This window comes from Aurantibacter sp. (genome assembly GCF_039941195.1).
Lineage (GTDB): Bacteria > Bacteroidota > Bacteroidia > Flavobacteriales > Flavobacteriaceae > Aurantibacter_A.
Genome location: NZ_JBDVFA010000086.1, coordinates 1 through 57671 on the forward strand (window position 1 = coordinate 1; position 57671 = coordinate 57671).

General features: G+C 33.5%; 61 protein-coding genes and 1 pseudogene (1 of these 62 running past the window's edge). 28 read left to right on the forward strand and 34 right to left on the reverse strand.

Annotation, left to right across the window (positions count from 1 at the left end):
• Both ABJF52_RS14425 and ABJF52_RS14430 read left to right on the forward strand, forming a co-directional pair.
• Positions 1–178: pseudogene (locus tag ABJF52_RS14425) on the forward strand (OsmC family peroxiredoxin); the annotation flags it as partial.
• Positions 166–696, forward strand: a complete 531-nt coding sequence (locus ABJF52_RS14430) for a DUF922 domain-containing protein (RefSeq protein WP_348151679.1) — start codon at positions 166–168, stop codon at positions 694–696. The pseudogene ABJF52_RS14425 and the gene ABJF52_RS14430, both read left to right, overlap by 13 nt.
• A gap of 22 nt (positions 697–718) precedes the next feature.
• Here the strand turns inward: ABJF52_RS14430 and ABJF52_RS14435 are convergent, their stop codons facing one another.
• A complete protein-coding gene (locus tag ABJF52_RS14435) occupies positions 719–997 on the reverse strand; it encodes a hypothetical protein (RefSeq protein WP_348151681.1) in 279 nt (92 codons plus the stop codon).
• 126 nt (positions 998–1123) lie between these two features.
• Positions 1124–1993 (reverse strand): TIM barrel protein, encoded by an 870-nt coding sequence (locus tag ABJF52_RS14440; protein WP_348151684.1) that lies wholly within the window; start codon positions 1991–1993, stop codon positions 1124–1126.
• Between the two features lie 78 nt (positions 1994–2071).
• On the opposite strand from ABJF52_RS14440, the gene ABJF52_RS14445 reads away from it, so the two are divergent.
• The 3 genes from ABJF52_RS14445 to yidC all read left to right on the forward strand — a co-directional run bounded on the left by ABJF52_RS14445 (position 2072) and on the right by yidC (position 5943).
• A complete protein-coding gene (locus tag ABJF52_RS14445) occupies positions 2072–2308 on the forward strand; it encodes a DUF3820 family protein (protein ID WP_348151687.1) in 237 nt (78 codons plus the stop codon).
• A 54-nt stretch (positions 2309–2362) separates the two neighbouring features.
• The gene (locus ABJF52_RS14450; RefSeq protein ID WP_348151690.1) at positions 2363–4000 is read left to right on the forward strand and encodes a CTP synthase; all 1638 of its coding nucleotides are present in this window, start codon (positions 2363–2365) and stop codon (positions 3998–4000) included.
• Positions 4001–4077: 77 nt separating this feature from the next.
• A complete protein-coding gene (gene yidC, locus ABJF52_RS14455; protein ID WP_348151693.1) occupies positions 4078–5943 on the forward strand; it encodes a membrane protein insertase YidC in 1866 nt (621 codons plus the stop codon).
• A 286-nt stretch (positions 5944–6229) separates the two neighbouring features.
• On the opposite strand, the gene ABJF52_RS14460 is transcribed toward yidC, so the two are convergent.
• Positions 6230–7762: a fasciclin domain-containing protein gene (locus ABJF52_RS14460; RefSeq protein ID WP_348151695.1), complete on the reverse strand. Its 1533-nt coding sequence runs from the start codon at positions 7760–7762 to the stop codon at positions 6230–6232.
• 398 nt (positions 7763–8160) lie between these two features.
• On the opposite strand from ABJF52_RS14460, the gene mnmA reads away from it, so the two are divergent.
• Together mnmA and ABJF52_RS14470 are read left to right on the forward strand one after the other, a co-directional pair.
• Complete coding sequence (mnmA, locus tag ABJF52_RS14465; RefSeq protein WP_348151697.1) at positions 8161–9354, forward strand: tRNA 2-thiouridine(34) synthase MnmA; 1194 nt, start codon at positions 8161–8163, stop codon at positions 9352–9354.
• A gap of 56 nt (positions 9355–9410) precedes the next feature.
• The gene (locus tag ABJF52_RS14470; protein WP_348151699.1) at positions 9411–10352 is read left to right on the forward strand and encodes a nitronate monooxygenase; all 942 of its coding nucleotides are present in this window, start codon (positions 9411–9413) and stop codon (positions 10350–10352) included.
• 52 nt (positions 10353–10404) lie between these two features.
• On the opposite strand, the gene ABJF52_RS14475 is transcribed toward ABJF52_RS14470, so the two are convergent.
• The 16 genes from ABJF52_RS14475 to ABJF52_RS14550 form a co-directional block, all read right to left on the reverse strand.
• Complete coding sequence (locus ABJF52_RS14475; protein WP_348151702.1) at positions 10405–11460, reverse strand: alpha/beta hydrolase; 1056 nt, start codon at positions 11458–11460, stop codon at positions 10405–10407.
• Between the two features lie 420 nt (positions 11461–11880).
• On the reverse strand, positions 11881–13611 hold the full coding sequence (locus tag ABJF52_RS14480) for a hypothetical protein (RefSeq protein ID WP_348151705.1): 1731 nt from the start codon (positions 13609–13611) through the stop codon (positions 11881–11883).
• Positions 13612–13697: 86 nt separating this feature from the next.
• Positions 13698–13913, reverse strand: a complete 216-nt coding sequence (locus tag ABJF52_RS14485) for a DUF2007 domain-containing protein (RefSeq protein ID WP_348151708.1) — start codon at positions 13911–13913, stop codon at positions 13698–13700.
• Between the two features lie 121 nt (positions 13914–14034).
• Positions 14035–14685: a hypothetical protein gene (locus tag ABJF52_RS14490; protein ID WP_348151711.1), complete on the reverse strand. Its 651-nt coding sequence runs from the start codon at positions 14683–14685 to the stop codon at positions 14035–14037.
• A 52-nt stretch (positions 14686–14737) separates the two neighbouring features.
• Entirely contained in the window at positions 14738–15478 is a 741-nt protein-coding gene (locus ABJF52_RS14495) for a WYL domain-containing protein (RefSeq protein ID WP_348151714.1), read from the reverse strand.
• A 53-nt stretch (positions 15479–15531) separates the two neighbouring features.
• Positions 15532–15903 (reverse strand): VOC family protein, encoded by a 372-nt coding sequence (locus ABJF52_RS14500; RefSeq protein WP_348151717.1) that lies wholly within the window; start codon positions 15901–15903, stop codon positions 15532–15534.
• 75 nt (positions 15904–15978) lie between these two features.
• On the reverse strand, positions 15979–16275 hold the full coding sequence (locus tag ABJF52_RS14505) for a putative quinol monooxygenase (RefSeq protein WP_348151720.1): 297 nt from the start codon (positions 16273–16275) through the stop codon (positions 15979–15981).
• On the reverse strand, positions 16276–17286 hold the full coding sequence (locus ABJF52_RS14510; RefSeq protein ID WP_348151723.1) for a DUF1080 domain-containing protein: 1011 nt from the start codon (positions 17284–17286) through the stop codon (positions 16276–16278).
• A 276-nt stretch (positions 17287–17562) separates the two neighbouring features.
• Positions 17563–17973 carry a response regulator gene (locus tag ABJF52_RS14515; protein ID WP_348151726.1) on the reverse strand — a complete coding sequence of 137 codons (411 nt, stop codon included), beginning with the start codon at positions 17971–17973 and terminating at the stop codon, positions 17563–17565.
• Position 17974: 1 nt separating this feature from the next.
• The gene (locus tag ABJF52_RS14520) at positions 17975–19675 is read right to left on the reverse strand and encodes an ATP-binding protein (RefSeq protein ID WP_348151729.1); all 1701 of its coding nucleotides are present in this window, start codon (positions 19673–19675) and stop codon (positions 17975–17977) included.
• Between the two features lie 209 nt (positions 19676–19884).
• Entirely contained in the window at positions 19885–21219 is a 1335-nt protein-coding gene (locus ABJF52_RS14525) for a DUF58 domain-containing protein (RefSeq protein ID WP_348151731.1), read from the reverse strand.
• A 44-nt stretch (positions 21220–21263) separates the two neighbouring features.
• On the reverse strand, positions 21264–22313 hold the full coding sequence (locus ABJF52_RS14530; RefSeq protein ID WP_348151734.1) for a MoxR family ATPase: 1050 nt from the start codon (positions 22311–22313) through the stop codon (positions 21264–21266).
• A gap of 2 nt (positions 22314–22315) precedes the next feature.
• Positions 22316–23527, reverse strand: coding sequence for a DUF4350 domain-containing protein (locus tag ABJF52_RS14535; protein ID WP_348151737.1), 1212 nt, complete (start codon positions 23525–23527; stop codon positions 22316–22318).
• Positions 23528–24232, reverse strand: a complete 705-nt coding sequence (locus tag ABJF52_RS14540) for a hypothetical protein (protein WP_348151740.1) — start codon at positions 24230–24232, stop codon at positions 23528–23530. It abuts the gene before it with no gap.
• Positions 24233–24258: 26 nt separating this feature from the next.
• Positions 24259–25215: a hypothetical protein gene (locus tag ABJF52_RS14545; RefSeq protein WP_348151743.1), complete on the reverse strand. Its 957-nt coding sequence runs from the start codon at positions 25213–25215 to the stop codon at positions 24259–24261.
• Positions 25199–26164 carry a stage II sporulation protein M gene (locus ABJF52_RS14550; protein WP_348151745.1) on the reverse strand — a complete coding sequence of 322 codons (966 nt, stop codon included), beginning with the start codon at positions 26162–26164 and terminating at the stop codon, positions 25199–25201. The genes ABJF52_RS14545 and ABJF52_RS14550 overlap by 17 nt, the downstream gene beginning before the upstream one ends.
• 77 nt (positions 26165–26241) lie before the next feature.
• Between ABJF52_RS14550 and ABJF52_RS14555 the strand changes: the two genes are divergently transcribed.
• Both ABJF52_RS14555 and ABJF52_RS14560 read left to right on the forward strand, forming a co-directional pair.
• Positions 26242–26967, forward strand: coding sequence for an RDD family protein (locus ABJF52_RS14555; RefSeq protein ID WP_348151748.1), 726 nt, complete (start codon positions 26242–26244; stop codon positions 26965–26967).
• A gap of 75 nt (positions 26968–27042) precedes the next feature.
• Positions 27043–27654 carry a trimeric intracellular cation channel family protein gene (locus ABJF52_RS14560; RefSeq protein ID WP_348151752.1) on the forward strand — a complete coding sequence of 204 codons (612 nt, stop codon included), beginning with the start codon at positions 27043–27045 and terminating at the stop codon, positions 27652–27654.
• A 34-nt stretch (positions 27655–27688) separates the two neighbouring features.
• Here the strand turns inward: ABJF52_RS14560 and ABJF52_RS14565 are convergent, their stop codons facing one another.
• The gene (locus ABJF52_RS14565) at positions 27689–28405 is read right to left on the reverse strand and encodes a peptidylprolyl isomerase (protein WP_348151755.1); all 717 of its coding nucleotides are present in this window, start codon (positions 28403–28405) and stop codon (positions 27689–27691) included.
• Here ABJF52_RS14565 and ABJF52_RS14570 point away from each other — a divergent pair.
• Entirely contained in the window at positions 28404–29045 is a 642-nt protein-coding gene (locus tag ABJF52_RS14570; protein ID WP_348151757.1) for a CoA pyrophosphatase, read from the forward strand. The genes ABJF52_RS14565 and ABJF52_RS14570 overlap by 2 nt on opposite strands.
• 43 nt (positions 29046–29088) lie before the next feature.
• Positions 29089–29895 carry a lysophospholipid acyltransferase family protein gene (locus tag ABJF52_RS14575; RefSeq protein WP_348151760.1) on the forward strand — a complete coding sequence of 269 codons (807 nt, stop codon included), beginning with the start codon at positions 29089–29091 and terminating at the stop codon, positions 29893–29895.
• Here the strand turns inward: ABJF52_RS14575 and ABJF52_RS14580 are convergent.
• Both ABJF52_RS14580 and ABJF52_RS14585 read right to left on the reverse strand, forming a co-directional pair.
• Positions 29892–30545: a hypothetical protein gene (locus ABJF52_RS14580; RefSeq protein WP_348151762.1), complete on the reverse strand. Its 654-nt coding sequence runs from the start codon at positions 30543–30545 to the stop codon at positions 29892–29894. The genes ABJF52_RS14575 and ABJF52_RS14580 overlap by 4 nt on opposite strands.
• Positions 30546–30549: 4 nt before the next feature.
• Entirely contained in the window at positions 30550–31044 is a 495-nt protein-coding gene (locus ABJF52_RS14585) for a sigma-70 family RNA polymerase sigma factor (RefSeq protein ID WP_348151764.1), read from the reverse strand.
• A 234-nt stretch (positions 31045–31278) separates the two neighbouring features.
• On the opposite strand from ABJF52_RS14585, the gene ABJF52_RS14590 reads away from it, so the two are divergent.
• The gene (locus ABJF52_RS14590) at positions 31279–32562 is read left to right on the forward strand and encodes an NAD(P)/FAD-dependent oxidoreductase (RefSeq protein WP_348151923.1); all 1284 of its coding nucleotides are present in this window, start codon (positions 31279–31281) and stop codon (positions 32560–32562) included.
• Here the strand turns inward: ABJF52_RS14590 and ABJF52_RS14595 are convergent.
• The 3 genes from ABJF52_RS14595 to xerD form a co-directional block, all read right to left on the reverse strand.
• Positions 32557–33237: a lysoplasmalogenase gene (locus ABJF52_RS14595; RefSeq protein ID WP_348151766.1), complete on the reverse strand. Its 681-nt coding sequence runs from the start codon at positions 33235–33237 to the stop codon at positions 32557–32559. The two genes, ABJF52_RS14590 and ABJF52_RS14595, sit on opposite strands and share 6 nt — an antisense overlap.
• A gap of 186 nt (positions 33238–33423) precedes the next feature.
• Complete coding sequence (locus tag ABJF52_RS14600) at positions 33424–34122, reverse strand: lysoplasmalogenase (protein ID WP_348151769.1); 699 nt, start codon at positions 34120–34122, stop codon at positions 33424–33426.
• 38 nt (positions 34123–34160) lie between these two features.
• On the reverse strand, positions 34161–35063 hold the full coding sequence (gene xerD / locus ABJF52_RS14605; protein WP_348151771.1) for a site-specific tyrosine recombinase XerD: 903 nt from the start codon (positions 35061–35063) through the stop codon (positions 34161–34163).
• Positions 35064–35204: 141 nt separating this feature from the next.
• On the opposite strand from xerD, the gene ABJF52_RS14610 reads away from it, so the two are divergent.
• The 4 genes from ABJF52_RS14610 (at position 35205) to aroQ (ending at position 37623) form a co-directional block, all read left to right on the forward strand.
• The gene (locus tag ABJF52_RS14610) at positions 35205–35792 is read left to right on the forward strand and encodes a porin family protein (protein WP_348151772.1); all 588 of its coding nucleotides are present in this window, start codon (positions 35205–35207) and stop codon (positions 35790–35792) included.
• A 67-nt stretch (positions 35793–35859) separates the two neighbouring features.
• Positions 35860–36459 (forward strand): porin family protein, encoded by a 600-nt coding sequence (locus ABJF52_RS14615; RefSeq protein WP_348151775.1) that lies wholly within the window; start codon positions 35860–35862, stop codon positions 36457–36459.
• Positions 36460–36623: 164 nt separating this feature from the next.
• On the forward strand, positions 36624–37136 hold the full coding sequence (locus tag ABJF52_RS14620; protein WP_348151778.1) for a hypothetical protein: 513 nt from the start codon (positions 36624–36626) through the stop codon (positions 37134–37136).
• A gap of 70 nt (positions 37137–37206) precedes the next feature.
• Positions 37207–37623 carry a type II 3-dehydroquinate dehydratase gene (gene aroQ, locus ABJF52_RS14625; protein WP_348151781.1) on the forward strand — a complete coding sequence of 139 codons (417 nt, stop codon included), beginning with the start codon at positions 37207–37209 and terminating at the stop codon, positions 37621–37623.
• On the opposite strand, the gene ABJF52_RS14630 is transcribed toward aroQ, so the two are convergent.
• The 4 genes from ABJF52_RS14630 to ABJF52_RS14645 all read right to left on the reverse strand — a co-directional run bounded on the left by ABJF52_RS14630 (position 37615) and on the right by ABJF52_RS14645 (position 40709).
• Positions 37615–37896 (reverse strand): DUF3817 domain-containing protein, encoded by a 282-nt coding sequence (locus tag ABJF52_RS14630; RefSeq protein WP_348151784.1) that lies wholly within the window; start codon positions 37894–37896, stop codon positions 37615–37617. The genes aroQ and ABJF52_RS14630 overlap by 9 nt on opposite strands.
• A 74-nt stretch (positions 37897–37970) precedes the next feature.
• The gene (lpdA, locus tag ABJF52_RS14635) at positions 37971–39362 is read right to left on the reverse strand and encodes a dihydrolipoyl dehydrogenase (protein ID WP_348151786.1); all 1392 of its coding nucleotides are present in this window, start codon (positions 39360–39362) and stop codon (positions 37971–37973) included.
• A 150-nt stretch (positions 39363–39512) separates the two neighbouring features.
• Positions 39513–40010 (reverse strand): peptide-methionine (R)-S-oxide reductase MsrB, encoded by a 498-nt coding sequence (gene msrB / locus ABJF52_RS14640; RefSeq protein ID WP_348151789.1) that lies wholly within the window; start codon positions 40008–40010, stop codon positions 39513–39515.
• Between the two features lie 129 nt (positions 40011–40139).
• Positions 40140–40709, reverse strand: coding sequence for a collagen-like protein (locus tag ABJF52_RS14645; RefSeq protein WP_348151792.1), 570 nt, complete (start codon positions 40707–40709; stop codon positions 40140–40142).
• 252 nt (positions 40710–40961) lie between these two features.
• On the opposite strand from ABJF52_RS14645, the gene ABJF52_RS14650 reads away from it, so the two are divergent.
• A complete protein-coding gene (locus tag ABJF52_RS14650; RefSeq protein WP_348151794.1) occupies positions 40962–41771 on the forward strand; it encodes a M48 family metallopeptidase in 810 nt (269 codons plus the stop codon).
• A 67-nt stretch (positions 41772–41838) separates the two neighbouring features.
• Positions 41839–43176 (forward strand): MFS transporter, encoded by a 1338-nt coding sequence (locus tag ABJF52_RS14655; RefSeq protein WP_348151797.1) that lies wholly within the window; start codon positions 41839–41841, stop codon positions 43174–43176.
• 59 nt (positions 43177–43235) lie between these two features.
• Here ABJF52_RS14655 and ABJF52_RS14660 read toward each other — a convergent pair whose 3' ends face one another.
• The 4 genes from ABJF52_RS14660 to ABJF52_RS14675 are packed head-to-tail and all read right to left on the reverse strand — an operon-like array spanning position 43236 to position 46221.
• Positions 43236–43961 (reverse strand): head GIN domain-containing protein, encoded by a 726-nt coding sequence (locus ABJF52_RS14660; protein WP_348151800.1) that lies wholly within the window; start codon positions 43959–43961, stop codon positions 43236–43238.
• A 30-nt stretch (positions 43962–43991) separates the two neighbouring features.
• Entirely contained in the window at positions 43992–45080 is a 1089-nt protein-coding gene (locus ABJF52_RS14665) for a hypothetical protein (RefSeq protein ID WP_348151802.1), read from the reverse strand.
• A gap of 20 nt (positions 45081–45100) precedes the next feature.
• Positions 45101–45667 carry a hypothetical protein gene (locus ABJF52_RS14670; RefSeq protein WP_348151805.1) on the reverse strand — a complete coding sequence of 189 codons (567 nt, stop codon included), beginning with the start codon at positions 45665–45667 and terminating at the stop codon, positions 45101–45103.
• A 2-nt stretch (positions 45668–45669) separates the two neighbouring features.
• A complete protein-coding gene (locus ABJF52_RS14675) occupies positions 45670–46221 on the reverse strand; it encodes an RNA polymerase sigma factor (protein ID WP_348151807.1) in 552 nt (183 codons plus the stop codon).
• Positions 46222–46518: 297 nt separating this feature from the next.
• On the opposite strand from ABJF52_RS14675, the gene lon reads away from it, so the two are divergent.
• Positions 46519–48969 (forward strand): endopeptidase La, encoded by a 2451-nt coding sequence (lon, locus tag ABJF52_RS14680; RefSeq protein ID WP_348151810.1) that lies wholly within the window; start codon positions 46519–46521, stop codon positions 48967–48969.
• Positions 48970–49032: 63 nt separating this feature from the next.
• A complete protein-coding gene (gene cmk, locus ABJF52_RS14685; RefSeq protein ID WP_348151813.1) occupies positions 49033–49728 on the forward strand; it encodes a (d)CMP kinase in 696 nt (231 codons plus the stop codon).
• A 72-nt stretch (positions 49729–49800) separates the two neighbouring features.
• Here the strand turns inward: cmk and ABJF52_RS14690 are convergent, their stop codons facing one another.
• Positions 49801–50181 carry a LysM peptidoglycan-binding domain-containing protein gene (locus ABJF52_RS14690; RefSeq protein WP_348151816.1) on the reverse strand — a complete coding sequence of 127 codons (381 nt, stop codon included), beginning with the start codon at positions 50179–50181 and terminating at the stop codon, positions 49801–49803.
• Positions 50182–50445: 264 nt separating this feature from the next.
• On the opposite strand from ABJF52_RS14690, the gene rpsA reads away from it, so the two are divergent.
• The 8 genes from rpsA to ppk1 all read left to right on the forward strand — a co-directional run.
• The gene (gene rpsA / locus ABJF52_RS14695; RefSeq protein WP_348151819.1) at positions 50446–52278 is read left to right on the forward strand and encodes a 30S ribosomal protein S1; all 1833 of its coding nucleotides are present in this window, start codon (positions 50446–50448) and stop codon (positions 52276–52278) included.
• 129 nt (positions 52279–52407) lie between these two features.
• Positions 52408–52947 (forward strand): bifunctional pyr operon transcriptional regulator/uracil phosphoribosyltransferase PyrR, encoded by a 540-nt coding sequence (gene pyrR, locus ABJF52_RS14700; protein WP_348151821.1) that lies wholly within the window; start codon positions 52408–52410, stop codon positions 52945–52947.
• A 2-nt stretch (positions 52948–52949) separates the two neighbouring features.
• Positions 52950–53876, forward strand: coding sequence for an aspartate carbamoyltransferase catalytic subunit (locus ABJF52_RS14705; RefSeq protein WP_348151824.1), 927 nt, complete (start codon positions 52950–52952; stop codon positions 53874–53876).
• Between the two features lie 5 nt (positions 53877–53881).
• Complete coding sequence (locus ABJF52_RS14710) at positions 53882–54214, forward strand: ribonuclease Z (protein ID WP_348151826.1); 333 nt, start codon at positions 53882–53884, stop codon at positions 54212–54214.
• Complete coding sequence (locus ABJF52_RS14715; protein WP_348151829.1) at positions 54211–55116, forward strand: ribonuclease Z; 906 nt, start codon at positions 54211–54213, stop codon at positions 55114–55116. The genes ABJF52_RS14710 and ABJF52_RS14715 overlap by 4 nt, the downstream gene beginning before the upstream one ends.
• A gap of 89 nt (positions 55117–55205) precedes the next feature.
• Entirely contained in the window at positions 55206–55853 is a 648-nt protein-coding gene (gene pdxH, locus ABJF52_RS14720) for a pyridoxamine 5'-phosphate oxidase (protein ID WP_348151831.1), read from the forward strand.
• A gap of 45 nt (positions 55854–55898) precedes the next feature.
• A complete protein-coding gene (locus tag ABJF52_RS14725) occupies positions 55899–56387 on the forward strand; it encodes a histidine phosphatase family protein (protein WP_348151833.1) in 489 nt (162 codons plus the stop codon).
• Positions 56384–57671, forward strand: the 5' portion of a protein-coding gene (gene ppk1 / locus ABJF52_RS14730) for a polyphosphate kinase 1 (RefSeq protein WP_348151836.1). The gene runs 788 nt beyond the window's last position; the window shows 1288 of its 2076 coding nt (coding positions 1–1288); it begins with the start codon at positions 56384–56386; the stop codon falls past the right edge of the window. The genes ABJF52_RS14725 and ppk1 overlap by 4 nt, the downstream gene beginning before the upstream one ends.

Consider the following 57671-nt stretch of genomic DNA (forward strand, 5'->3'; position numbering starts at 1 on the left):
CAAACATATGTCTGCAAATCCTCGTCGTATTTCTAAAATTGAAGTGGATTTAAAATTACCAGCAGCTACTGGTGAAAAGGAGCGGAAAATCTTAATTCATACTGCAAATACTTGTCCTGTGCATTATAGCCTCCATCCAGATATTGATAGACAAATTAAATTCAATTGGATAAACTAAAGTTTTTATTAGTATTCTGTTTTATAGTTTGTACTCAAATTCAAGCACAAGATGAAGACCGCGTTTTATTATGGTCTAAAGACCGAAAATTAACTTGGGCAGATTACAAAGGTAGTCCACTAAAAACGGAATGGGCTGCTGCAACTACGGCCAGTGGAATAACATATTCTTTAAGCAGCATTATTGGTAATGGAGAATCTAGTTTGGAGGTTATAGTTAGTTCTCTTTTTTATCCTGATAAATCATGGCATAAGCCAGATTTATGTAATGATGTAATTTTAAGTCACGAACAATTACACTTCGATATCACCGAACTTTTTGCAAGAAAATTTAGGGCAAAATTGAGAACTGTAAGAAATGATACAAATATCAAGAAAAAGGTACGCGCTATTTTTGTTGAAATCAATAAGGATTTACATGCGTTTCAGAACAAATATGATCGTGAAACCAATTATTCACGTGATGTTAAGCAACAAGAAATCTGGAACAAAACTATTCATGAAGCTTTGAATGAATAATACTAATTAAGATTTCTTGAATTTAATTATCAATACAATGTTCGCGTAAATCAGCAAATGATTGCTTGGTACTTTCTGATAAAATATCACTGCAGGTTCTTTCAATCTCATTAATATCTGCTATTACTTCATCACAACTGCGATCGGGATTAGCTTCATTTCTTTCGTCAAATTCTTGAACGCTTTTTGCACATTGTAAGGAGAGTGTAGTATCGTCTAATGCATCCTTTACTTCCTTTACACAGCCATTAATAATGCCCATAGTAAGCACTATTAAAAAAATAGATATTGATTTTTTCATAGTTTGAAATAGGTTAATTGGTATGTCTTTGGGGGAAGATGTTTATTGAAATTACTCAATAATGCTATTAAAAAAAGCCGCTACAAATTGTAGAAGCTTTATTAAAACGTTAAAAATATAAAAATGTTATACGTCGCAAATTGTAACACCTTCTTTTAGTGCTGCGATTTTGTCTTCCCAAGTAGGAATAAATTCTTGCGCAACATAACCTTTATAGCCTGTAGCTAAAATTGCTTTCATTATTGCAGGGTAAAAAAGTTCTTGTGTATCGTTAATTTCATTTCTACCTGGATTTCCACCAGTGTGGTAATGACCAAAATATTGGTGGTAATCTTGAATGTTTCTTATAATATCACCTTCCATTATTTGCATGTGGTATATATCATACAATAGCTTAAAATTGTCAGAACCTATGGCCTTACATAATTCCACTCCCCATTCGGTATGATCGCACATATAATCGGCATGGTCTACTTTTGAATTTAAAAGTTCCATTTGAATAACCACACCATGTTTTTCTGCAACCGGCATTATTTTCTTTAATCCTTCTGCACAATTCTTTAAACCTATCTGGTCGTCCATGCCATTTCTATTTCCACTAAAACAAATGAGGTTTGTAAATCCTGCTTCTGCCACTAAAGGAATTACACGTAAATAATCTGCAATTAATTCTTCGTGTAACTTGGGGTCATTCCAACCTTCTAAAATACCTTTACCAGCACCCCAACACATGGAAGCATGAATATTGTATTTTTTCATCAAAGGCCAATCTTCAGGTCCAGTTAAATCTATTGCTTTTATACCTAATTCGTTCAAATTTTTGAGAAATTCTTCCATAGGAATTTTGCTATAACACCAGCGACAAACACTGTGGTTAATATTGCCTTTTAATTCAGTGGTTGTAATTTTGTTCGTAGGCATTGCATTAGCAGTTTTACAAGCCATTACCCCAACAGAGGCAGCAGCGGAGGTTCCTATAAAAGTTCTTCGTTTCATAATTTTGTCGTGTTTAAGGTTTTTAAAGATAAATTATTTAGATTTAAATGCCCGTTTTAATTTTAATAAGGAAACTAAATGGATGTAAATTTCGATAATAAGAAACTAATAGAATTGGCACATTATCGTATGCCCTTTGGGAAATTTAAAGGACGATTATTAGTTGATTTACCCGAACCATATTATGTATGGTTTAAACAAAAAGGATTTCCAACAGGCAAACTAGGTACCTTATTAGAAAGCATGTATGAAATTAAAGTAAATGGTCTTGAACCAATAATTCGGAAGATTCAAAAAGATTTTCCTAGAGAATAACTGGGTAGTTACGGCTCAAGTTGTATCTTTGAGCCCCGTAACCAATACGCTATAATGCCAGCAACAAAATACATTTTCGTTACGGGGGGAGTTACCTCTTCATTAGGTAAAGGTATAATCGCCGCTTCACTTGCCAAATTACTACAAGCAAGGGGGTATAAGACCACCATTCAAAAATTAGATCCTTATATAAACGTAGATCCAGGTACTTTAAATCCATATGAGCATGGCGAGTGTTATGTTACTGATGATGGAGCTGAGACAGATTTAGATTTAGGCCATTATGAACGTTTTTTAAATGTGAGAACTTCACAGGCAAATAACGTTACTACGGGTAGAATTTACCAAAGTGTTATAGAAAAAGAACGTAGGGGTGAATTTTTAGGCAAAACTGTACAAGTGGTACCTCATATTACCAATGAAATTAAACAACGTGTTCAATTATTGGGTGATAGTGGGGAATATGATATCGTAATTACTGAAATAGGTGGTACTGTTGGTGATATAGAATCACTACCCTATATAGAAGCAGTACGTCAGTTATTATGGGAACTAGGTGATACTAACGGTATTGTTATTCACTTAACCTTAGTGCCTTTTTTGTCTGCTGCAGGTGAATTGAAAACTAAACCTACACAACACTCTGTTAAAACTTTGATGGAAAGTGGTATTAAAGCTGATATTCTTGTATGCCGTACAGAACACCATATTTCTGAAGAAATTAAGGATAAACTAGCACTTTTTTGCAATGTAAAACGTGAGGCTGTTATTCAATCTATCGATGCTTCTACAATTTATGATGTGCCTAATTTAATGTTATCTGAAGGCTTGGATAAAGTGACTCTTAAAAAATTAGATTTACCAGATTCTAAAAAACCAGATTTAACGAATTGGAATCAGTTTGTTCATCGTCATAAAAACCCAAAGCATGAGGTAACTATTGGTCTTGTTGGTAAATATGTTGAATTACAAGATTCATATAAATCCATCTTAGAATCTTTTATACATGCAGGTGCAGTAAATGAGGTTAAGGTAAATGTTCGCTCGGTACATTCAGAATATTTAACTGAAAATAATTTAAAGGACAAGTTAAGAGGCTTAAACGGAATTTTAGTAGCTCCTGGTTTTGGCGAACGTGGTATTGAAGGTAAAATTGAAGCTGTAAAGTATACCAGAGAAAACAATATTCCCTTTTTAGGTATTTGTTTGGGTATGCAAATGGCAGTTATTGAGTTTTCTAGAAATGTACTCGGTCTTAAAGATGCCAATTCTACTGAAATGTTAGAAAGCACTTCCAACCCGGTGATAAATTTAATGGAAGAGCAAAAAAATATTGTAGATAAGGGTGGTACTATGCGTTTAGGGGCATGGGATTGTGAAATTACCCCAGGAAGTTTAGTAGCACAAGTTTATGGTGATCAAGCAAATATTTCCGAAAGACACCGTCATCGCTACGAATTTAATAGTGATTACCTTGAGCAAATTGAAGCAGCAGGAATGAAAGCTACCGGGATAAATACAAAAACTGGATTGGTTGAAATTGTAGAGTTAAAAGACCATCCTTGGTTTGTAGGTGTACAATATCACCCTGAATATAAAAGTACTGTAGCTAATCCACATCCACTATTTGTTGGGTTTGTTAAGGCTGCATTAAATCAGAAATTGAAACAAACCAATGCCACTTTGGCATAAAGTGAGCATTTGGACATATATTTGCTCATTATAAAAAAATCAACCAAGCCAATCTGTTTGGTGAATCAAAATTTTAGATGGAAGAAAAGAAGCTTGACATAAATTCAATTATTGGTTTTGTGCTCATTTTTGGGATACTTATTTTTATGTTTTACCAAAATAGGCCAACCCCAGAAGAATTGGAAGCCGAAAAGGCAAAACAAGAACAGGTTGAGGCACAAAAAAGTGCGGAGCAAAATGTTCAATCTCCTACTACTGTTACGCCAGCAAATAACCTTCAAGATTCAACTGCTGTTGCCAACTATCAAAGTGCAATAGGTGCTTTTGGTTTTACAAAACCTTCTGATGGTAACACAACTTTGGCAAATGATGTGCTACAATTAAAAGTTAATAATAAAGGTGGACAGATTGTAGAAGCAAAAATGGTGCAGTTTAATACATATGATTCCATTCCAGTTTATTTAGTTAAAGACGGTAATGCTTCATTCGGGCTAACATTTACTACATCCGATAATAGAACACTGAATACCAACGACCTTTATTTTGAACCAAGTTTAACAAACAACGGGGATAATCAGGTACTATCAATGAAGGCGAAAATTGCTACTAATGAATTCTTAGAATATCGTTATGAGATGAAGCCTGATGATTATATGGTCGACTTTACGATACGTTCACAAGGATTAAACGGAGTAATTAAAGGCGATAAACCTATTGCTTTAGAATGGTTTTTAAAAGGAATTAGACATAGTAAAAGTGTAAAGTACGAGAACCGTTATACTGAAATGATGTATAACTACGAAGATGGTAAAATTGATTATTTATCTGCTAATGGTGATGATGACGATATTGAGGAAGATGTGCAATGGCTTTCATTAAAACAACATTTTTTCACTTCTATATTAGCGACTAAGAAGAATTTTAAAACTGCTGAAATTCGTTCTATTAACTTAGTTGAAGAAGAAAGCAAAGATGTTAAGTTTACCAAAGATTTTGATGTTTCAATTCCTTTGGCATTAGAAGGTGGTGAGTTATCAGAAAACCTAAATTGGTATTATGGACCAACAGATATTGCTGTATTAAAAAAGCATGATCAATATGAGTTAGAAGATACTATATATTGGGGTTGGGGTATTTTCGGATGGATCAACCGATACGTATTTACACCATTTTATTCCTTCCTAAGCAACTTTTTACCTGCAGGAATTGCTATTATTTTAATGACCATAATTGTTCGTTTGGCAATGTCACCTGTAACATATAAATCATATTTGTCTCAGGCAAAAATGAAGGTATTAAAACCTGAAATAACGGAATTAGGGGAGAAGTATAAGGACAACGCGATGAAAAAGCAGCAAGAAACCATGAAATTATATGGTAAGGCTGGGGTTAGTCCAATGAGTGGTTGTGTTCCCGCATTGCTGCAGATGCCTATTTTTTATGCATTATTCATGTTTTTCCCAACTTCGTTCGCGCTACGACAAAAATCATTTTTATGGGCGGATGATCTTTCATCCTACGATGCTATTTTTGAGTGGACCACACACATTCCGGTTATTTCTACTTTTTATGGTAATCACATGAGTTTGTTCCCAATATTGGCTTCTATTGCGATATTCTTTTATATGATGATGACAACCGGACAAAATATGCCACAGCAACCCGGTATGCCAAATATGAAGTTTATCATGTACTTAATGCCATTTATGATGTTGATTTTCTTCAATAATTATGCAAGTGGATTGAGTTTGTATTACTTTATTTCTAACCTAATTACAATTGGTATAATGCTGGTTATCAAGAATGTAATTATTGATAATGATAAAATACACGCTCAAATTCAAGAAAATAAGAAGAAACCCAAGAAGGAAAATAAGTTTCAGAAAAAAATGCGCGAAATGATGGAGCAGGCTGAAGAACAGAAAAAAACTGGCAAAAGATAGTTGCTAGTACAACTTAAAGTAAAAAAGCCCTGATACAAATATCGGGGCTTTTTAGTACCAAGTGGTTATGTTTGGTAAGATTTGGGACTGCAATATGAAACTTATTAGACCTTAAATAAATTATTAGTTGTCAAGCACTCATTTTTGTATGCTAACCGCTATTAAAATGTTGTTTTCAATTTTGACACCATAGAATAGGTGTAAAAATATTATTTCAAATAAATAGCTCCCAAGTACATCGAGGGAAATATGCACAAGGGAGCTAGACAAACACTATTTTAATTTCTTAATGACCCAACAAGTCCAATACTTCTTGTGGTAATAATACTTTATCAATTAAGTGCACGACTCCATTACTTGCTGTAACATCAGCCATTATTACGGTGGCCATTGATGCTGTGGCATCGTTAACAAAAACATCATCATGTATGGAGATGGTAACATTCGCACCTTGGACAGTTTCAATTTCTTGGCCATCAGACAAATCGGTAGAAAGTGCTTTTGCACCGGAAACTACATGATAAGTTAAAATTTTAGCCAGTATTGCTTTTTCATTTTCAGTATCAAAATCTGCTAGACTATTGTATTCATCTCCTAAAACTTCAAGTAAATTACCGAAGGCTTCGTTAGTCGGTGCGAATACCGTAAATGGTCCGGTTCCACTTAATACTTCTACTAGACCAGCATCTGCTTGAATTAAAGCTTCTACTAATAAACTTAAGTCATCTACAGATTGCGCAAGACTAACAATATTTGGTTGCAAGGCATCCAACACTTCTTGTGGTAATAATACCTTATCAATTACGTGAACCACACCATTACTTGCCATAACATCAGCCATAATTACCATGGCATTCATATCGGTCGCATCTTCTATATATACGCCTCCATCAATATTAATTGTAACTTCTTCACCTTGCACTGTCTCTATCATTTGACCCACAGAGAGGTCGGTAGATAAAGCAGCTACATTACCAACTACATGATAGGTCAATATTTTAACTAAAAGCGCTTTTTCTTCATCTGTATCGAAATCTGCCAAACCATTATAGTCATCTCCTAAAGAATCTAATAAGGCAATAAAAGCGTCATTAGTAGGTGCGAATACCGTAAATGGACCGATTCCACTTAATACATCTACTAAACCAGCATCTGCTTGTTGCAAAGCTCCTACTAATAAACTTAAATCATCTGTGGCAACAGCAATTTCAACGATATTACTAAGCTCAGCTTCAGTTTCTAAAGCGTCTAAAACGGCTTGTGGTATTAAAACTTTGTTTATAACATGAACTACACCATTACTTGCTTGGATATCTGCACTGATTACTTCTGCATTAGTATCAGTGGCATCAGCAATAAACACGCCTCCGTCAATATTTATAGTTAGATCTTCACCTTGAACAGTGGTAATTGCTTGGCCGTTACTTAAATCTGTTGATTCGGCTTTTGCTGCAACAACATGGTAAGTTAAAATAGAAGCTAATAATTCTTGTTTCTCTGGAGTATCGAAATCTTCTAATGAATCATAACCATCTAATCCGTTCAATAAATTAGTGAAAGCTTCATTAGTAGGAGCGAATACAGTAAAAGGGCCAGCACCACTTAATGTGCCAACGAGGTTGGAGTAATCGTTTTCATCTGCCTTAAGTAATGCAGCAACCAAACTCGATAAGATATCAGTTTCTTGAGCAGTCTCAACAATATTCATTTCATCTTCAGGGATGATAACGTTGTCATCGTCACTATTTGAACAGGACGAAACTAGTAAACTTAAAAAAGCAAATAGAAAAGCACTCTTTAATAAAACAATCTTTTTCATAACAATAGTTTTTAAATTAATTATATCAAACAAGTGACAGCGCTCATAAAGTAGTACCTCTAGCATAATCTCAATTTTTAGCAATTTTTTAAGTGTAATCACGCAGTTGTAAAATGTTTTAATGACGCCAATTTGTTTAAATGTTTATGCGAATATATAAAAATTTTCTTTTTGTCCAACTATTTAAATTAAAACTTAGACAAAAATATTTTGGAGTACTAAATGTGAAAGACAAAAGTTTGTAACAGTAGCAATGAAATGGCATAGTATTTTAAATAAATAAAAAGATTATATATGGTCGATTGTAAGTATAGTCGACTAATTCAGACAACTACTTATGTAAACTTCATAAACTGTTTGTATATGAATTTTGTATTTTTGTAAGCTATTTTAATGTAATGAGTAAAAAAGTTGTTGTTGGTCTTTCTGGTGGAGTGGATTCTAGCGTTGCAGCCTATCTTTTAAAGGAACAAGGTTATGATGTAATTGGCCTTTTTATGAAAAATTGGCACGATGATTCGGTTACTATTTCGGAAGAATGTCCTTGGTTGGAAGATAGTAACGATGCATTAATTGTAGCAGAAAAACTTGGTATTCCGTTTCAAACAGTAGATTTAAGTAAGGAATACAAGGAACGTATTGTAGATTATATGTTCAAGGAATATGAAATGGGACGTACTCCTAATCCAGATGTATTATGCAATCGTGAAATCAAGTTTGATGTTTTTATGAAAATAGCTCTTCAATTAGGTGCAGACTATGTGGCTACAGGGCATTATTGTAGAAAAGGAATTTTGACGAATGAAGATGGTGTAGCGACTTATCAATTATTAGCTGGTAAAGATGGTAATAAAGATCAATCATACTTCTTATGTCAACTTTCACAAGAACAATTAGCAAAAACACTATTTCCAATAGGAGAATTGCAGAAACCAGAGGTACGTAAAATTGCTGCGGACAACGAATTAATTACAGCAGATAAAAAAGATTCCCAAGGCTTGTGCTTTATTGGTAAAGTTCGTTTGCCAGATTTTCTTCAACAAAAATTAAAACCAAAAAAAGGAGTCATTGTTGAAGTCCCTTCAGATGATTCGCAATACAATAAAACGATTCCTAGCTTTGAAAACAAACAGCAAGAATTGGCCTTTAATTCTGAAAAGCCAATATATCATGTTGAAGATGGTAGGGTAGTAGGGGAGCACCAAGGTGCACATTATTTTACAAAAGGTCAGCGCAAAGGTTTGGCGGTAGGTGGTACTAAGGAACCTCTTTTTGTAATCGATACAGATGTTGATGAAAATGTTATTTATACTGGTCAGGGTAAAATGCATCCTGGTTTGTATCGCAAGACATTATTTGTTAATGAAGAAGAAATCCATTGGGTTAGACCTGATATGGCGCTACAAGTAGATGAAAAAATGGAAGTTTTAGCTAGAATTCGTTACCGACAAACTCTTGAAAAAGCTACTTTATATAAAATTGAAAGTGGACTTTATGTTGACTTTGAAAACCAGCAATCAGCAATTACAGAAGGTCAATTTGTTGCCTGGTACCAAAATGATGAATTATTGGGTTCAGGAGTTATAGCCTAATTCTCTACCATGAAAAACATTTAGATAAGAACTTAGGTTTTTTATACACAGTATCAATGCAAAATAAAAGTACGTTTTTGTTTAATATTGAATATCCAATTATTCAGGGTGGAATGATTTGGACTAGTGGTTGGCGCTTGGCCTCAGCAGTTTCAAATGCTGGAGGATTAGGACTTATTGGTGCGGGTTCTATGTATCCGGATGTTTTGCGTGAGCATATTCTAAAATGCCAAAATGCCACTAGCAAACCATTTGGAGTAAATGTTCCTATGCTCTATCCGGACCTCGATGAAATAATGAATATCATTATTGAAATGGGTGTAAAAATAGTTTTTACTTCTGCAGGAAATCCAAAGACATGGACATCCTATTTAAAAGAAAAAGAAATTACTGTAGTGCATGTAGTTAGTAGTGTGAAATTCGCTTTAAAAGCTCAAGAAGCTGGTGTTGATGCAATTGTTGCTGAAGGTTTTGAGGCTGGTGGTCATAATGGACGAGACGAAACTACCACTCTAGTCTTGATTCCTGCGATTAAAGAAAAGATAACTATTCCGATACTAGCCGCAGGTGGTATAGCTAGTGGACAGTCGATGTTAGCGGCTATGGTTTTAGGGGCAGACGGTGTACAAGTTGGTAGTAGGTTTGTGGCCAGTAATGAAGCTTCTTCGCATCAACTTTTTAAACAAGAAGTAATTAATTCTAAAGAGGGCGATACCCAACTTACTTTAAAAGAATTGGCTCCTGTTCGATTGCTGAAAAATAAATTCTATGATGATGTACAAACTGCTTATGCGAATGGTGCTTCTGTTGAACAATTGAAAGAACTGTTAGGTAGAGCCAGAGCTAAGAAAGGTATGTTCGAAGGAAACCTGGAAGAAGGCGAACTAGAAATCGGCCAAGTTTCTGCTTTATTACATGAAATTAAGCCTGCTGCTCAGATTGTTTCAGATTTTATGGCGGAATTTAATGAAGCTAAAAAACTAGTAGAAAATTTTTAGCTTGTTCTTATCAGTAAATTAAAAGAAAATATTTTGCTACCTCTTTGTGTTTTTAGTTGCATATTGACCGTGGATTTGCATCGTCTGCACAAGGAAATTGATAAAAACTTTGGTCGTGAATAGGCATTGGATTATCGGTAACGGATAAGGGTGTTAAAGTCTCTGTGCCATGTTTGGGCATGGTAACTTGTGCCGAAGAACCTCCACCCAGTGCAATATCTTTGGCATTTAAATTACCATTGAAAGAATAATCGATAAGCGCATCTAATATGCGATATATGCCGTAATAATCGTAAGCGTCAAATTTATCAGAAGTTTCAGAAAGTGCATGCTCAGTGGTAAATTGATATCCATCTATTTCATCTGATTCAATCATTATAAAATCTTTTTCTGAAGTCGAAATATTAATAGAATTAAAAATATCAATTGCCATTCTATGGTCGTTTATATCATCATCCTCATAAACTTGAGTAATAAGTTTGGTATTTTCAGGAAAACTAATGAGTTGTATATCTGTTAGTTGATATGAATACCATTGTGCCATGGCAAAAATAAAACGCCCGTTTTCTCCCCATCCCTTTTCTACAAATCCCTTATGGGCCAGCCCAAAGGATGCTCCACCTCCAAATGAAAATCCGACAAAGCCTACTTTAGTTGTGTCAATTAATTCTGGATAATCAGTTACCGCCTTTTCAAAACCAGCCCATAAAGTATTATACCGTTCCTCTACAGTTGCACCTATAGTTGGGTAAGGAACATAAACTACCACATAGCCTTTAGAACTCAAAAAATTAAATAAACCATCGTAATTAGCACTTTTATTACCACCGAAAGGATGAGCATAAAAGATTGTTGGGTTACTCGTAGTAACATCCATAGGATGAAATATTTCTACATTTTTATTTGCAAATAATGGATTCTCAAAAGATGTTTTGCTCACAATATATGTACCATCGGACCCATAACCAGTAGTAGGCTTTGCGATTGGCCCATCTAAGTTGCTAATGGGGTCTTGTATTTCAGGAATGTCTGTTTCTGTATTGTCTTTACTACAAGATGCAAATGTTACCAGTGCAATTAGAATAAAAAATAGTCTTGTTTTTCGCATTTTTCAATATTTATAGTCGCTACCTTAAACAATAGAAAAGGTTTTAGTTTGCAATTGGCTTTTTATCAACGAAAAAAAAATGTTTATATTTTATTGATTTTTAATGATTTAGCTAGTTTTATATTATAATCGTTTTTGGCTGTATTTTTATTATTGGTAATAAGATTACTTTTTTAAAAAACGAATACACTACCTTTTGCCCCTTCAGCCATTAAATTTATTTGGACATCAATTTCAAGAAATGGACTAGGAGTAATCGAATTGTGAAAAGGTTTGTGGTTATTACCGGTAATAACATGATATAATTCTTCAATAGAAATTGTACTTATACCACTTTCTATGTTTGTTATTCCCTTTTTTGATAGTACTTAAAAATGAATTGAGTAAGACCTCAATCAGAAAAAGACCAACATGAATAAATTATAAAACAGAAGTTTCAATTGCAATATCTGCATGTTCCCAAGCTTTATCAAATTCAGCTTTTATTTTTTTAGACTCTTCAATTTTACCTTGAGCTTCAAGTGTTTTGTGAAGGCCCATTAATGACCAACCATTTTGCCTTAAGATTTTTAAATCTGCTCTAAAGACTGTTTCAGCTTCATCATATTTTTCTGCGCTTAATAGTACAGCGCCTAAATTTTGACGTGTCGGAATATGCCAAGCGGCAGGTTCTGTATAGGTCAGCCCATCTTCAAAGACCACCGCATTTTCGAGATGCTCTATAGCTTTTTCGGTTTCTCCTTTTAAAGCCGCCAATTCTCCTGCGACAACTTCAAATGCGATATTTGCCGAATGAATTGAGGCATTGTTTGCTGTTGCCACCAATTCAATTATTTCTGGGTCTTTTTTAATTTGCGAGATTGCATCTAGTTCTTCTTGTGCCTCTTTCGCATTCCCTTTTCTGATGAAAGCTATTCCTCGTGCATAATGCCAAATCAGCGATAAATGTTTTATATCAGCGCTTGGCGCGGGAATGGTCAAGATTTCATTCCATTTACCAAATCTAGTATATGCTAAAAGTGGCGTAGCCGAGAAGTCTTGTAAAAAAGGAAGTTCGACCAGCTGACCAGTAGGTACTTTTTCAGCTGTTTTTTTTGCTGCATCGATGGCTATGTCGCTATCACCTAATAAACTTGCAGATGACCAAAGAAAATGAATGTTGTGTGGATAGTATCCCAGTGGATATAATCCCTGAGAAAAACATTGTGAAATGTAATCTTCATCTGCCAATATCGCTTGTTGATTAACTTTGACCGCATCTAAATATCGTCCTACCCTTATATAAATATGAGATGGCATATGAACAATATGGCCCGCTCCCGGCATTAATGATGCTAATTTATCGGCGCTTTTTACTCCTATATCTGGATATGGTAATTCAACCATATGAATATAGTAATGATGACCACCAGGGTTTTCTGGTTCTAGTTCCATTGCTTTTTCTAGAGCTGCCTTTGCTTCTTTAATATTGGGTGATGGGTTACCATCTTTATCCCAATAATTCCATGGAACCGTGTTCATTACAGCAGCAGCATACAAAATTTGAATATTGGCGTCTTTAGGGTATTTTCCAACTACCTTGGTCATAGCTATCATGTAGGCCATGTTCAGTTCTGACACATCTTTGGTCAAATCTTCACTATATCTAGCTGATAGTGCTTCAATCAATGCCTGTTCTTTTTTACTCGATTTTGAAGCCAAACTTTTAGCTTTGACCATTGCTTCATTGATTTTATTTTTACGCTCATCATCAGGAATTGGGTCATTAATATTTGGCCCGAGTGCAAATGCTTGCCCCCAATACGACATAGCTGAATTGTTATCTAGTCGAGCAGCTTCCATAAATGAACGATGACCTTCGGCATGATTAAAAGCATATGACAATTTTAGTCCTTGATTAAAAAAGGCTTGTGCTCTTTCGTTTTTGGTTGAAATGGTAAAATGAAGATTTCCTAAGTTGGTAAATAGTGGAGATATTTGCCGTGTTGTATCTACATTCTTTAGTAAATATTTAGAAGCTGTACATTTTATAAAGTTTAAACCCGCTTTCTGTCTTGTATCTGTTTGAGTAGTCTGCAAACTGTCGATTGCAATATCACCTAATAATATAAATGCAATGACTAGTAGCCCTAATCCGATTCTATTTTTCATAATCGATTTTTAATATTAATAATTTTAGGGAAACATCGTTTGAGGAGAATAAGTAAAATATCATTTTGCGAAACTACAAATATTGATTAAGAAACTTGGTTAATCACTTTTTGTGCTTTTTCTAATTCATCTTGGTGTACATATAAATATATACTGTTTGTGCTTGAAGCGAAACCGCCTAATCTAGCCGACTCAGCTTCATCCTTAATTATAGCTTCAATACCAATTTTTTGCAACTCACTTGCAATTTTCTTAGCTTCAAACTGATTTCCAGAAAAGACTTTCGAATAATTAGATTTCATAATTCATTCCTTTTGTTTAAGTAAGATACAAAATTTAGAAATGTATTGCTACACTTGCTGGGTTAGAAAGGCGTGTATAAACTAGCTAGTCTATTAGCAAGACAATTTCATTTTGAGGTTATTAAGCTTTGATTTTAGATCTCATTTTTCGTCGCCAATAAATAATATAAATGGTGCCTATTATTGAAGGTGTTACCCAAGCTACGATATTCCACAAATGTAAGCCGGCAACTATAAATGCAGTGAAAGATGCAATTAGTGCTGCAATCATAAAAGTAAGATGACTTAGAAGCCAGGCAATCTTTTTTTCTTTAAAAGTTTTATATAATTGAAAATTACGGAATGTTAAGAAAAACCCTAATCCCCCAAAAACTAAAAACAAAGCGTTGTCTTGAACAGGATTAAATAGTCCATAAATACCATAAATAAGCATAAAGGATGAGAAAAGTGCCATCGTAATTGAAAGTCCCTTGTCAATAATATCTGCTTCACGTTTATCTCGTTTCTTAAAAGTTAAGGATCGATTGCCTATAAAAACTAAATAAATTGTGAACAAAGAAATTAAAAAGAGAAATAAACTTTTATGATTTGGTAACCATGTTATGGGAAGAATTAAAATACAGCTAAGCACCATACTAAGTGAGAAAATTTTTCCCATTTTTTTGTGTTTTTTGCCTCCCTTTGTTACCGCCATACTTCCAACACCAGTTATTAGACCCAAGCCTCCTAAAAAAGCATGTAAATAAATGATAATGGTAATTAATAATTCCATATTTAAGTTTGTTAGCGGTTACAATACTCTAAAATCGGAATTCTATTTTTATTTAGGAGTGTTTTTCTTCTGAAATTGAATTCTTTTTCATAGTACGTTCTCGATATGCTTTTTCGCACTCTGAATTAAAATAATCTTGAATAGTATACTTACGATCTTCAAACTGTTCAGGAAGTATTTTAAAATGTTGAATACGATCGATACGGAAAGAGCGATAACCTTTTCTTAAATGACACCAGGCAATTAACAACCATTTGTTCTCCGTTGAAAATATAAAACATGGTTCAATTTTTCGAAAAGATATATTTGGGTCATTCGCTTTGCGATAATTAATTTCAATATAATTAAAATTTGTTATTGCCAATTGAATCTCAGAAAGGGCATTGCTAGAAATGTTTTCTTGGCGCGCATTAAAAATATGAATGTTATTGTCGAGCCGTTCACTTTTTTCTAAAACCGAAGATTTAAAAACAGATTTGATTTTTGTAAGTGCTTCTTCAAAATCTTTTACAAAAGAGGAGTCATTAGACTGACTTACCAAATGTTCTGCAGTAACTAAAGCGTTTGCTTGCTTTTCAGTAAACTGTACTGGGGCTACTGTATAACCGTCCATTAAAGTATAACCACGACCTTCTAATGTGACAATCGGTACACCAGCTTCTATTAATTTTTGAACATCGCGATAAATTGTACGCACACTTACCGCATACTTTACTGAAAGTTCGGTAGCCGTTAAAACCCTTCGTGATTTTAAAAGCGTTAAAATTGATATGAGTCTCGATAATTGCGTCATAAAAAGTAAAGGTAGCAAACCCATGAAGAGTTGCTACCTTTAAATTTTAAATTCTAATTCCAAGAATGTAAAGCAATCTTGTTTCCTTCGGTATCAATAAATTGAGCCATAAACCCGTTTTCCCCGATATCCGTTTTTGGCATTACAATTTTACCGCCAGCAGTAATTATTTTTTCTAGTGGCGTACTTAAATCGTTACCCCCATTCAAATATACTGTTACCCCTTCTGCGGAGGGACTATAACCCGGCATTTCAACAAGACCTCCACCAACGCCATTATTATCATCGTCATACGGAAACATACCGTAATTGCCTTCTGGCATAGGGGAATCTTTTATTTCGATTTCCAATACCGTGTTGTAGAATTCTTTTGCTCTTTTGTAATTTGTTACTGGAATTTCGAACCAGCTGATTGCATGTGACATTGTTTTTATATTTAAAGATTAAACCTACTACAAATGTAGCGGGGACAATGTCAGATGATGTCAGGGGTGTGAAAATTAAATTTTTACATGACTTAATTGGCTAATAATTACTTCTGCTACTAAGCCTTTAGTTGCATTTCTATGTGCTGCAATATGAGCGCTCTCGTTGTGGTTATGCCAGTGTTCTTTGGTTTGCCAATTTTCATAAAAGAAAAAACGATTAGGGTTTTCCAAATCTTCATGCAAGTCATAGTTTAAACAACCTTCTTCAGCTAGAGTAGGAGGTATTAATTTTAAAAGTGCTTGCTTTACTTCTTCACGTTTGCCTTCAGTAGCAGTAATACTTGCGGTAATTGTAAGTTGATTTTTCATTTATTTGATAATGGGAGTTAATACAATATTTTTATACGAAACATTTCCATGGTCACCTTGTAAATATATTGGTCCTGGCGCTAAAACATCTGAACTTATGGCCCCGCCCGTTGGACCTAAAACGGGTTTGTTGTCTATTATTTTTATTCCATTTAGGATTACAGTAACGTGGCGGTCTACTAATGTAATATCTACCGATTGCCATTCTCCTGCTGGTTTTTCTGCAGCTTCACTAGGAGTAATTCTACTGTAAAGCGCACCCATATGATGAGAATCTAATTCCTTACCATAAGTATCTGCTACTTGTATTTCATATAAGCCACGTAAATAAATACCGCTGTTGTCACCTTTAGGAACATTTACATCTAACTTTAAATTAAAATCAGAAAATTCTTGGTCGGTTCTAATATTGCCATAAGAGATATGATGGCCATCTTTGGGTTGTTCAGGATTATTTGTTAACAATCCGTCAGCTACGCTAAAACCATTTTTCTTGTTTTCTGGGTTCATAAGATGCCAACCTTTCATGTTTTTACCATTGAAAAGTTTAGTCTTTTTGCCAAATTTTATTTTTGATAAATCTGGAGTATCAAACATTTTTGGCATGCGTTTTCCTTTAAATGGAATTGTACGTTCGCCAGTTGCCATCCAATCTGGAGCAATCATTACGCCTTCTATAGCTTCACCAATTTTGTTAATTCGCATGGTATAGGTCATAATATGAGAGCGCTCTTCGTTTCTTTTTACTTCTTCAGTTCGTGTAACAACCAATGTTGTATCGTCCACTAAATAAACACTAGATACAGGAACTATACTGCCCCCAATCCATAGTAGTTCAGCATCCAAAAAACCTTTGTCATTAAAAACATTAAGCCAAGCTACTCCACCACCTTCAATGTCAATTCCCCACATACCATCGAAATCAGTGGCTGTTGAAGATGAAATAGTGTTAGCAAAAGTTAGGGGAACAGTTAATAAAATAAGAGTAATCGAGAATAAAATTTTCTTCATTATTGATAAATTAATTGTGTGTTTTAATTTTTAAAAACATTTATAATTAATTTTTCAATTTAGTAATTAATTGAAGAAAAGCACCTATTTAAACAGACAGATTTTTAATAAATACTATTAAATAAATGGTAGGTAGTACGCACCTAAAATTTTAATTTTTGAAGTTTTTTTATTAAAATAGAAAGGTCTCGTATTCAATAAATTATCTTTGAATATGAGACCTTTTTTAATTAACATTTTAAACTATACCTAAAGGAATAGTAGCTTAAAAAGAGCTTAGGCTACAAAATATTTACTTAAAAGCTCTTCCAATAACTCTTCGGTCAATGGTTTAGACATAAAACCGGTAATGCCATTTATTTCTTGAGCTCTATTTTTGTCATCGGGGTTTAATGATGTCGTTAGCATAACAATTACTGTTTTAGCAAGTTGATTTTCATCAAGATCTTTGTATTCTTCAAGAAATTCCCAACCATCCATCGCTGGCATATTTATATCTAAAAAGATAAGATCCGGTTGTGGGTATTTACCATCAACTGCAGTGGTTAAGTAGTCTAAGGCTTCTATGCCGTTTTCTTTTATGACAATGTTTTCTGTGCAATTCATGTTTTTAATGACCATTTTATGAATAAAATTTGTGGCCTCATCATCGTCTACTAATAATACTGTTTTTAAAAGAGGATTCATTTTAATTTTTTTTGATTGTGAATATAAAGTTACTGCCTTGGTTTGGTATTGAAGAAACATTAATTGTTCCTTGGTGTAATTCTACAATTTTTTTGCAATGTGCTAAACCAATACCGGTACCTTCATACTCTTTATTGGAATGCAGACGCTGAAAAATTGAAAATATTTTATTTTGATGTTCTTCCGCTATGCCAATTCCATTGTCTTGAATAGAGAATGAATAGTGGTCTGAGCTTTCTTCAGCTGAAATTTTTATTTGTGGCTTAACTTCTGGTTTTTTAAATTTAATTGCGTTGGTTATTAAGTTTTGGAATAATAATTTAATATCCATGCCATACCCTTTTATTTTTGGTAATGGGTCAATATTTAAAACTGCTTCAGTTTTATCAATTGTTGAATGTAAATCTTTTTGTAAATCGACTAACACAGTATTTAAATCTATTTCTTCAACCTCTTTTTTTAGTCCAATTCTGGAATGATCTAATACATCTTTTATTAAATTTCGCATACGAATGGATGCTTCCGATACAAAACTTAAGTAAGTTGATGGACCTTCATCCAATTTACCTTTAAATTCTTTTTGTAAAAGTTGCGTAAAACTACTAATTGTATTTAAAGGTTCTTGTAAATCGTGTGAAACGATATACGTGATTTGTGCAAGTTCTTTATTCTTTATCTCAAGCTCAGCTATTTTTTGATCTAATTTTTGATTAGTTATATCAAGAATAGTCTCGTTTTTTTCAATAATAATAGCCTCGTTCTTTTTAATGTGTTTTAACATGCCTGCTACTAACCATACAGCCATAATCGCAAAAATTCGATTAACGATGATTACCGAAGTTTTTATTTCTGAAAAGGAATATAGAAAGCCCGCAATTATTAATACGGTGGAACAGATAGCTAAAATAGTTGTAATTCCTTCTTTTTTTATAAACCATCCAAAAAGAACAAATAAAACATAAGGTATACCTATGGCTACTTCGATGGGAATACTTAAATCAATAAAGAAAATTACTAAGGCAAGTGCAAAGGCATAGCCAATAAAGCCAGCATTTTGCATTACAATATCCCTTCCAATTACTTTGCGTTCTTTCGAAAAATTTAAAGCAGTAATTCCAGCTCCCAATAACATGAAACCTATGGTAGTATGAACCGCCATTTGCGTTAATTGACCACCTCCATAGGTGACTTCTTTTCCAATTAAGTATCCAATTATTGAGATTAGACCCAAACCGAATATGAGGGCCCCTAAAATGCAACTTATTTGATTTTGTCTAACATTTTTACCAAAGGTTAACCCCATGGCTATTGAAGACAATACAAAACATAGCGCCGTATTCGGTGCCATTCTTCCTGCATGTGTACTGGCTACAGTAATATAATGTTTCATAAAAAGCTCATCAATACCAAAATTCTTAACCATTGTATATTCGAGTATTGTTAAAAAGCCTATAATACCAATTGGTAATAATGAAAGTATTGCAAAACTATTCTTTTTCTTAAGTATTAAATACAAAGAAATACCACTCAATAAAAAACATAGTGCTGTATTGTATTGCATGGGAACAAAAACAGGTACAACTTGTATGAGTTCTATTGTTTTGGTATACCATCCAAAAAGTACTAAAAGTCCCAATAGTATTATTAAAACACTAATACCTACAACTAATGACCTCTGAAAAAATGATTTTTTAATACTCATTTCAACTAACTACTAATTTTTAAACAAATTAAGTAGGGGGATCGTTTAACAGGGGATTTATGGATTTAACGTATTTCGTATAAATAAAGTATACTTAATATGTAAAATTATGAAGAAAATTCTTACTTTTTATATTTTAGCAGTTTTTATTAAAATAATAGCTAGCTTATAATATTAAAAATATCAAGTAAGTTTAAAGAATATAGCACTTAAAGTAGGCCTCTTGCTTTAATTTCTAGGTATTTATTAATAGTATTGACCGTAAGATTCTCCGGTTTGGTAAGTATGGTTTGTATGCCATATTTGCGAAGTTCATTCACTATAAACTTTTTCTCGTACACAAATTTTTCGGCAATTGTCTGTTCAAATATTTGATGTGTTGTTTCAGCTTTTTTCTTAGTGAATTCGGTGAGTTCGGTATTTTCAAAAAAGATAACCACTAATAAATGATGTTTGGAAATAGCTTGTAAATATGGTAGTTGCCTATGGAGTGCATCTAAAGTTTCAAAATTAGTGTAAAGCAAAAGTAAACTACGCTGATTTAAATTACGTTTTACATCAATATACAATCGGCTAAAATCGCTTTCAACAAAATCTGTCTTAAAATTATAAAGAGTTTCTAAGATTAAATTCATTTGAGAACTGCGTCTTTCGGCAACAACTCTATTTTCAATTGCATTGCTAAAAGAAAACATACCAGCTTTATCTTGTTTTTTTAATGCAATATTAGAGATTACTAAAGTGGCATTAATAGCATAATCTAAAAGACTAAGACCATCAAAAGGCATTTTCATTACACGACCTTTATCTATAACCGAATAAACAGGTTGCGACTTTTCGTCTTGAAATTGATTAACCATTAATTGATTTTTTTTAGCCGTAGCCTTCCAATTAATGTTTCTTATGTCATCACCCATAACATAGTCTTTTATTTGCTCAAATTCCATTGTGTGTCCTATGCGTCTAATTTTTTTAAGGCCATATTCAAATAAACGATTGGTAAATGCCATCAAATCATATTTCCGTAATTGTAAAAAAGATGGATACACCGGAACTTCTTGAGCTTCATTAAAATTGAAACGGCGAGCTAATAGTCTTAACGGAGAACTTGCGTAAACATTTAGACTTCCAAAAGAATAAACGCCTCTTTCTGTAGGTCTAAGCTCATAGTTGAAAGACTTTTGTTCTGCTTTATTTAGGATGGTTGTTAGTCCAAATTCACGCTTTTGAAATTGAAAAGGAATTTCATCAATTAGTTTAGCTTTAATCTGAAATAAATAAGAATTGGCTACGCTTATTTTAATAGGATTTGGATCTCCATTGGATAATTTATCCGGTAATATACGTTCTCCAGAAATGGTGCCTTTTGAACCGAAGAGTAAAATGGCATCAATAATTAAAGCTAGTATAAAAAAGTAAAATAGAATTTTAAAAACTCCTAATAAGTCCTCAAAAATATATGAAAACAAGAACCCGATTATCAATGCCGTAATAATAGCAAAGAACCGTTGTTCTAAATATATATTTTTAAAGATTTTTTTCATGCTTACTATAAAATCATTTTATGCTAATTTATTAAACGCATCCATTATCTAGGAACCTCGATGCTTTCAACTATTTGTTGTACAACTTTCTCGGCAGTAAAACCTTCCATTTCGCGTTCTGGGGTTAAAATAATACGATGTCCCATAACAGGACTTGCAACTTTTTTAATGTCATCTGGAGTAACGAAATCGCGTCCGCTAATGGCTGCTAAGGCTTTAGATGCGTCCATAATTGCAATGGATGCACGTGGAGAGGCACCTAAATACAAATTGGCATTAGTTCGCGTATTATTAACTATTTCAGCGATATACTGAATTAGGTTGTCCTCGATTATTACGTCTTTAATGGTATTTTGGTATTCAGCAATTTGTGCAGCCGAAAGTACAGAAGATACCAGTGTTTCTATATTTTTATTTTTCTGCTGATGTTTGCTTTCTAAGATTTTCACTTCGTCTTCTAAGTTTGGATAACCCACATTAATCTTAAATAAAAAGCGATCGAGTTGTGCTTCGGGTAGGCGATAGGTGCCTTCTTGTTCAACAGGATTTTGAGTTGCAAAAACTAAAAATGGCGGTTGCATTTCAAATTCTTTTCCGTCAATAGTTATTTGACGTTCTGCCATAGCCTCAAATAATGCAGCTTGTGTTTTTGCTGGCGCACGATTTATCTCATCAATTAAAATAATATTAGAAAAGATTGGACCCTTTTTAAATTCAAATTCTGAAGTTTTAACATTAAAAATAGATGTTCCTAAAATATCACTAGGCATTAAATCTGGGGTAAATTGTATACGACTAAAGTCTACATTCATGGTCTTTGCTAGTAATTTTGCAGTAACCGTTTTGGCTACACCAGGTACACCTTCGATTAAGGAATGCCCATCTGCTAATATTGAAATGATTAATAGTTCAATCATTTCTTTTTGCCCAATAATTACTTTTCCCAATTCAGTTTTTACCTGATCTACGGCTTGTCTTAATTTCGATAAATCGATACGATTACTAAATTCTAAACCACTATTTACTTGCGTCTGATCTTGGTTTTGAGAATCCTGATCTGGTTGGGGTTCTTGTCCTTCTTGTTGCTCTTGCATAATTATTTTTTAAAGGATGATATTTTTTTATTTAAATCAATTAAGTTTTGTTCGTTATGTTTTTTTTGGCCTTTTAAATGAACAATAAAATCTATAAGCTCTTTAGTTTCAGATAATGGTTTACCAGATTTGGCCGCCAATTCTACTGTGGTTTTTTGATTGATTGTATTTGTGTTTATATAGAAATTACTGCGAACGTATTCTTGAAAGTACTTAAGCTTTTTAGAAATTAGGTCACTAAAATCTCTATGTTGGTGATATAAAGTGCCTACTGTTCTGGCGAATTCTATGGATGAATTTTCTAAAGGTTCAATTACTGGTATTATACGTTGCTCGCGTTTAGCTTTAAAAATCACAAATATTAGTAAAGCAACAATAGCTAAATAATAGGCCCATTTTAAGGCTGCCTGATTTAATACAAAGCGCATGGGTGATTGGATATAAATGCGTCCAGATTTTTTATAATTATCCCAGTATAAAGGCGATTCATCATTTAAGTAAGAAAACGCATTGGCTACATAGTCCTGATTATTATTTAGCATGTAGTAATTGCTAAAAGCTTCGGGGTTAGCATTTAAATAGAAGTTGCCATTGCCGAAAGCAACTTTTATAAAGTTGGGCTTGGTAATGGTTTCTTTTCCACCTTCTAAAAAATCTTCGCCTTCAATAAATGTGATGTTTCCAAGTATTGTTGAATTCAAAGAATCAATTGAAACAAAATGCTGGTTACGCATAGCTCTTTTGTATGCAAACTTTTTTGCCTTAAAAGATTTGTTGGATAATGAAGTATAAATGGAATCTTCATTTATAGAATAGGTATATGTTGTTTGTATGTTTAGTGTATCTTGGAGATGATTTCCAAACCAATTTGAGGCCATAAATACCGAATTCCCTCGTTCAACGTAATTTAATAATTCATTGGTCTCTTGCTCATCTAAGTCTATTCCATTGTTGATTAAAATGTAATTTGATGCTACAGTGGAATCGCTCGTTGATAATAAATTATACAAACTTTCATTAACGCTTTCAATTTCAGCATTGGGAAAAAGATTGGGTAGTTCACTAAAAAGCACAAAACAACCAAAAGGGATTTTATCGGTGGATGTATATGATGGTCTCCAGTTTAAGGGTTTAGGACGCACAATCTCGGTCACTATAATAGCGATAAGAACAGCGGCAAAAAGGCCAAGTATTATTTTTGATCGTTTATCCATTTATTTTATAATGGAATTTTTTAAAATCGCAAAACGCGTTTCCACTAACTTATATTTTGCAATATCAATTTCTTGTTCTCCATACCAGATATAATCATATAAATATGAAACATCTTTAAATCCGGTTTGTACAGTATTGGGCTGACGTTCTTCTATTTCCAATTGATAATCAGAATTTGTTTTTTCATAATTCCAATCAATAATTCCTTTTTCAGATAAAGATTTTAGAATAAATAAGTATTGATAACGAACCGCTAATCTATAATCTTTGGTATCGATGGCGGACTTTATAAGTGCATTTAAATCAACATTTTCTATATGCTCTTCAGAAAGATTAATATCTAATATTGACGTGGCTTTTTTGGTGAACAGCGATGTAAAATTTTCCCCTGCAAAAAAGCGTACAAATAGGTAAATAATTAGTCCACCCATAAGTATGTAGATAAGGTATTCTAATAGCTCTAAAGTATATGGCGGAATATTAATGCCGAATGATTCGTCTACCCAGTTAAAGAACCATTGTAAAAACCGCATGATAAGATTTTGCGCTTCACCTTCTTGCGATGTGTAATTAAAATCTTCACCATTGTATTTAACATTTAAATCACCATTAAAACTACGTGTATTTAAAATTTGATTTTCGTCAATAGGTATACTAATGCTATCCTTTTCTTGTTCCGCAAAACCACAGAAAAAAGTAAACAAAAATAATAGTATGAAACTGTATTTTATCACTCGCCCAAGTTTCCTATTTGTTCAATTTTTGATCTCGTGTTGGTATTGTAAGTTTCTTCATGTAACGAATAGAATAGAAAACCATTTACAAATTGCGAAAGACATTGACCATAAACCATGACTATTAAATAAAAAGCAAGTCCAATTGTATAAACAATTGTTGAAACAATAGATTCGGAAACATCAACTTCATTAGTGACTACATGAAATGTGTACAGGCCAACAATCACTCCGGGTATAATCATCACGACCATTGACAAAATGCCGTTAAGTAATCCTAATATAAAATTAACTCCAACCGATTTCCAGAAGTGGTTTCGTACCAATTGCCAACCTTCACGGAAGGAATCCATTACATCTTTATCGTCATTTAAGAGTGAAAAAAATGAAACTCCAAACCAAGCTAATGTTCCAAACATTATAACGTAATAAGCCAAAATTCCCAATAAAGGAATAAACATAAGTACGACGCCTACAGTATAAATTACTATGAATAACACTACCATTATTACAGCAAACAAGAATATTTTTCCAAAGCGTTCTTTAAAGAAATTCCAAACTTCTTTTTTGTCAAAAGAATTGCCTTTGTTTTCTTCATATTTAAGCATATAAGAACCTGCAAGACTATAATTCATAATAGCTACTGCCATGAAAATAAAGAAGAATAGGACACCGCCAATGATAAAAGAAGTAATATAGGTTTCTTCCATATTTTGCTCCCCCGACTCAAGATACTGGTAGTTACTGCTATACGTTATTAAACCAATAAAACCTGAAACTAAAAAATAACTTACTACCAATAAGCCTATTAAAAACAACCCGTTGTAACTTAAAAAAACATTGGTAAATTTTTTCAAATTTTGTTTTAAAAAGGTAAAGTAATCAGAAATTATTGCACCTAAATCCCTGCGGACTTTAAGCTCAATATATTCACTTTTAGTATTGTTTTGCATGTTGTTTGTTCAATAGAATTGGGTAAATAATATAATAGTATATAATAAGAGCCAATGACCCACCAATAATTAAAAAGGCTAACCAATTCGGCATATTTGAATAACGTGTAATAAAACCTTCTATGAAACCTGCTATTACAAAAAAGGGTATGGTACTTACTACCACTTTTAACCCGTCTTTAGCACCTTTCATAAACGAAACTCGTCTCGAGAATGTTTTCGGAAATAGAATACTGTTGCCCATAATTAAACCTGCACAACCTGCTATTATAATAACCGATATTTCAATAGTTCCATGAAGCCAAATTTGTTTGTTGGCTTCAAAAAACACCCCTTTTGTGTAAAAAAAAGTAATAAAAGCACCAAGCATAACCCCATTACTAAATAAAATGTATGCGGTACCTATACTCGTAATTACACCAAATGAGAACGCTAAAAAGGCTACTCTTATGTTGTTTATGGTAATTCCTAAAAAAGTGCCAATTTCACTGCCACCTTTATAAATAGCAGTAGGGTCACCTTCAGAAATATTGTTTAAAGTTTGATTTACGTACCCATCACCAAGAATAAGGCGAACAAAGGTGTCGTCTTTTAAGGCTGAAAGACTGCCTATTGCCGTAGCAATAATGAAAATTAAAAATGCAATTCCTAAGGTTTGGTGATATTGTTTAAAGAATAGAGGAAATTCAGTTTTCCAGAATGAAACAATCCTATTCTTACTTTCTTTTTTATTCTTATAAATTTTTTGATGTGCTTGGGAGGCTAAAGAATTTAAATACAATAAAGTCTTACTTTCTGCGTAATAAGTTTGTGCGTAGGCTAGATCGTTAGTTAGATGAATATAACCATCAGCAAGTTCATCCGGATTTAGTTGTGAGTTAAGGGTGAGGGCTTTTTCAAATGCCATCCATTTTTCCTTATTTTGCTTTACGAAAGCAGCTTCACGCATAAGTATACTATGTTAATTAACGTATAAGGAAACTTAAAAAAGCTATTTATACGGGTTATTTTAAAATTAATGGTTCTATGATTAACCTTCAAATAAATACAACGCAAAATGTTAACTTAGATTATACTATTGTTAGTATTGGTGAAAGAATTCTTGCTTTTTTGATTGATGGCTTTATTCTGTACCTCTATTTTATTTTAGTAAACTTCGCTACTACAGCATTAGGTTACATATTTGAAGATGCATGGACTCAGTTCGGTTTGCAGAGTTTAATTCTCTTACCAGCAATGTTTTACAGCCTTATTATGCATAGCTTATTTAATGGTAGAACTGTAGGGAAAATGCTAATGAAAATGCGTGTTGTACGCTTTGATGGTACGCCTGTGCATTGGTCTAATTATTTAGTGAGATGGATGTTACGCTTAGTAGATATTTGGATATTTGTAGGCAGTATTGGTTTGCTAACTATATTATTTTCTGATAAAAGGCAACGATTAGGAGATGCTGCAGCGGGTACAGTTGTAATTAGTACTAAGAATACAACGAAGGTTTCTCATACTATTTTAGAAGATGTAGAAGAAACGTATGAGCCTACCTTTTCAAATGTTACCTTACTGAGTGATAAAGATATACGTTTGATTAAAGATACCTATAGAATAGCTAAACAAAGTGCAGACCATAAAACTATGAAGGCTCTTCGTGATAAAGTTGAGAGCGTATTAACAACTAACTCAGAACTGTATGATGTTCAGTATTTGGATACCGTGCTAAAGGATTATAGCTATTACACGCAGCAGATTTAAAAATAATAGCGATATTGAGTTATAGAGAACTAATAACCTCAAATTCGTTTTTTCAACCAAAATTCATAATTACAAATGTTTTATTTTGCAATTGATATTCTCGGTACAATAGCGTTTGCTATCTCTGGAGTTTTGGTAGCTATGGAGAAAAAGCTTGACCTGTTTGGGGTTTTCATTATTGCTTTTGTTACTGCTGTAGGTGGTGGTACTTTAAGAGATATGCTTATTGGTAGTACGCCCGTTGCTTGGATGCAAAATACCACTTATATTTTGGTAATTATTGGAACCGTAGCTTTCACTATAATCTTTCGTAATTATTTAAAGTATTTTACAAAGTCACTTTTTTTGTTCGATACTATAGGCATTGGTTTATACACTTTAGTGGGAATTGAAAAGGGGTTGAGTATTGGATTGAATCCTCTTGTTTGTATTGCATTAGGTACTATGACCGCTAGCTTTGGGGGAGTGATTAGGGATATTCTTTGTAATGAAATTCCTGTTGTTTTTAGAAAAGAAATTTATGCTACAGCTTGTATTTTAGGCGGCAGTTCGTATTTCATACTTAGAGAATTACCAATAGAAAATACGTTCGCTTATATAGCAGCAATTGTCATTGTGATTGTAATTCGAATTTTAGCCGTGGTGTTTAAGATAGCCTTACCTAATATTTATAAAAGTAAAACTTGAAGTTGATCTTTAGTTCGTGTTTGGTAATGATCAATTAGTCAATTACTTCTGCTTTTTCAATATAAACATTAACCGATGGCCAATCGCCTTTACCAGTATCCACAGCGTTTATTTTATCTACGACATCCATTCCCGATATAACTTTTCCAAAGGGTGTATAATTTCCATCTAAATGATATGATCCTGGTTTGGTTACCACAATAAAAAACTCGTAAGGCGAAGCTAATTTATGTGGATTGTCATTTTCACTACTTGGCATTGAAAGTGTACCACGATGATGTTTATGGCCTTTTCTGGTATCCGGCGGAAGCAAATAACGACCAATCTCCCGTCTTTTTTTCGGTGTGGCTTCATCATCGGCATTACCGCCCTGAATTATAAAGTTTTTTACTATTCTATGAAATTGAGTATTGTCGAAATATCCTTTTCTGGTTAAGTAAATGAAATTTGCTTTATGGTAAGGAACATTTTCAAATAATTGGATAATAAAACTGCCTAAACTAGTTGTTATTTTTACTTTGTTTTCTTTTAGTCCTTTTTGATAATCGAAGAAAAACTGAATCGCATTTTCTTCATTAAGCACAAATTTTTCTTCTTCTAATTCTTCTGCAATTGTAGAATCCTTTTCAATGATTTCTTTATGCTGATTTTTGGTTTTTATAGACGAATCTTTTTTATTGGATTCATCTTTGCAACCAACTAAAAAAAATAATGTTATTATTGTGGTTAATGCGATTTGTTTTAAGCTCATGGACTTTAATTTGTTTTCAAAACAGGTATCAAAAATAAAAAATCTTCCATTACCCGGAGTTGACTCTCACTATAAAATGGTACCTGCATTTAGGGAAGAACTCATGAAAAGGAATCAAAATCTCAAGATTACTCCCAAAAGAGCAGGAGTAATGGCGCTTTTTTATCCTGATAGTCAAAATAGTACACATTTCTTACTAATATTAAGAAAAACCTATAAAGGTGTGCACTCCAATCAAGTAGCTTTTCCAGGAGGGAAGGCAGAGGAAATTGATGAAAATATAATGATTACTGCACTTCGAGAAACTGAAGAGGAAGTGGGTGTACCTACCGCCAGTATTAAGGTTATTAAAGAATTGACACAGGTGTATATTCCCCCCAGTAATTTTATGGTTTCGCCTTTTATTGGATTTTCTACCGGAGAAATTTCTTTCACATTACAGCAAGAAGAAGTAGAGAAAATTGTGGAAGTTCCTATTTTAGATTTATTGGATGATAAAAAAATCTTTTCGAAAAAAATAACTACATCTTATGCTGTAGATGTAGACGTACCTGCCTTTAAATTAAATGGTTATACGGTTTGGGGGGCAACAGCTATGATGTTAAGTGAAGTCAAAGACTTAATAAAACAAGTGATGTGAGCATCTTATTTTGTAAATTCGACGGTTCAAATTAAATGTCTAAATGAGTATATTCAAGGAAAATCCTTTTGGTCATATTCTTTTTATAAAGAAGTTCTTAATACGTGTATTAGGCTTAATTACGCATCAGCGTTATAAAAGATTTAATACGTTAGAGATTGAGGGTTCTGAAATAATAAGAAACTTACCGGAAAGGAATGTTCTTTTTGTTAGCAACCACCAAACTTATTTTGCAGATGTTGTAGCAATGTTTCATGTTTTTAATGCAAGTTTAAAAGGGCGTGACGATAATATTAAACGCATCTCTTATATTTTGCAACCAAAGCTAAATGTGTATTATGTTGCTGCCGCAGAAACCATGAAAAAGAGTCTTTTTACCAAGGCCTTGGCTTATGCAGGAGCCGTAAGTGTGGAACGAACTTGGCGGTCTCATGGAAAAGATGTGAAGAGACAAGTTAAGATGACTGATATTTCTAGAATTGGTATGGCTTTAGAAGATGGTTGGGTTATTACTTTTCCACAAGGTACAACCACACCTTGGAAACCTTTAAGAAAAGGTACAGCACATATTATTAAAAAGTATAAGCCGGTGGTGGTGCCAGTTGTTATAGATGGTTTCCGTAGATCATTTGATAAAAAAGGACTGCGCATAAAGAAAAAAGGAATTTTACAATCATTAGTGATTAAAGAGCCGTTGGAAATTGATTATGACAATGAGAGTAACGAAGAAATTATTGAAAAACTCGAATATGCCATAGAGCAACATCCTTCGTTCTTAAAAGTTATTCCTAAGGAAGAAATTGCCGAATATGAGGCATTAAATCAAAAACGTAGGTTTAGAAAGCACTAAACTTCAAGCCTTTTTAATTCTTTGTGGTTCTTTTTTAGTTTTCTCAAGAGGAGACCATATAGTAAAAAGTAAATTGCTCCGATAATTAAGGGCATTATTAAAGCCATGGCCAAATACACTCCAATTAGTAATTTCTTCAATTTTTCTGGCTCCATTTCCATAAACTCATCATATCCAAATGCTTCAGCAAGGGCTGTTAAATCGGAAGTAAGGTATATGCCAAAAGCGAAGGAAACCATGGTTATGAAAATTAACGATAGCGAAAAAATAACGTAGTACTTTACAGTTTTTCTCGTCTTTATAATATTATCCATTAAGTTCTTAGCATTATCTAATACTGAGATTTCCTTATAGCGCTTATAGAATTCAAAAATGAAATACGCTACAACAGTATATTGTATTATAGTTAAACCAATAACCCAATACCTTAGACCAACACTATCATATACCGCCATCTGGTTCTGAGCTTGAGGTAGAAAGTACAGTAAATGGGGTAATATAAATTCTAAAATACTAATGATCATTATCCACTTGACTATGGAAGAAGATTTCTTCCATATCATGGTATGAAGTTCATTATACGACAGTTTAGGAAGATCCTCTTCCTTTTTCTGCCAGTCTTTTTTAAGTAGTTCCAGTTCGTCCATCATAATTTTATGGATTTAATATGGTTCTCAATTTATTCTTAATTCGGTTCATCTTTACGCGCGCATTTACTTCGGTTATACCCAATGTTTCACTGATTTCACTATAATTTTTATCTTCTAAATAAAGAAAAACAAGTGCTTTATCAATGTCTCCTAATTGTTTTACTGCCTTATACATCAACTTTAATTGTTGTTCTTCAGTCTCATCATATTCGTCGGCTTTAATTTTAAAAATTACTGATTCGTAATCTTGTGTTTTTATACTTCTTTTAGATTTGCGATAAAGGGTAATGGCGGTGTTCAACGCCACACGATACATCCAAGTACTAAACTTAGACTCGCCTCTAAATTTCGGGTATGCTTTCCATAGTTGAATTGTAATTTCTTGAAACAAGTCATTGTGCGAATCACGATCATTGGTGTACAGGGTACACACCTTATGAACAATATTCTGATTGCTCTCAAGGTCTGTCACAAATTGATGTTCCAGTTCTTTATTCACGTATTAGAAGGTGGTTGTTACTGGTTAGTAGACAAATTTTGCTTTTTGTTACATATTTAATTCTTCAATGCTAAAATTTCATTACATAAAAATATATAATATGCTATTCCGTTTTCTTCAAGGTTAGTTATGTAGCTTCTAAACAGTTGATAAAGATAGCAAAAACAACAACTTTTAGATTTCTTTACGGCGAGTATAACGTACTTTTGTATGATTATGATAAACGAATGTGATTTGAATATACCGAAGTCAGGCCTGCCAAGAGTGGTAATAATTGGTGGGGGCTTTGGAGGGGTCTCTTTGGCAAAAGAACTTAGAGATCAAGAGGTGCAGGTGGTATTGATAGATAAACATAATTACCATACGTTTCAACCTCTTTTATATCAGGTGTCTACAGGTGGTCTTGAGCCAGATTCTATTGCTTATCCTTTGCGTAAAATATTACAAGATTCTCCGAATAATTATTTTCGTCTTGCGGAAGTGTTAGAAATTAAACCAGAAGAAAATAGCGTTGAAACTGATATAGGTGAAATCGGATATGATTATTTAGTATTGGCTACTGGTTCAAAGACAAATTTCTTTGGAAATACCAATATTGAAAAAAATGCAATGGCGATGAAGACTGTACCACAAAGTCTTAATCTGCGTAGTTTAATATTAGAAAATTTCGAAGATGCTCTACTTACCGATGATTTAAATAAACGGGAAGCATTAATGAACTTTGTAATTGTTGGAGGTGGGCCCACAGGTGTGGAATTGGCAGGTGCATTGGCTGAAATAAAGAAAGGTATTTTACCTAAAGATTATCCAGATTTGGATACTCGTATTGCGCAAATTAATCTAATTCAAGGTAGTGATCGGTTGTTGGCTACAATGAGTGAGCCAGCATCGAAAAAGGCAGAAATATTCCTTAAAAAATTAGGAGTAAATGTTTACAAAAATATGCGTGTTACTGATTATGACGGATATAATGTTTCAACCAATGTAGATGATAGTTTCGAAGCGGCCACATTAATATGGGCGGCTGGGGTGCAAGGAGCAACGATAAAAGGCTTAAATGCCGAAGATATTATTGTTAGGGGTAACCGTGTGAAAGTTGATGAATTTAATAAAGTAATCGGATTTGATAATGTTTTTGCAATAGGTGATATTGCTATAATGCAATCTAAAAATGAACCATACGGACACCCGATGGTAGCGCAACCGGCTATGCAGCAAGGAAGACATCTGGGGGCTAATATATTACGTTTGTTAAGCAAGAAAGCGCTTGTTCCTTTTAAATATAATGATAAGGGATCCATGGCTACTGTAGGAAGAAATAAAGCAGTAGTAGACATGAAAAAGTTTAAATTTCAAGGTGTATTTGCGTGGTTTGTTTGGATGTTTGTACACCTATTTTTCTTAATAGGATTTAGAAACCGCGTGGTTGTATTTGTTAATTGGGTGTACAATTATGTGCGATTTGATCGAGAAGCACGATTAATTATTCGTCCTTATAAAAAGAATAAAGGGTTATAGGGTTTTAGATTCAGTAATCAAATTTTCTTTTATTATTCCAATGACCATTAATAATTGAGCAAGTCCATAAATTCCCATTACTAAAATACGAGCGTAGGGAATATCACTCTTAAATTTTGTAATGGCTAAAATACTGTTTGATAGCATAAATAGCAGTGAGCCAGCTAATACATAGATATAACTGTTATTGGTCATAGAATCATCCCGTACATACGCGAAAAGAATCATTATCATTAATACAATTATATAAACAGCAACAGGAATGGCTAAATTATATAGCGAATCTCTTAAATATAAAAGTAGCGCCATTACATAACCTAATAATACAAACAGGGGTGCTATAATGCCAATCTCCTTATTTCGTGACCTAGAGAATTGAAGGGCATAAAAGATGTGTCCGATAAGAAAAGCTAAAACTCCAAAAATAAATAGCGGTTCAGATACTCTAGCGTAAATAAGAATAACGTCACCAAGTATACCACAAGACAATGCAGCGGCTACTAGATTTTTAGTACGTTTATCAACGTTTTGAATTAATAAAAAAACTAAAATTGAACCTACAACTAAAGGTTTTGAAAATATACGATACGACCACCATTCTGAATTGGAGATTAAAACAAGCTCAATTAATAAAATAACAGCAAAACACCAGAGAAATGGAATAAGTTTCTTCATATTCAGTTAATGCAATAAAGCCAAATATATTTAAACTTTTACGTTACTGAAAATATTAGTTTTAAGTGCTCGATAGAATAAGATTCTTGAGGTTTATATTTATTAAGAGTTACTAATTTTTTGGTTTAATCTTAAATTGAAACTTTAAAAAACCTCTTGCTTAATCTAATAAATTAATTCCTTCAATTAAATAGAATATTCATCTTGGAGATTTTTCATTTTGGTATTTAATGCACCCTTTAAAATACCTACAATAACTAAGAGTTGTGCGCTTGAATAAAAGGCCATTACTAAAATTCTCGAAAAAGGAATATCGCTTTTAAATCTAGTTATAGCTAAAATACTATCAGAAAACATAAACAGAAAGGTGCCAGAAAGCACATAAATATAACTGTTATTCGTTAATGAGTCATTTCTTAAATAAGCAAATAGTATCATAATTAAATGTGCAGAAATATAAATTGCTACAGGTATAGCAAAATCATTTAAAGAATCGTGTAAATAAAGGTATACAGAGGCAGCATAAAAAAATAATACTAGCGTAGGGGCTATAATACCTAACTCTTTATTTCTACTCCTAGAAAATTGAATAGCATACATAAGGTGTGTGGTGAAAAAAGCTAATAAACCTCCATAAAATAAAGACTCATAAATTTCATCATAAATCAATAATAAATCGCCTATAAGCGAACAGAAAAGTGCAGTTGAAACAAATATTCTAGTTTTGCGATCAACTTTTTGTAGTAGAAAAAAAATAATCATAGAAACCATAATCAATGGTTTCGAAATAAATCTATATGACAGTAATTCGGGGTTGTCCACAACTATTAATTCAATGAGAACAATAATCATATAACTCCAAAGAAAAGGTTTTAAATGCTTCATGGGAAACTTAGTTGGGGACACAAAAGCAGCAAATATATTTATTCTTTTTTTCTTGGATGAAAATTATTTAACACATCTTCTAAATGAGTTTTATCTACGTGCATATAAACCTCCGTTGTTGTAATACTCTCATGGCCCAACATCTGTTGAATAGCTCTAAGATCAGCACCATTCTGAAGTAGGTGAGTAGCAAAAGAATGTCGAAATGTATGTGGACTTATGTTTTTTTTAAGTCCGATTTTTTCAGCTAATTGTTTAATAATTGTAAAGACCATTGCCCTCGTTAGTTGCTTGCCTCTTCGATTTAAAAATAGAATGTCTTCAAAATCTTTTTGTACTTTTTGATGTACACGAACTTCCTTGCGATAAATAGTAATGTATTTCTTATTTACTTTACTAATCGGTACAAACCGTTGTTTATCACCCTTACCGGTTACTTTAATAAAATCTTCTTCAAAGTATAAATCTGACAAGCGTAAATTAATAAGTTCGGATACCCGCAAACCGCAACCATAAAGTGTCTCTAGCATGGCTCTATTTCTTTCTCCTTCTGGTTTAGATAAGTCAATACTGTCAATTAAATCATTTATTTCATCTTCAGAAAGTGTGTCAGGTAGTTTGCGACCTATTTTAGGAGATTCAATTAAGTCCATTGGATTGTCCACTCTGTAATCTTCAAAAACCATATAGCTAAAAAAGCTTTTTAACCCAGAAATAATTCGTGCTTGCGAACGTGGATTTACTTTTTTAGCAATTTCATAAATAAACTGTTGAACTATTGATTTATTAATTTTTTCCGGAGACTCATCTAAATTGTGTTCTTCTAAATACCCTATTAATTTTTCAATATCTAAAATGTAATTCTTAATTGAATTATTGGCTAAACCTCTTTCAATCTTTAAGTAATGTTCAAAGTCTTTTAAGGCTGCTTTCCATTTCATTTTGTAAAGGTAGCGAATGAAATAATTATTTTATATCGCGTTAAAATTCAAATTATTAGGTGTTTATGTAATGTGGTATGAAGATTGTATAGTTGGTTATTGACTATAAAACACACATAAAATTTTAAACACTACATTATTATGAAAAAATTAATCACATTAGCCGTAGTGGCTTTTTTTGGAGTTTATCAAGCACAAGCTCAAACCGATTTTCAATTTGGAGTTACTGGTGGCCTCTTAAATAATGACACGAATATTAAGGCATCTGTAATTGGTATTTCCCTTTTTAATTTAGACGCAATTAATAAAACGGGTTATTACGTAGGTGCAATTGCTGATTTAGGCATTACCGATAAATTTCACATACAACCCGAACTTACATATGGTAAAGCAGGTGACTTATCATTTGTTTATTTACCAATTATGGCCAAATTTTATATAACGAGAGGGCTTAATATTCAGGCAGGACCACAATTGAGCTTTAATTCAAATGTCGACGAAATTAAATCAATATTAAAAGATTTATCTAATGATGATGATCGATTTAGTGATACACTTAAATCTACAGCTATTGAAATGGGAGTAGGAGCAGGTTATGATATTACACGTCACCTAATGGTACAAGCACGATACTCTTTTGCTATAACCGATAGATATAATGGTCCTGGTGACGCTCTTTTAGATGTTAAAAACACAACTTTAAATGTAGGAGTGGCATATAAGTTTTAATCAAATTAAATTATTGTAATTTTATATAGAATTTAACCTTTTAATACATTATTAAACACTAAACCTTATGAAGAAAGTTATCTTTTTGGCAGTTGTTCTACTTGCCCTAGGAGCTGAAAAAATGAAAGCACAAGTAATAGTCCAAGACAAAACTATTTCTAATAATAATGCTCTTGATGGAGAAATCAGATTTGGGGCAAAGGCAGGTTTAAATATTTCAACTTTTATAAATAAAGATTATTTCGATGTTACACCTAAACCAGGAGGATTTATAGGCGGTTTGGCTGAAATACCAATCACTGAAGGAATTTATGCCCAACCAGAATTGTTAATTTCTTTTCAAGGAGCAGATATCGGGCCTGGAGACCTTAACTTAATTTATTTGCACGTTCCTTTAATGGGTAAATATCATATTACTGATGAATTTGCTGCGGAATTGGGACCGCAATTGAGTTTGGTTTTAAGTGACAATGCTAGCGACTATATTAATAATGGTGAAGAATTAAAAACGAATACATTTCAGGTAGCTTTTAATTTAGGAGGAGGGTATCGCTTGAATGAAAGCTTATATTTTCAAGCACGTTTTAGTGTGGGATTATCTAAAACTGTTCAAGATTCTACAGTTAAAAATGGTATAATTCAAATAGGTGCTGCTTACTTTTTCTAATATCATAAACGCCATAAAAGATAAGACCGAATTATTTCGGTCTTTTTTTTTAGACTTCCTTTTCTTTGGCTTTATAAGCTTAATGAATATTCCTTTTTGTACAATTTTTAACAAATTGTTGAGTTAAGGTTTCAACTTAAAATTTAGTCAAAAAGTATAAAGTTATGAAAAACAGCCTGTTAGTTATTGTATTTGTTTTGTTTTCATTTGCCATACAAGCTCAAAAAGGTTTTAAATTAGGATTTCACGGTTCTTTACCTATGGGTGAAAATAATGAGGTTGTTAGTTTAGGCGCTGGAATAGATCTTGGGTATATGTACCCTTTAGGTGAAGTGGTTGACTTAGGGATTATGACCGGTTTTACGAATGGTTTTCCAGAAACTTTTCATACTGACGTTGTATTATATGATTTACCTCATATTCAATTCGTACCTGTTGCTTTGGGTATGAGGATATGGCCTTCCAATTCTTTTTCGTTTGGAGGTGAAGTTGGAAATGCCTTTGGTGTTAACGAGGGTAACGAAGGCGGACTTTATTACCGACCTGTAGTAGGTTTGCTTCTTGGAGCTCAATTTGAGGTTAATGTTTCCTACACTAATGTGATTTTAGACGGTGAAGATTGGACAACTGTAAATTTAGGTGTCTTATATACTTTTCCGCCTAAGAACCCATATTAATAAATATCTTAAAATGATGTGTAAAGCGATTGAACTTTTTTTATCGCTGGCTATTTGATACTTTTACTTTATGAAGTTGATGATAATAAATGGGCCCAATTTAAACCTTCTTGGTAAACGTGAGCCCGAAATGTATGGTAGTAAGACCTTTGAAGATTATTTCATTGAGTTGCAAGAGAAATTCAAAGACTGCCAATTGGAATACTTTCAATCGAATATTGAAGGTGAACTTATTGGAAAAATTCAGGATGTTGGATTCTCTTACGATGGAATAATTCTTAATGCAGCTGCATATACGCATACTTCTGTAGGTATAGGAGACGCAGTAAAAGGCGTGGAAACTCCAGTAATTGAAGTGCACATATCAAATACGCATAAACGTGAAGAATTCAGACACGTATCCTACATATCTTCAGGTTCAAAAGGAGTTATATTAGGATTTGGATTGCAGAGTTATGATCTAGCAATACAGAGTTTTTTAAACTGATTTTTGCAGATATTTCTTTTCTACATAAAAAGTAGCAAATGGTAATAAGGAGGCTACTAAAAGAATTAGAAGTCTCTTAAAGGACCATTTTTTTTGATACCAATATAATATTGCAAGAATAATATATCCGATAAAAAGCACGCCGTGCGCATATCCAACGTATTTATTAGGCATTGGTAAACCTGCCATATACTTTAAAGGCATGGTTACTGCAAAAAGGGCTAAATATGAAATACCTTCTAAAATAGCCGTGATGCGAAAAGCTGCAAGCATTATATTGAAAATTATGAAGTATTAAAAGAAGAAGAGTAGCCAGATTTTTATACGCTAGCTACTCTTAAAAAAAATTATAAATGAATTACTTCGTCATAAGCGGCCGCTACTGCTTCCATAACTGCTTCGCTCATAGTTGGATGAGGGTGAACTGCTTTAAGTACTTCATGCCCCGTGGTTTCTAATTTTCTTGCTACAACTGCTTCTGCAATCATATCAGTAACACCAACACCAATCATATGGCAACCTAACCATTCGCCATATTTGGCATCAAATATTACTTTTACAAATCCATCAGAGGCACCCGATGCTTTCGCTTTTCCACTAGCCGAAAATGGAAATTTTCCAACTTTAATATCAAGTCCCTTTTCTTTCGCTTGTTTTTCTGTAAGTCCAACAGATGCGATTTCTGGAATGCAATAGGTACAACCAGGAATATTTCCATAATCCAATGCTTCTACATGCATTCCTGCAATGTTTTCTACACAAAGAATACCTTCTGCAGACGCAACGTGTGCTAGCGCTTGGCCTGGAGTAACATCTCCAATAGCATAATACCCTTCTACGTTAGTTTTGTAATTGGCATCTACTACTATTTTATCACGATCTGTTTTAATTCCAACATTTTCAAGTCCAATTTTTTCAATGTTAGATTTTATTCCAACTGCTGAAAGAACGATATCTGCCGGAATTATTTCAGCACCTTTAGCTGTTTTTACATTTACTTTTACGCCATCACCAGAAGTATCAACATGTGTTACTTCAGAAGAGGTCATTACTTTTATTCCAGATTTTTTTAAACTTCGTTCCAATTGTTTTGAAACGTCTTCATCTTCTACAGGAACAATAGTCGGTAAATACTCTACTATAACAACTTCAGTACCCATTGTATGATAGAAATAGGCGAATTCAACCCCAATTGCTCCACTGCCAACAACAACCATTTTTTTAGGCTGTTCTTTAAGACTCATTGCTTCACGGTACCCAATAATTTTTTTACCATCTTGTGGAAGACTCGGTAGTTCTCGACTGCGGGCTCCGGTAGCTATAATAATATGTTTGGCACTATATTCAGTTTCTTTACCACTTTCATCTTTTACTGATACCTTTTTACCAGCTTTTAAGGTGCCGTACCCTTTAAGGACCTCAATTTTATTTTTTTTCATCAAAAATTGAACACCCTTACTCATGCCATCTGCAACACCACGGCTCCTTTTAACTACAGCGTCAAAATCTTTATCAACATTTTCTGCTTTTAGTCCATAATCAGATGCATGTTTTAAGTAATCAAAAACCTGTGCTGATTTTAAAAGTGCTTTTGTTGGTATACAACCCCAATTAAGACAAACACCACCGAGACTCTCTTTCTCAATAATAGCTGTTTTTAAACCTAATTGCGACGCTCTAATAGCGGTAACATATCCTCCGGGCCCACTGCCCAAAACAATAACATCGAAGTTGCTCATTTGTGTAGTTTTAATGCTAAATTAATAGAGTGCAAAGGTACGAAAGCAAAATCATTTTTAAATGGCTATATCCATCAAATCACAAATTGTAAATGATTAGTTGAAGACCTCAAATTTTGGCCTAAATAAAAGTTAGTTTAAAGAATCTTCTTATTTGGATGGTACAAATTTTAGCGCGGCACCATTTATACAATGCCTTTTGCCTGTTGTTTCTTGTGGTCCGTCATCAAAAACATGCCCTAAATGACCTCCGCAAGTAGCACAATGCTCTTCAGTGCGTTTATAGCCAATTTTATAGTCAACATCATACAAAACATTACCCCTAATTTCTCTGTCGAAACTTGGCCAGCCCGTACCAGAAATAAATTTGTCTCTACTTCTAAATAGTTCGGTTCCACATCCGGCACAAACATAGACCCCCTTTTCTTTATTACCTAATAGGTCACTAGTAAAGGACCTCTCAGTACCTGCTTCACGAAGCACATAATATTCTAAATCACTTAGCTCTGAACGCCATTCGCTATCAGTTTTAACTACTTCAAATTTTTCTTTTTTTGATTCTTTGTTGGTTTCTTTTTTATCTTGTGATATACCGTTGCAACCAAAAAAGGCGAAGACTACTATTAGGCTTATTTTTTTAATAATCATAGCAATTTATTATTTTATAATTGGACGTATTAGTTTGCAATTCCTTTCAACTAATTTAATAAGAATGATTAAAAAAACCCGAACATCAGGCGATGTTCGGGTGATATATATTGTGGGGATCTTTTTGTTCTAATTTAAATTTACCCTTGAAATGATACTTTCTTCAACACCCAAGGTTTGCATAACTGCTGTAATATTTGATTGATCTAATTTAGAACCTGCAACTAAATTAGCAGGTAGTACAGCAATTCTAAAAATTTGCTCATCTGTATCACCAGTTGGTAAAGTGTTAAGGTCAAAATCTGATTCTAAAAAGATACTAGCATCTAAAAATGTATGGTCGTAATTATATTGTAATAAACCTTGGTCAAGAATTCTAGTTTGTGGCAGTAATCTCCATATATCTACAGGTACCCCATCATTATCTTCTGTTTGATCCCAAAGAATGTAAATTAAAATAACATCATTCTCAAATACTTCCAATGATGGAACAATCTCATTAAAATCAACGAAAATTTGATATTCATTTTCTGCTGTGAAATCACCTACGACATCAAATACATTTCCGATTTCACCATCAATTCCATCTTGTCCATCTACGCCATCGTATCCATCAAACCCAGGAGGGCCTTCCGGACCAGTACATGAAATAAAAAGTAATGTTAGTAATGAGGCGAAAAGTAGTGTAGCTTTTTTCATGATATATAAATTTAATTAGTATTGTTTTTCAAACTTATGAAGATGGTTTCAAAAAGCGTTCCACTTTTTTTTATATCTGTTTGATGAAAGATGAAAATACATCTATTTAATTGTAAATCAGTATTTTAAAGGCTTAATTAAAAATGGTATAAATTTTGATTCTTTAAAGCAAGAATTGAATAAAGGTTTGTTAGTTGCTTATCTTGAACTCAATTTTTTGTATATTGGAATTTTAAATTAAACACTACCCTCATGAAAAAAATAACTCTGGCATTGGTCATATTTTTGGGCGTTGCCGCTTGTAAAACAAACCCCTTTACGGGTAAAAAAGTTTTAAACTTTTACCCAAATAGTCAAGTTTTCCCAACAGCTTTTGCACAATACGATCAGTTTTTAACTGAAAATAATGTAGTTGAAAATACATCAGATGCAAAGATGATTACAAAGGTCGGGCAACGAATTTCATCGGCTGCAGAGCGCTGGCTTGTGGCTAATGGATATCCTGGTTACCTAAAAGATTATAAATGGGAATACAATTTAGTTAAAGATGAAACAGTAAATGCTTGGTGTATGCCAGGTGGTAAAATCGTATTCTATACGGGAATTCTACCTATTACCCAAAGTGAAACTGGTGTTGCTGTGGTAATGGGACATGAAGTTGCTCATGCGCTTGCTGATCATGGAGCACAAAGAATGAGTGCTGGAACTTTGCAACAAGTAGGAGCAGTAGCTGGAAATGTTGTGATTCAGGACCCTAACAAATTGAATATTTTCAACCAAGCGTATGGTGTAGGTACGAATGTTTTAGGGATGTTACCTTTTAGCAGAAGTCATGAAACCGAAGCAGACCGCATTGGATTACAAATTATGGCAATTGCAGGTTATAATCCTGATGAAGCGGCAGAACTTTGGAAAAGAATGAAAGCTAATAGTGGGGGAGAAGCACCCCCTGAATTCATGAGTACACACCCATCGAATGATACACGAATAGCTAATCTCACGGAATGGGCTCCTGCAGCTAAACAAGAAGCTGCAAAATTTGGAGTTACTAAATATTATTAGACTGAAGTTTAAATTGTATATTTAGAGCCGTCCACCAATAGGTGGACGGCTTTTATTTTAAAACCTTATGACCAAACCAATTAAGGGAAGTAAAAAACTGCTCAATGCGTGGGCATTTTACGATTGGGCCAATTCGGTCTATACACTTACTATTGCTTCTTCAATTTTTCCCATATTTTATTCCGCTTTGTTTTCAACTGACGACGAACTTGTTAATGCCTTTGGTTTTGAGATGAAGCCAACCGTGCTGATTGAAATTGTTACAGCATTTACTTTTTTAGTGGTAGCAGTATCTTCTCCCATTTTATCTGGAATAGCTGATTTTGTAGGTAATAAGAAGAGTTTTATGAAGTTCTTTTGTTATTTAGGTAGCATTGGATGTATTGGTTTGTATTGGTTTAGTCTTGATCAAATTCATACAAGTCTTTTATTTTATTTTATGGGTCTCTTAGGTTACTGGGGGAGTTTGGTTTTTTATAATTCTTATCTACCAGATATAGCTTTTGAAGATCAACAAGATCGTATTAGTGCTAAAGGTTTTTCGATGGGGTATTTTGGTAGTGTACTGCTATTACTGCTGAATTTAGCTATGGTTATGATGCCTGAATGGTTTGGTTTTGATATTGGAACCACAGAGAAAGAACGAAATCTTGCTAGTTTTGAGGCAATGAAAATATCATTTATTACTGTAGGAATATGGTGGGCTCTTTTTGCACAATATACATTTTGGATTTTGCCTAAAGGTGTTTCTATGGGTCATAAAGTTAATAAACAGGTCGTATTTAATGGTTTTAATGAATTACAGGGTGTTTGGCATCAACTAAAAGAAAATTTAAGATTAAAGCGTTATTTACAAGCCTTTTTTGTGTTTAGCATGGCCGTACAAACCATTATGTTAGTAGCAGTTTATTTTGGTGAGAAAGAAATTGCATGGGGTACTAATGACGAAAAAACTACGGGACTAATTATTAGTATTTTAGTTATTCAATTAGTTGCTATAATAGGTGCGGTTTTAACTTCCAGAGCATCCGATAAATTTGGAAATGTAAAAACTTTGATTGTAGTAAATGCCATTTGGATGTGCCTTTGTGTATATGCTTTCTTTATGGAATCGCCTATGCAATTTTATATAGGTGCAGGTTTTGTAGGACTTGTTATGGGTGGAGTGCAGGCCTTAGCAAGATCAACATATTCTAAATTTTTACCCGAAACTGAAGATACCACTTCCTTTTTTAGTTTTTATGATGTAGCTGAGAAAATTGGTATTGTCATTGGTATGCTAATTTTTGCCTTGGTTGATCACTTTAGTACTATGCGAAATGCAATTCTTTTCTTAGTTGTTTTTTTCTTTGTTGGTATTTTACTTTTGATGAGGGTACCAAAAGAAGAAAAAGCCTCTTTTTAAAAAGAGACTTTTTTGGAATACTAGTCAAACTACATTGTTTCTGTTTTCTTACACTGACTTTACTTTTTAGTTATATCACCAGACCCCGAAGTTTTAGTATCTACCTTTTCAGGATTGCCCTTGTAATCAATATCTCCAGAACCAGAAACTCTAGCTTTTATTTTTTTATTCGCGGTAACTTCAATGTTAGCTGAACCAGAAACTGTTGCCTCTACATTATCAGCTTCTAAATCGTAAGCTGCAATGTCGCCACTTCCAGAAATAGTTGCATCAAAATTTATTGCTCTACCACTTAAATTAATATCGCCAGAGCCAGACATTGCGGTTGAAATGTTATCTGCGTCAATATCCAATGTAATATCCCCCGAACCGGACATACTTGTTTTAAAATCAGAAGATTTTATTTTGGTTTTGCCAACTATATCACCTGATCCAGAAAGCGCTACAGCATCAATGCTTTCTACGGGTACGGTAATGTGAATCCCATCTTTCCAACTGGAAGGACTCAAATTATATCCTTTTTCAGTTTTTATATTCAGCTGTCCGTTTTTAACCTCAGTTATGATGTGTTTTAATAAATTAGACTCACCACTTAATGTAATTTCACCCTCTCGACCAGATATCAAATCGACATCAAAAAAACCAGAGACTCCGATTCTGTCATAATCACCTACCGATCTTTCAATAGTAGTTCTTTCCCCATTGCCTTTTACTTTGTTTCCCCATTGAGCACTGCATGACATACTGCAAAGTACTAGTAAACTTAATGTTGCTAAATTTTTCATTTGTTTTGATTTTTTAAAAATGATTGATGATTAATGTTTATAAAATGTTACGCTACCATAATCGCTACTAATAGAGATAGTGTTACCACTATTCGATTGACCATGATATCCTTTGTAATATTTTGATGTTGATTTCTCGTTGCTAATATTAATTTCAAGGCCGTCTTTACCATTGAACCCGCCATAATCTAGGTCTAATTCAAAGTCGAAATTGTAATCAGCATTATAACCCATTTTTATACCTGTGTAGTCGCTTTCGACAATTAGATTTCCGGCGTCCGAGGCCATTTCTTCAATTCTAATTTGCCCATAATCAGCATTAATATCAACATTACCATGTATGGTACCTAGTCGCACATTAAAATAATCGCCATTCCCAGTAATATTGTTAGCTTTACTTACCTCCAATTTACCGTAATCACAATCATATTTAAGATCGTTCATCTCTTTAAATGTAGCGTTAGTATAGTCGGCGTCAAGTCGAATATCATTCGTTTTTTCTAGGGTAAATCCAGAATAATCGGCTTCTATTGAACCGCTATTCATGTATTCAATAGTGGAATTAGATGTATAATCGAAGTTTAATTCATTGTTTCTTCCTCGTAGTTCGCCAATTTCTAACCGGCCATAATCACAATTAATTTTAGCATGACCATCAATTCGATCTAAAATAATACTTCCATAATCATTATTGAGATGTACACTGTTTTTTACAGGAAGTTTAATGCTGTAGTTTACTTGCATGTTTACATTGTTATTACTCCAGTTCCATCCCCAGCTACTGCTTTTGCTTCCAAATATAGTGCGGGCAGAGACCATACTACTACTATTTTCAAAATCAACATTAATCTCCTCTAATTTGCGTTGTACTTTATCTTCATTATTACCACTCGTTTTAATATGTACTTCAATGAGTACCCTGTTTTCATTCCAAGAAGTAATATTTAAATTGCCGTAGCTATTTTTAATTTTTAAAAGTGCGTCAGCATTCACATCAAATTCTTTTTTGATGGTTTTTTCTTTAGTGTACTTTCCTTTTAATTCACGTTCATGAGCGGAAAGCATCATGGGCATGGCAAAAATTAGTAGCGCAATATATTTATGTAAAACTATTTTCATTTGTATTGTAATTTATGTTTTTAGAGTATGGATGGACTCTTATTTTCTTTAAAATTGTTCAGGATTTTTATCGATTCTATTTGGTTCATAACTTCTTCCAATAAATCTATTCTAGTTTGAAAATTCGTAATCATAGCGCTTAAAATAAGTTTGCTATTTCCTCCCGCTAAAAGGTCATTTTCTAAATTTTTATAGTTTAATTCTAACTTATTTAGCTGTTCCATAGTATCTGAGATTATTTTCTGAGTCCCAGGTGTATTTAAACTTTCAAGCTCTTTTACTTGTTCCTCAATTAAATTGGCAAAGTAGAATTGCGTATTTGCAGCTTCTGGTGAAATTTCTGCAACTTTCTCTTCTATTGATGTTGTTGAATTTAAATATCCAAATCCAAGCGAGAATACTAAAACAATGGAGGCGGCAATAGATAAAGGTTTCCACCAATTTACCTTACTTGTAGGGCTTTCTACCACTTTGGTGTCAACCTTAAGTTTTTCAAGAAACCTGAGCTCATGGCCAGTAGTCGGCTCTTCGGTATCGAAGTGGTCTTGTAATTCTTTGAAAATATTCTCTAATTTATTGTCTTGCATAATTATGCGCTTAAAATTTTCTTTCTTAGACTTTCTTTGGCTCTAGATATTGTTGTTCTGCAATTAGCATAACTAATATTCATTATTTCACTAATCTCCTCATAATCATAACCTTCTATTAAATGTAAGGTCAAAGAAATTCTGTAATTGTCTTTTAATTGTTTCATGGTCTTCATCACTTTTTGAGCCTTTTGTTCAGAAAACACATGATCCGAAACTATCCCATCATTATCTTCAACCTTGTACATTACATTATCAAAAGATACTTCGTTCTTCTTCTGGTGTTTTCTATAGTGATAAATGCTATTATTTACTACAATGCGTTTCAACCAGGCACCAAATGCAACCTCACCTTTAAATGTGTGCAATTTGGTAAATGCACTCAAGAATGATTCTTGCATTATATCTTCAGCTTCAGCTGTGTCTTTTACGATTCGCAATGCCGCATTATACATTGCTTTGTAATAGCGATTGTATATTTCTAACTGTGCGGATTGGTTACCTTTTAAACATAACTGTAACAGTTTGTCTGTATGTTCAATACTTTGGCTCAAAAAGGTTGTTATTTACTATAAAGATTATCGAATTTAATGATTGTTACACTTATCTAATTATTTTTTGGGAGGATGCCGAAATAAGGGACACATTTGTCGATTTTGGCTCTTTTAATTACCAAATATGGCATTTTTTCACTTCCTTGGCTTATGGCACAACAATTGTCTTTATTTATAAAGATTCAAGTTTCATAATCCGGTATTCTATAGCCGCATTGAAGTTTGGTCTATTTTACGAGAAAAGAACATATAATAACACCGTTGATCAAAATGACAGATTGACGCACTATATTGATTATGGCAAGAACAAAATTCATAAATATTGACAATGTGTCGTTACAGCATATTGAAAGCGAAGCAGAATTAATTCCATTATTGACGCCTGAAGATGAAGAGGAGATGAATAATGAATCATTGCCTGAAACCTTACCTATATTACCACTACGTAATACAGTACTGTTTCCAGGAGTGGTTATTCCAATAACTGCTGGTAGAGATAAATCTATTAACTTAATTAAAGACGCCAATAGTGGTTCTAAGGTTATCGGTGTGGTTTCTCAAAAGGATGAAGAGACCGAAAACCCAAAAATTAAGGATATCAATACCTTAGGAACAGTTGCTCAAATTCTTAGAGTGTTAAAAATGCCTGATGGTAATACTACTGTAATCATACAGGGTAAAAAGCGTTTTGAAGTCGCTGAGGTACTTACGGAAAACCCATATATAACTGCAACTATACGCGAAACTGCCGAAGAAAGAGAAGGACAGGATTCTCAAGAATTTTTGGCAATAATAGACTCTATAAAAGAATTAGCGTTGCGCATTATTAAAGATAATCCGAATATACCAAGCGAGGCTTCTTTTGCAATCAAGAACATTCAGAGTAATTCATTTTTAATAAACTTTGTTTCATCTAATCTAAATTTAGCGGTTAAAGAAAAACAAGAGTTATTAGAAATTGGTAACCTTAAAGACCGTGCATTAGCTACCTTAAAATATATGAATGTAGAAATGCAACGCTTGGAATTACGCAATGATATTCAATTAAAGGTGCGTAATGATCTGGATCAACAACAACGCGAGTATTTTTTACATCAACAAATGAAAACTATTCAAGAAGAATTAGGTGGTGTATCAAATGATGAAGAGATTGATGAGATGCGGGAAAAAGCTAAGTCTAAAAAATGGACTAAAGCTGTTGGTGAACATTTTAATAAAGAGCTAGCTAAAATGCAACGTATGAATCCGCAAGTTGCAGAATACTCTATTCAAAGAAATTATCTCGATTTATTTATAGGTTTACCTTGGAATGAATTTTCTAAAGATAAGTTTGATTTAAAGAGAGCTCAGAAAATATTAGATCGAGATCATTATGGTTTAGAGGATGTAAAACGAAGAATTATTGAATACTTAGCTGTTTTAAAGCTTCGAAATGATATGAAATCTCCTATTTTATGTCTATACGGCCCTCCAGGTGTTGGTAAAACATCGCTTGGTAAATCGGTTGCGGAGGCATTAGGAAGAGAATATGTACGTATGTCTTTGGGTGGTTTACGTGACGAAGCAGAAATTCGAGGTCATCGTAAGACCTATATCGGAGCTATGCCTGGTCGTATTATTCAGAGCTTGAAAAAGGCCGGAACGTCGAACCCAGTGTTTATTTTAGATGAAATTGACAAACTTTCAAATAGTCATCAAGGGGATCCTTCATCAGCAATGTTAGAGGTTTTGGATCCTGAGCAAAATAGCGAGTTTTATGACAATTTCTTGGAAATGGGATATGACCTCTCTAAGATAATGTTCATAGCCACTGCAAATAATTTGGCATCTATACAGCCTGCTTTACGCGACCGTATGGAAATAATTAATGTTTCGGGGTATACAATAGAAGAAAAAGTAGAAATCGCAAAACGTCATTTGTTGCCTAAGCAATTAACTGAGCATGGTATGACGGCTAAAGATTTAAAAATCGGCAAACCCCAATTAGAGAAAATAGTTGAGGGGTATACTCGAGAATCTGGTGTTCGTAATTTGGAAAAGCAGATTGCTAAAACAGTACGTTATGCAGCTAAGTCTATAGCTACAGATGAAAAGTACGATGTTAAAGTTTCAAGTGCTGATGTCGAAAAAATATTAGGTCCAGCTAGACTTGAACGAGATAAGTATGAAAATAACGATGTTGCGGGGGTTGTAACTGGTTTAGCTTGGACGAGTGTTGGTGGAGATATTCTATTTATAGAATCTATTTTATCCAAAGGAAAAGGTACGCTGAATATTACCGGTAACCTTGGTAAGGTAATGAAAGAATCTGCCACTATTGCTATGGAATATATTAAGTCTAATTGCGATAGATTTGGAATAAATTCGGAAGTTTTTGATAAATACAACGTGCATATTCATGTGCCGGAAGGTGCTACTCCTAAAGACGGCCCGAGTGCAGGAATTACAATGTTGACTTCTTTAGTTTCGCTTTTTACCCAAAAAAGAATAAAGAGTAGTTTAGCTATGACTGGTGAAATTACTTTGCGCGGTAAAGTATTACCAGTTGGGGGAATCAAAGAAAAAATTCTTGCGGCGAAAAGGGCAAAAATTAAAGAAATAATCCTGTGCAAGGATAATGAGAAGGACATTTTGGAAATTAAAAAAGATTATTTAAAAGGTTTGAAATTTCATTATGTTACCAATATGCATGAAGTAATTGATATTGCTATTACAGATAAGAAGGTGAAAAATCCAAAGAGTTTATAATTATTTCATCTTCGGTAAGGATATTAAGACTTTAGTCTAACCAATTCTGACTATTTTTGTAATATGTGTAAAATTACTATAGCAATCGACGGTTATTCGTCTACTGGTAAAAGTACTGTGGCAAAGCATTTAGCTAAAGATTTAGGTTATGTTTATGTAGATACAGGAGCCATGTATAGGGCTGTAACTTTGTATGCCCTTCGAAAAGGCTATTTTGGAGAAACAGAGAAGAATGTTGATGCTTTAGTAAACGACCTACCCAAAATAACTCTGAAATTCGTTTTCAATGAGAGTTTAGGTTATTCAGAAATTTATTTGAATGATGAGAATGTTGAAAAGGAAATTCGAACATTACAAGTTTCCGCTTTCGTAAGCCCTGTGGCAGAGGTACAAGCTGTACGGGTTAAACTCGTTGAAATGCAGCAACAAATGGGGAAAGAAAAAGGAATTGTAATGGATGGTCGCGACATTGGCACTGTTGTTTTTCCGGATGCAGAAATGAAGGTTTTTATGACAGCATCAATCCAAGCGAGAGCAACCAGACGTTATAAAGAGCTCTTAGATAGGGGAGAGCAGGTAACGTATCAGGAAGTTTTGGAAAACGTAGAATCGAGAGATTATATTGATTCTAATAGAGAGTTTTCACCGCTACGAAAAGCTGACGATGCTATTGAGTTTGATAATAGTGATATTGGACTTCAAGATCAATTTGAACGGTTGCATGGTTATGCCTTACGATTAATCGAAAAACTTAATTAGGAGTATTATTAATTATTAAGAATAAAAAAAAGGGATGCATTTGCATCCCTTTTTAATTTGATATTGTATTGCTTATAGATTTGGAATAACCAAAACTTGATCCGGATGAATTACATCTGGGTTTTTCAAAATACCTGTGTTAGCAGCAAAAATTTCTTTGTATTTCATAGCATCGCCGTAGTAATGCTTAGCAATTTTACTTAAAGATTCTCCACCTTTTACTGTATGTCTTGCATAAACTGAAGTATCTTCTACTGTTATGTTTGCCTTAATGTCTGAGGGACTATCTCCACCAAGTTCTTTGATTTTGTCCCACATTAGGTTTTTCTCATACTGAGTGTTTGCCACACCCTTTATTTTAAGAACACCACCTTCTTCAGTAACAGCACCATCTTTTACTCCTAGTTGCTCTCCAAGGGTTAATACTCCCTGATATTTTGCTTTTACGCTCATTTTTCTATTTTAATGGTTAATAATATACCTGTAAAAATAGTAATTATAATAATAAAAACGGGGTGTTTGGTTAAAATACACCTCAAATATTGCTACTAATAGGTCTAATGTTGGTTATAATAATAAATTAATTGTATTTTTGCACTCCTTTTTTGACGACAGTATAAAGAGTGAAAAAGGAATATTCTAAAAATAATCGTATAACAACTTCTGTGATAGTCGTTTAGCTCTTTAAAAAGCACAGAATACAAATTTAATCTTCAAATGGCTGAAGAAAATGCAACTACTCCGGTAGAAGAAACCGAAGTGGTAAAACAAGAAGAAAAAGTGGCAGCTCCTGTCCAAGATCCAAAAGAATTTTTAGAAAATTTTGACTGGGAAAAATACGAACAAGGAATTGAACGTGTTGAAGACTCAAAATTACAAGAATTTGAAAAGCTAGTAGCAGAGAATTTTGTTGATACTGCAGATGAAGAAGTAGTTACTGGTAAAGTAGTTTATTTAACTGAACGTGAAGCTATTATTGATATTAACGCCAAATCTGAAGGTGTAATTTCATTAAACGAATTTCGTTACAATCCAGATTTAAAGGTTGGTGACAAAGTTGAAGTACTTATTGATATTCGTGAAGATAAGAGTGGACAATTAGTATTATCACACAGAAAAGCACGTACCATCATGGCATGGGATCGTGTAAATAAAGCACATGACAACGAAGAAATTGTTAGTGGTTTTGTAAAATGTCGTACTAAAGGTGGTATGATTGTCGATGTATTCGGAATTGAAGCATTCTTGCCAGGTTCTCAAATCGATGTTAAGCCTATACGTGATTACGATCAGTATGTTGGTAAGAATATGGAATTCAAAGTGGTTAAAATTAATCATGAATTCAAAAATGTTGTTGTTTCGCATAAAGCACTTATTGAGGCTGATATCGAAGAACAGAAGAAAGAAATCATTAGCCAGTTAGAGAAAGGACAGGTATTAGAAGGTGTTGTTAAAAACATTACTTCGTACGGTGTGTTTATTGATCTTGGTGGTGTTGATGGTTTAGTTCACATTACTGACCTTTCTTGGTCTAGAATTAACCACCCGAATGAGGTTGTTGAGCTTGATCAGAAATTAAACGTTGTAATTTTAGATTTTGATGAAAACAAATCTAGAATTCAATTAGGTATGAAGCAATTAGAGAAGCATCCTTGGGAAGCTTTATCTGACGAGATTAAAATCGGTGATAAAGTTAAAGGTAAGGTTGTTGTTATTGCTGATTACGGTGCTTTCATCGAAGTTGTAGAAGGTGTTGAAGGTCTAATTCACGTTTCTGAAATGTCATGGTCTACACATTTACGATCTGCTCAAGATTTCGTAAAAGTAGGTGATGAGGTTGAAGCTGTTGTGTTAACATTAGATAGAGAAGATCGTAAAATGTCTCTTGGTATCAAGCAATTGACTCCAGACCCATGGACAGATATTACTTCTAAATACCCAGTTGGCTCACGTCATAAAGGTATTGTAAGAAACTTTACTAATTTCGGCGTTTTCGTTGAAATGGAAGAAGGAATTGACGGACTTATTTATATCTCTGATCTATCTTGGACTAAGAAAATTAAGCATCCATCAGAATTTGTAAACGTAGGTGATACTATTGATATTGAGGTGTTAGAATTAGATGTTGAAGGGCGTAAGTTAAGCTTAGGTCACAAACAAACTACTGAGAACCCTTGGGATAAATATGAATCTGAATTTGCATTAGGAACTGTACATAAAGCAACAATAGGTGATATTGTTGATAAAGGTGCTACCATTGAATTTAATGAAGATATAACTGCTTTTGTACCACAACGCCATTTAGAGAAAGAAGATGGTAAAAAACTAGGTAAAGGTGAAGAGGCTGAATTTAAAATCATTGAGTTCAACAAAGATTTCAAGAGAGTTGTTGCAAGTCATACCGCAATCTTTAAAGAAGAAGAAGTGCGTAATGTAAAAGCAGCGCAGAAAAGAGCTAGTAAAGCAGCTGATGAAGCTAAACCTACATTAGGTGATGCTAATGATGCCTTGCAAGCGTTGAAAGATAAAATGGAAGCAAACGATAAATAATTTGTTTACTCTATTTTATAGAGAAGCCCTGATAGAAATATCAGGGCTTTTTTTTGTTTCAAATTCTCAAAGGCTTTTCAATCTTAATTTCATATTTTTGTTGAGCTTAAAGCATCGGCCAATAAAGATATGAGTCAAAAAGTACTGCTCTCTTCTAAAGAAATTCAAATCATACTTCACCGTTTGGCCTGTCAATTGCTTGAAAATCATTTGGATTTTAGTGATACAGTTTTAATTGGATTGCAACCAAGAGGTATTTTCTTGGCAGAGCGATTAACGAAATTGCTCAAAGAAGAGTATAAAGTAAAGCATATTGATTTAGGTTCACTAGATATTACATTTTATCGCGATGATTTTAGACGGGGTGAAAAGCCTTTAGAAGCTAATAAAACGAATATCAATTTTTTAGTAGAAGATAAAAAAGTAGTTCTAATTGATGATGTATTATATACGGGACGAAGCATTAGAGCAGCGTTAACCGCAATACAATCTTTTGGAAGGCCTGCCGAAATAGAATTATTGGCGTTAATTGATAGACGATTTAGCAGACATCTGCCAATTCAGCCCAATTATAGAGGTAGACAGGTTGATGCTATAAATAACGAGAAAGTAAAAGTTCTCTGGGAAGAAAACGATGGTAAAGACATCATTTATTTGATAAATAAATAAGAATGAGCGAATTAAGTGTAAAACACTTACTAGGAATTAAATATCTCAACAAAAGTGATATTCAACTCATTTTTGAAACTGCTGATCATTTTAAAGAAGTAATTAATCGTTCGATTAAGAAAGTACCTTCCTTACGTGATATTACAATAGCAAATATCTTTTTTGAAAATAGTACGCGTACAAAGCTCTCTTTTGAATTAGCTGAAAAACGTTTGTCGGCTGATGTTATTAATTTCTCAGCTGGGCAGTCATCTGTTAAGAAAGGTGAAACCCTTATTGATACGGTTAATAATATTCTCTCCATGAAAGTTGACATGGTTGTAATGAGACATCCTAATCCGGGAGCAGGGATATTTCTATCAAAACATGTAAATGCTGCCATTGTTAATGCTGGTGATGGGGCACATGAGCACCCAACTCAGGCGTTGCTCGATTCATATTCCATTCGTGAACGTTTTGGACAAGTTGCTGGAAAGAACATAGTAATTGTAGGAGATATTTTGCATTCTCGTGTGGCCTTGTCAAATATATTTGCTTTAAAATTACAGGGAGCAAATGTGAAGGTTTGTGGTCCAAAAACGCTCATGCCAAAGTATATTGAAAGTTTAGGTGTTACTGTCGAAACTGATTTGAGAAAAGCATTGGAATGGTGTGATGTAGCTAATATGTTACGTGTTCAAAATGAACGCATGGATATGAGTTATTTTCCTACTACAAGAGAATATGCACAGCAATTTGGTGTAAATAAGGCCTTGTTGAATAGTTTAGATAAGGAGATTACAATAATGCATCCTGGTCCAATTAATAGAGGGGTAGAGATAACAAGTGACGTTGCAGATTCAGATCAAAGTATTATATTGAATCAAGTTGAAAACGGAGTAGCGATTCGTATGGCAGTAATTTATCTGTTGGCTTCGAAAATAAAATAAGACACATGATATTTGATAAAAAAGATAACACCACAACGGTGTTTCAAGAGAATATTTCTTTGGCTGAGTTTTTGAAAAACTTGAAAGAAGCTTATCCGAAAATAAAAGATGACCATTTAATTATAAATCTCTTTTCTTTTTCAGCATTAACTGCTGATGATATTTTAGAGTTTTTACAAATTTCGAATGAACATCGCGCATTAAATAAGTCGTTTGTGCTGGTTACCGCTAAAGTAAGCTATGATGATGCGCCTGAAGAAATTTGTGTAGTACCAACAATACGTGAAGCGCATGATTTTATAGAAATGGAAGAAATCGAAAGGGACCTCGATTTATGAATCTAACTATTTTAGGTTGTTACGCTGCGACTCCAAGATCACTTACTAACCCAACATCTCAAGTTTTAGAAATTAAAAACCACATGTTTTTAATTGATTGTGGCGAAGGAACACAAGTGCAATTACGCAAGCATAAAATTAAATTTTCACGTATCAATCATATTTTTATCTCGCATTTACACGGTGATCACTTTTTTGGGCTTCCTGGTTTAATATCTACTTTTCGTCTTTTAGGAAGAGATAAAGAAATGCATATTTATGGACCTAAAGGGATTAAAGAGGCCATTACATTATTACTTAAATTAGGAGATTCTTGGACAAATTATTTATTGATTTTTCATGAACTATCGTCTAAAGAAAGTGAACTTGTTTACGAAGACGATAAAGTAACCATTGAAACAATTCCTTTAAATCATAGAGTGTATACCAATGGCTTTCTTTTTAAGGAAAAATTAGGTGAACGAAAATTGAATATTGACGCAGTTTCTAAATTGAATATTGATAAGGCATATTATCATAATATAAAAAAAGGAAAAAATATTTTTTTAGATGATGGTCGAGAAATTAAAAATGAGTTATTGACTTTTGACCCTCCCGCACCTAAAAGTTATGCTTTTTGTAGTGATACCACATATAAACCAAACATAATCCCTCTAATCAAAAATGTTGACGCATTATATCACGAGTCAACTTTTTTAGAATCTGAAGAGCATTTAACAGAGCGAACAAAACATGCTACTGCTAAACAAGCTGCCACTATAGCTAAAGATGCTAATGTAAAGAAGCTTATTTTAGGACATTATTCAACACGCTATAAGTCCATTGAACTTTTTAAAGAAGAAGCGAGAACTGTTTTTGCAAATGTTGAATTAGCTGACGACGGTAAAGTATTTGCTTTATAATAAACGTCTTTAAATTTTTGATGTAAAGGATACCTCATTTACCTTTCTTTTTCTGAACTTTACCTATCTTGTTTATTGATTAAGTTATCATGGAAAAAGACCTAAGTAATTATAGAAGATCATATGAGAAAAGTGCTTTAACAGAAAGCGTTATTTCTAATAACCCAATGCAACTTTTTCAAACATGGTTTTACGAAGTTGAAAATTCAGAAAGTAGTGAAGAGCATAATGCCATGACCGTTTCTACTATTGGTTTAGACGGTTTTCCTAAAAATAGAGTGGTGCTTTTAAAAAAGTATACAGAAGAAGGTTTTATTTTTTACACCAATTATAATAGTGAAAAAGGGAAGGCTATTGCGGAGAATTCAAACGTATGTATTTCATTTTTCTGGCCAGTTATGGAGCGTCAAATTATTATAAAAGGAAAAGCGGAAAAAATTAACCAAAACCTTTCTGATGGTTACTTTGAGTCACGACCTGATGGTAGTAAGTTAGGTGCAATCGTATCTAATCAAAGTATGGTAATTCCATCACGCGAATTTCTTGAAAATAAGTTGAAGAATTTAGAGGAAGAATTAAGCGGTAAAGAAATAATAAGACCTGATTATTGGGGGGGCTATATAGTTAAACCGATAGTTATGGAATTCTGGCAAGGTAGGCCAAATAGGTTACATGACCGTATTCGTTATTCACTGGAAGAAAATTTTGAATGGAGAATTGAAAGATTAGCACCTTAGCGAAAGATAGTAATACTTCATTTTACGCATTTTAAGCCCTTAATTATGAAAAAATTAATCCTTGTTCGTCACGGAAAATCATCTTGGGCGTATTCTGTTAGTGATCGAGACCGCCCACTTTCAGAACGCGGTATTAATGATGCAATTTTGGTTAGTGATAAAGTAGCCGAAAACGCCATTGAAATAGATGCGATTTTTTCTAGTCCAGCGAATAGAGCATTGCATACCTGTACTATTTTCTTACGACAACTTTATTTGCCTTTAAGTAAATTAGAAATACGAAATGAGCTTTATGATTTTTCGGGAAATGAAGTTTTAAATGTGGTAAAGAATTTAAATGATAACCTTAATTCGGTTATGATTTTCGGCCATAATCATGCTTTTACCCATATTGCCAATTCTTTAGGAAATAACTATATTGACAATGTTCCTACTAGCGGTTTAGTTGATTTGAATTTTGAAGTGGAAAGCTGGTCAGAAATTACAAAAGGAACAACACAACGGCTAATTTTTCCCAAACAACTTCGAGGATGAATAAAGTAAAGAATAAGTATATAAATAGAGAAATAAGTTGGTTGCGTTTTAACGAACGAGTACTTCAAGAAAGTGCAGATAAAAAAGTGCCGCTTATAGAAAGACTTCGTTTTTTAGGAATTTTTTCTAATAATTTAGATGAATTTTTTAAAGTTCGGTATGCAACTGTTAAACGAATTTTTGATGCTGGTAAGAGTGGTAAAAGTGTACTAGGGGGTGATACTGCAAAAGATTTGCTAGAAGAAATTACCAAGATTGTTATTCAACAACAATCGCAAAGTTTAGATATTCTAAAAGAAATTGAAGATGAGTTAGAACAGCAGGATATTTTTATACTTCAAGAGAACGAATTAAGTGAAAGTCAACAGCTTTTTGTAAAAGATTATTTTATAAAAAATGTAAGTCCACGATTAATGACTATCATTTTGGATGAGGTAACTCAATTTCCAATGCTAAAGGATACTGCCGCTTATTTGGCAGTAAAAATGGTAATGGTAGATGTAGAAAGTGAAAGCAAAAATCAAGAAACTCAGTATGCCTTAATAGAAATTGCTAAAGGTATAGAGCGTTTTGTAGAATTACCCCACGAAAATGGGAAAAGCTACATTATAATGCTCGATGATTTAATTCGATATTGTCTTCGACATATTTTTAATATGTTTAACTACGAGTCAATATCTGCGCATATGATAAAAATTACACGTGATGCAGAACTTGATATTGATAATGATTTAAGCAAAAGTTTTATTGAAAAAATATCTTCTAGCGTAGAACACAGGAAAATTAGCGATCCGGTACGTTTTGTTTATGACAAAAGTATAGGTAATGATACGCTTATGTTTTTGAAAGAAAAAATGGCTATCGAGGATGCAGATAGTGTGATACCAGGTGGTCGTTATCACAATAAATGTGATTATATGGGTTTTCCAAGTTTAGGCAGAACCGATTTATTATACGATAAAATAGTACCGCTACCTGTTGTTGGTTTAAATTGGGAAGGTAGCCTGTTGGAAAAAATTGCCGAAAAGGATTATTTGCAATACACGCCTTATCACACTTTTGCATACGTGCTAAAGTTTTTAAGAGAGGCTGCACTTGATCCCAAAGTACGTGCGATAAAATTAACGGTGTATCGTCTAGCAAATAATTCTCAGGTAGCTACAGCACTTATCAATGCTGCAAAAAATGGTAAAAACGTAACGGTGCAAATTGAACTGCAAGCTCGTTTTGATGAGCAAGCAAATATCCAATACGCCGAGCAATTACAAGCGGAAGGTGTAAAGT

Excerpts from the sequence above, each read along its gene's own strand:
- ABJF52_RS14435 (WP_348151681.1), bottom strand. The coding sequence starts at position 997 with ATGAAAAAATCAATATCTATTTTTTTAATAGTGCTTACTATGGGCATT.
- ABJF52_RS14440 (WP_348151684.1), bottom strand. The coding sequence starts at position 1,993 with ATGAAACGAAGAACTTTTATAGGAACCTCCGCTGCTGCCTCTGTTGGG.
- ABJF52_RS14445 (WP_348151687.1), top strand. The coding sequence starts at position 2,072 with ATGGATGTAAATTTCGATAATAAGAAACTAATAGAATTGGCACATTAT.
- ABJF52_RS14450 (WP_348151690.1), top strand. The coding sequence starts at position 2,363 with ATGCCAGCAACAAAATACATTTTCGTTACGGGGGGAGTTACCTCTTCA.
- yidC (WP_348151693.1), top strand. The coding sequence starts at position 4,078 with ATGGAAGAAAAGAAGCTTGACATAAATTCAATTATTGGTTTTGTGCTC.
- ABJF52_RS14460 (WP_348151695.1), bottom strand. The coding sequence starts at position 7,762 with ATGAAAAAGATTGTTTTATTAAAGAGTGCTTTTCTATTTGCTTTTTTA.
- mnmA (WP_348151697.1), top strand. The coding sequence starts at position 8,161 with ATGAGTAAAAAAGTTGTTGTTGGTCTTTCTGGTGGAGTGGATTCTAGC.
- ABJF52_RS14470 (WP_348151699.1), top strand. The coding sequence starts at position 9,411 with ATGCAAAATAAAAGTACGTTTTTGTTTAATATTGAATATCCAATTATT.
- ABJF52_RS14475 (WP_348151702.1), bottom strand. The coding sequence starts at position 11,460 with ATGCGAAAAACAAGACTATTTTTTATTCTAATTGCACTGGTAACATTT.
- ABJF52_RS14480 (WP_348151705.1), bottom strand. The coding sequence starts at position 13,611 with ATGAAAAATAGAATCGGATTAGGGCTACTAGTCATTGCATTTATATTA.
- ABJF52_RS14485 (WP_348151708.1), bottom strand. The coding sequence starts at position 13,913 with ATGAAATCTAATTATTCGAAAGTCTTTTCTGGAAATCAGTTTGAAGCT.
- ABJF52_RS14490 (WP_348151711.1), bottom strand. The coding sequence starts at position 14,685 with ATGGAATTATTAATTACCATTATCATTTATTTACATGCTTTTTTAGGA.
- ABJF52_RS14495 (WP_348151714.1), bottom strand. The coding sequence starts at position 15,478 with ATGACGCAATTATCGAGACTCATATCAATTTTAACGCTTTTAAAATCA.
- ABJF52_RS14500 (WP_348151717.1), bottom strand. The coding sequence starts at position 15,903 with ATGTCACATGCAATCAGCTGGTTCGAAATTCCAGTAACAAATTACAAA.
- ABJF52_RS14505 (WP_348151720.1), bottom strand. The coding sequence starts at position 16,275 with ATGAAAAATCAACTTACAATTACCGCAAGTATTACTGCTACTGAAGGC.
- ABJF52_RS14510 (WP_348151723.1), bottom strand. The coding sequence starts at position 17,286 with ATGAAGAAAATTTTATTCTCGATTACTCTTATTTTATTAACTGTTCCC.
- ABJF52_RS14515 (WP_348151726.1), bottom strand. The coding sequence starts at position 17,973 with ATGAATCCTCTTTTAAAAACAGTATTATTAGTAGACGATGATGAGGCC.
- ABJF52_RS14520 (WP_348151729.1), bottom strand. The coding sequence starts at position 19,675 with ATGAGTATTAAAAAATCATTTTTTCAGAGGTCATTAGTTGTAGGTATT.
- ABJF52_RS14525 (WP_348151731.1), bottom strand. The coding sequence starts at position 21,219 with ATGAAAAAAATCTTTAAAAATATATATTTAGAACAACGGTTCTTTGCT.
- ABJF52_RS14530 (WP_348151734.1), bottom strand. The coding sequence starts at position 22,313 with ATGCAAGAGCAACAAGAAGGACAAGAACCCCAACCAGATCAGGATTCT.
- ABJF52_RS14535 (WP_348151737.1), bottom strand. The coding sequence starts at position 23,527 with ATGGATAAACGATCAAAAATAATACTTGGCCTTTTTGCCGCTGTTCTT.
- ABJF52_RS14545 (WP_348151743.1), bottom strand. The coding sequence starts at position 25,215 with ATGCAAAACAATACTAAAAGTGAATATATTGAGCTTAAAGTCCGCAGG.
- ABJF52_RS14550 (WP_348151745.1), bottom strand. The coding sequence starts at position 26,164 with ATGCGTGAAGCTGCTTTCGTAAAGCAAAATAAGGAAAAATGGATGGCA.
- ABJF52_RS14555 (WP_348151748.1), top strand. The coding sequence starts at position 26,242 with ATGATTAACCTTCAAATAAATACAACGCAAAATGTTAACTTAGATTAT.
- ABJF52_RS14560 (WP_348151752.1), top strand. The coding sequence starts at position 27,043 with ATGTTTTATTTTGCAATTGATATTCTCGGTACAATAGCGTTTGCTATC.
- ABJF52_RS14570 (WP_348151757.1), top strand. The coding sequence starts at position 28,404 with ATGGACTTTAATTTGTTTTCAAAACAGGTATCAAAAATAAAAAATCTT.
- ABJF52_RS14565 (WP_348151755.1), bottom strand. The coding sequence starts at position 28,405 with ATGAGCTTAAAACAAATCGCATTAACCACAATAATAACATTATTTTTT.
- ABJF52_RS14575 (WP_348151760.1), top strand. The coding sequence starts at position 29,089 with ATGAGTATATTCAAGGAAAATCCTTTTGGTCATATTCTTTTTATAAAG.
- ABJF52_RS14580 (WP_348151762.1), bottom strand. The coding sequence starts at position 30,545 with ATGATGGACGAACTGGAACTACTTAAAAAAGACTGGCAGAAAAAGGAA.
- ABJF52_RS14595 (WP_348151766.1), bottom strand. The coding sequence starts at position 33,237 with ATGAAGAAACTTATTCCATTTCTCTGGTGTTTTGCTGTTATTTTATTA.
- ABJF52_RS14600 (WP_348151769.1), bottom strand. The coding sequence starts at position 34,122 with ATGAAGCATTTAAAACCTTTTCTTTGGAGTTATATGATTATTGTTCTC.
- xerD (WP_348151771.1), bottom strand. The coding sequence starts at position 35,063 with ATGAAATGGAAAGCAGCCTTAAAAGACTTTGAACATTACTTAAAGATT.
- ABJF52_RS14610 (WP_348151772.1), top strand. The coding sequence starts at position 35,205 with ATGAAAAAATTAATCACATTAGCCGTAGTGGCTTTTTTTGGAGTTTAT.
- ABJF52_RS14615 (WP_348151775.1), top strand. The coding sequence starts at position 35,860 with ATGAAGAAAGTTATCTTTTTGGCAGTTGTTCTACTTGCCCTAGGAGCT.
- ABJF52_RS14620 (WP_348151778.1), top strand. The coding sequence starts at position 36,624 with ATGAAAAACAGCCTGTTAGTTATTGTATTTGTTTTGTTTTCATTTGCC.
- aroQ (WP_348151781.1), top strand. The coding sequence starts at position 37,207 with ATGAAGTTGATGATAATAAATGGGCCCAATTTAAACCTTCTTGGTAAA.
- ABJF52_RS14630 (WP_348151784.1), bottom strand. The coding sequence starts at position 37,896 with ATGCTTGCAGCTTTTCGCATCACGGCTATTTTAGAAGGTATTTCATAT.
- lpdA (WP_348151786.1), bottom strand. The coding sequence starts at position 39,362 with ATGAGCAACTTCGATGTTATTGTTTTGGGCAGTGGGCCCGGAGGATAT.
- msrB (WP_348151789.1), bottom strand. The coding sequence starts at position 40,010 with ATGATTATTAAAAAAATAAGCCTAATAGTAGTCTTCGCCTTTTTTGGT.
- ABJF52_RS14645 (WP_348151792.1), bottom strand. The coding sequence starts at position 40,709 with ATGAAAAAAGCTACACTACTTTTCGCCTCATTACTAACATTACTTTTT.
- ABJF52_RS14650 (WP_348151794.1), top strand. The coding sequence starts at position 40,962 with ATGAAAAAAATAACTCTGGCATTGGTCATATTTTTGGGCGTTGCCGCT.
- ABJF52_RS14655 (WP_348151797.1), top strand. The coding sequence starts at position 41,839 with ATGACCAAACCAATTAAGGGAAGTAAAAAACTGCTCAATGCGTGGGCA.
- ABJF52_RS14660 (WP_348151800.1), bottom strand. The coding sequence starts at position 43,961 with ATGAAAAATTTAGCAACATTAAGTTTACTAGTACTTTGCAGTATGTCA.
- ABJF52_RS14665 (WP_348151802.1), bottom strand. The coding sequence starts at position 45,080 with ATGAAAATAGTTTTACATAAATATATTGCGCTACTAATTTTTGCCATG.
- ABJF52_RS14670 (WP_348151805.1), bottom strand. The coding sequence starts at position 45,667 with ATGCAAGACAATAAATTAGAGAATATTTTCAAAGAATTACAAGACCAC.
- lon (WP_348151810.1), top strand. The coding sequence starts at position 46,519 with ATGGCAAGAACAAAATTCATAAATATTGACAATGTGTCGTTACAGCAT.
- cmk (WP_348151813.1), top strand. The coding sequence starts at position 49,033 with ATGTGTAAAATTACTATAGCAATCGACGGTTATTCGTCTACTGGTAAA.
- ABJF52_RS14690 (WP_348151816.1), bottom strand. The coding sequence starts at position 50,181 with ATGAGCGTAAAAGCAAAATATCAGGGAGTATTAACCCTTGGAGAGCAA.
- rpsA (WP_348151819.1), top strand. The coding sequence starts at position 50,446 with ATGGCTGAAGAAAATGCAACTACTCCGGTAGAAGAAACCGAAGTGGTA.
- pyrR (WP_348151821.1), top strand. The coding sequence starts at position 52,408 with ATGAGTCAAAAAGTACTGCTCTCTTCTAAAGAAATTCAAATCATACTT.
- ABJF52_RS14705 (WP_348151824.1), top strand. The coding sequence starts at position 52,950 with ATGAGCGAATTAAGTGTAAAACACTTACTAGGAATTAAATATCTCAAC.
- ABJF52_RS14710 (WP_348151826.1), top strand. The coding sequence starts at position 53,882 with ATGATATTTGATAAAAAAGATAACACCACAACGGTGTTTCAAGAGAAT.
- ABJF52_RS14715 (WP_348151829.1), top strand. The coding sequence starts at position 54,211 with ATGAATCTAACTATTTTAGGTTGTTACGCTGCGACTCCAAGATCACTT.
- pdxH (WP_348151831.1), top strand. The coding sequence starts at position 55,206 with ATGGAAAAAGACCTAAGTAATTATAGAAGATCATATGAGAAAAGTGCT.
- ABJF52_RS14725 (WP_348151833.1), top strand. The coding sequence starts at position 55,899 with ATGAAAAAATTAATCCTTGTTCGTCACGGAAAATCATCTTGGGCGTAT.